The organism is Halomonas faecis, from assembly GCF_010993975.1.
GTDB classification, from domain to species: domain Bacteria; phylum Pseudomonadota; class Gammaproteobacteria; order Pseudomonadales; family Halomonadaceae; genus Halomonas; species Halomonas faecis.
The window spans coordinates 227528-284921 of sequence record NZ_JAACZO010000032.1 but is presented as its reverse complement, the minus strand read 5'-3'; the positions used below and the strand labels follow the sequence as shown (position 1 = coordinate 284921).

The 57394-nt window shown below is 63.0% G+C and carries 53 protein-coding genes (2 of these 53 cut by a window edge); 22 read left to right on the top strand and 31 right to left on the bottom strand.

Annotated elements, in window-relative coordinates; translation table 11 throughout:
• The 3 genes from GFD32_RS13130 to GFD32_RS13120 all read right to left on the bottom strand — a co-directional run.
• Positions 1–1968, bottom strand: partial view of an efflux RND transporter permease subunit gene (locus GFD32_RS13130; RefSeq protein ID WP_163577056.1) — the 5' portion only. 1209 nt of this gene lie to the left of the window's left edge; 1968 of the gene's 3177 nt are visible here — the first part of the coding sequence; it begins with the start codon at positions 1966–1968; its stop codon lies beyond the left edge, outside the window.
• Positions 1965–3245: an efflux RND transporter periplasmic adaptor subunit gene (locus GFD32_RS13125; RefSeq protein WP_163577055.1), complete on the bottom strand. Its 1281-nt coding sequence runs from the start codon at positions 3243–3245 to the stop codon at positions 1965–1967. The genes GFD32_RS13130 and GFD32_RS13125 overlap by 4 nt, the downstream gene beginning before the upstream one ends.
• Before the next feature lie 109 nt (positions 3246–3354).
• Positions 3355–4824, bottom strand: coding sequence for a TolC family outer membrane protein (locus GFD32_RS13120; RefSeq protein ID WP_240455645.1), 1470 nt, complete (start codon positions 4822–4824; stop codon positions 3355–3357).
• Between the two features lie 158 nt (positions 4825–4982).
• On the opposite strand from GFD32_RS13120, the gene GFD32_RS13115 reads away from it, so the two are divergent.
• The 8 genes from GFD32_RS13115 to GFD32_RS13080 all read left to right on the top strand — a co-directional run bounded on the left by GFD32_RS13115 (position 4983) and on the right by GFD32_RS13080 (position 14678).
• Positions 4983–5906 carry an alpha/beta fold hydrolase gene (locus GFD32_RS13115; protein ID WP_163577054.1) on the top strand — a complete coding sequence of 308 codons (924 nt, stop codon included), beginning with the start codon at positions 4983–4985 and terminating at the stop codon, positions 5904–5906.
• Between the two features lie 229 nt (positions 5907–6135).
• The gene (locus tag GFD32_RS13110; RefSeq protein WP_163577053.1) at positions 6136–7272 is read left to right on the top strand and encodes an ABC transporter permease; all 1137 of its coding nucleotides are present in this window, start codon (positions 6136–6138) and stop codon (positions 7270–7272) included.
• A 17-nt stretch (positions 7273–7289) separates the two neighbouring features.
• Positions 7290–8075, top strand: coding sequence for an ABC transporter ATP-binding protein (locus GFD32_RS13105; RefSeq protein WP_163577077.1), 786 nt, complete (start codon positions 7290–7292; stop codon positions 8073–8075).
• 2 nt (positions 8076–8077) lie between these two features.
• Positions 8078–9016 (top strand): MlaD family protein, encoded by a 939-nt coding sequence (locus GFD32_RS13100; protein WP_163577052.1) that lies wholly within the window; start codon positions 8078–8080, stop codon positions 9014–9016.
• Positions 9013–9636 carry an ABC-type transport auxiliary lipoprotein family protein gene (locus tag GFD32_RS13095; RefSeq protein WP_163577051.1) on the top strand — a complete coding sequence of 208 codons (624 nt, stop codon included), beginning with the start codon at positions 9013–9015 and terminating at the stop codon, positions 9634–9636. Before GFD32_RS13100 ends, GFD32_RS13095 begins: the two co-directional genes overlap by 4 nt.
• Before the next feature lie 74 nt (positions 9637–9710).
• The gene (locus tag GFD32_RS13090) at positions 9711–10787 is read left to right on the top strand and encodes an HlyD family secretion protein (protein ID WP_163577050.1); all 1077 of its coding nucleotides are present in this window, start codon (positions 9711–9713) and stop codon (positions 10785–10787) included.
• Positions 10784–13552, top strand: coding sequence for a ribosome-associated ATPase/putative transporter RbbA (gene rbbA / locus GFD32_RS13085; RefSeq protein WP_163577049.1), 2769 nt, complete (start codon positions 10784–10786; stop codon positions 13550–13552). Before GFD32_RS13090 ends, rbbA begins: the two co-directional genes overlap by 4 nt.
• 1 nt (position 13553) lies before the next feature.
• Positions 13554–14678, top strand: a complete 1125-nt coding sequence (locus GFD32_RS13080) for an ABC transporter permease (RefSeq protein WP_163577048.1) — start codon at positions 13554–13556, stop codon at positions 14676–14678.
• 165 nt (positions 14679–14843) lie between these two features.
• On the opposite strand, the gene GFD32_RS13075 is transcribed toward GFD32_RS13080, so the two are convergent.
• Together GFD32_RS13075 and GFD32_RS13070 are read right to left on the bottom strand one after the other, a co-directional pair.
• Positions 14844–15683: a fructosamine kinase family protein gene (locus GFD32_RS13075; protein ID WP_163577047.1), complete on the bottom strand. Its 840-nt coding sequence runs from the start codon at positions 15681–15683 to the stop codon at positions 14844–14846.
• Between the two features lie 105 nt (positions 15684–15788).
• Complete coding sequence (locus tag GFD32_RS13070) at positions 15789–16292, bottom strand: fasciclin domain-containing protein (protein WP_163577046.1); 504 nt, start codon at positions 16290–16292, stop codon at positions 15789–15791.
• Positions 16293–16474: 182 nt separating this feature from the next.
• On the opposite strand from GFD32_RS13070, the gene GFD32_RS13065 reads away from it, so the two are divergent.
• The gene (locus GFD32_RS13065) at positions 16475–16789 is read left to right on the top strand and encodes a Nif3-like dinuclear metal center hexameric protein (protein WP_163577045.1); all 315 of its coding nucleotides are present in this window, start codon (positions 16475–16477) and stop codon (positions 16787–16789) included.
• A gap of 23 nt (positions 16790–16812) precedes the next feature.
• Here the strand turns inward: GFD32_RS13065 and GFD32_RS13060 are convergent, their stop codons facing one another.
• Complete coding sequence (locus tag GFD32_RS13060) at positions 16813–17370, bottom strand: NUDIX hydrolase (protein ID WP_163577044.1); 558 nt, start codon at positions 17368–17370, stop codon at positions 16813–16815.
• Between the two features lie 102 nt (positions 17371–17472).
• Between GFD32_RS13060 and GFD32_RS13055 the strand changes: the two genes are divergently transcribed.
• Genes GFD32_RS13055 through GFD32_RS13045 form a run of 3 tightly spaced genes read left to right on the top strand, consistent with a single transcriptional unit; the run spans position 17473 to position 20373 of the window.
• The gene (locus tag GFD32_RS13055; protein ID WP_089681889.1) at positions 17473–18120 is read left to right on the top strand and encodes a CoA pyrophosphatase; all 648 of its coding nucleotides are present in this window, start codon (positions 17473–17475) and stop codon (positions 18118–18120) included.
• Positions 18120–19694, top strand: coding sequence for a PAS domain S-box protein (locus GFD32_RS13050; protein ID WP_163577076.1), 1575 nt, complete (start codon positions 18120–18122; stop codon positions 19692–19694). Before GFD32_RS13055 ends, GFD32_RS13050 begins: the two co-directional genes overlap by 1 nt.
• A gap of 28 nt (positions 19695–19722) precedes the next feature.
• Positions 19723–20373, top strand: a complete 651-nt coding sequence (locus tag GFD32_RS13045) for a response regulator transcription factor (protein ID WP_163577043.1) — start codon at positions 19723–19725, stop codon at positions 20371–20373.
• A 9-nt stretch (positions 20374–20382) separates the two neighbouring features.
• Here GFD32_RS13045 and GFD32_RS13040 read toward each other — a convergent pair whose 3' ends face one another.
• The 12 genes from GFD32_RS13040 to GFD32_RS12985 all read right to left on the bottom strand — a co-directional run bounded on the left by GFD32_RS13040 (position 20383) and on the right by GFD32_RS12985 (position 35078).
• Positions 20383–20889 (bottom strand): hypothetical protein, encoded by a 507-nt coding sequence (locus tag GFD32_RS13040; RefSeq protein ID WP_163577042.1) that lies wholly within the window; start codon positions 20887–20889, stop codon positions 20383–20385.
• Between the two features lie 80 nt (positions 20890–20969).
• Positions 20970–21338 carry a cation transporter gene (locus GFD32_RS13035; protein WP_163577041.1) on the bottom strand — a complete coding sequence of 123 codons (369 nt, stop codon included), beginning with the start codon at positions 21336–21338 and terminating at the stop codon, positions 20970–20972.
• A gap of 94 nt (positions 21339–21432) precedes the next feature.
• Positions 21433–22614 carry an alginate export family protein gene (locus GFD32_RS13030; RefSeq protein ID WP_163577040.1) on the bottom strand — a complete coding sequence of 394 codons (1182 nt, stop codon included), beginning with the start codon at positions 22612–22614 and terminating at the stop codon, positions 21433–21435.
• Positions 22615–22787: 173 nt separating this feature from the next.
• A complete protein-coding gene (locus tag GFD32_RS13025) occupies positions 22788–25910 on the bottom strand; it encodes an efflux RND transporter permease subunit (RefSeq protein WP_163577039.1) in 3123 nt (1040 codons plus the stop codon).
• On the bottom strand, positions 25907–27649 hold the full coding sequence (locus GFD32_RS13020; RefSeq protein ID WP_163577038.1) for an efflux RND transporter periplasmic adaptor subunit: 1743 nt from the start codon (positions 27647–27649) through the stop codon (positions 25907–25909). The genes GFD32_RS13025 and GFD32_RS13020 overlap by 4 nt, the downstream gene beginning before the upstream one ends.
• Before the next feature lie 46 nt (positions 27650–27695).
• Positions 27696–28988 (bottom strand): TolC family protein, encoded by a 1293-nt coding sequence (locus tag GFD32_RS13015; protein ID WP_240455644.1) that lies wholly within the window; start codon positions 28986–28988, stop codon positions 27696–27698.
• Positions 28989–29265: 277 nt separating this feature from the next.
• Complete coding sequence (locus GFD32_RS13010) at positions 29266–29682, bottom strand: hypothetical protein (RefSeq protein WP_163577037.1); 417 nt, start codon at positions 29680–29682, stop codon at positions 29266–29268.
• A 196-nt stretch (positions 29683–29878) separates the two neighbouring features.
• On the bottom strand, positions 29879–31045 hold the full coding sequence (locus GFD32_RS13005; protein WP_163577036.1) for a DcaP family trimeric outer membrane transporter: 1167 nt from the start codon (positions 31043–31045) through the stop codon (positions 29879–29881).
• Between the two features lie 421 nt (positions 31046–31466).
• Positions 31467–32789 carry a sensor histidine kinase gene (locus GFD32_RS13000; RefSeq protein ID WP_240455643.1) on the bottom strand — a complete coding sequence of 441 codons (1323 nt, stop codon included), beginning with the start codon at positions 32787–32789 and terminating at the stop codon, positions 31467–31469.
• Complete coding sequence (locus GFD32_RS12995) at positions 32776–33441, bottom strand: response regulator transcription factor (RefSeq protein WP_163577034.1); 666 nt, start codon at positions 33439–33441, stop codon at positions 32776–32778. Before GFD32_RS12995 ends, GFD32_RS13000 begins: the two co-directional genes overlap by 14 nt.
• 4 nt (positions 33442–33445) lie before the next feature.
• Complete coding sequence (locus GFD32_RS12990) at positions 33446–33916, bottom strand: cupredoxin domain-containing protein (RefSeq protein ID WP_163577033.1); 471 nt, start codon at positions 33914–33916, stop codon at positions 33446–33448.
• 100 nt (positions 33917–34016) lie between these two features.
• Positions 34017–35078: a L,D-transpeptidase family protein gene (locus GFD32_RS12985; protein WP_163577032.1), complete on the bottom strand. Its 1062-nt coding sequence runs from the start codon at positions 35076–35078 to the stop codon at positions 34017–34019.
• Positions 35079–35393: 315 nt separating this feature from the next.
• Between GFD32_RS12985 and GFD32_RS12980 the strand changes: the two genes are divergently transcribed.
• The 7 genes from GFD32_RS12980 (at position 35394) to GFD32_RS12950 (ending at position 40531) form a co-directional block, all read left to right on the top strand.
• Complete coding sequence (locus GFD32_RS12980) at positions 35394–35726, top strand: hypothetical protein (RefSeq protein WP_163577031.1); 333 nt, start codon at positions 35394–35396, stop codon at positions 35724–35726.
• A 146-nt stretch (positions 35727–35872) separates the two neighbouring features.
• Positions 35873–36628 carry a Spy/CpxP family protein refolding chaperone gene (locus tag GFD32_RS12975; protein ID WP_240455642.1) on the top strand — a complete coding sequence of 252 codons (756 nt, stop codon included), beginning with the start codon at positions 35873–35875 and terminating at the stop codon, positions 36626–36628.
• A gap of 73 nt (positions 36629–36701) precedes the next feature.
• Positions 36702–39212, top strand: a complete 2511-nt coding sequence (locus GFD32_RS12970) for a heavy metal translocating P-type ATPase (protein ID WP_163577030.1) — start codon at positions 36702–36704, stop codon at positions 39210–39212.
• Positions 39209–39451: a hypothetical protein gene (locus tag GFD32_RS12965; protein ID WP_163577029.1), complete on the top strand. Its 243-nt coding sequence runs from the start codon at positions 39209–39211 to the stop codon at positions 39449–39451. Before GFD32_RS12970 ends, GFD32_RS12965 begins: the two co-directional genes overlap by 4 nt.
• A gap of 82 nt (positions 39452–39533) precedes the next feature.
• Complete coding sequence (locus tag GFD32_RS12960) at positions 39534–39887, top strand: hypothetical protein (RefSeq protein ID WP_163577028.1); 354 nt, start codon at positions 39534–39536, stop codon at positions 39885–39887.
• Between the two features lie 63 nt (positions 39888–39950).
• Positions 39951–40088 carry a hypothetical protein gene (locus GFD32_RS12955; protein WP_163577027.1) on the top strand — a complete coding sequence of 46 codons (138 nt, stop codon included), beginning with the start codon at positions 39951–39953 and terminating at the stop codon, positions 40086–40088.
• Positions 40085–40531, top strand: coding sequence for a DUF411 domain-containing protein (locus GFD32_RS12950; protein ID WP_163577026.1), 447 nt, complete (start codon positions 40085–40087; stop codon positions 40529–40531). Before GFD32_RS12955 ends, GFD32_RS12950 begins: the two co-directional genes overlap by 4 nt.
• Positions 40532–40579: 48 nt before the next feature.
• Here the strand turns inward: GFD32_RS12950 and GFD32_RS12945 are convergent, their stop codons facing one another.
• From GFD32_RS12945 to GFD32_RS12905, 9 genes are all read right to left on the bottom strand, one after another.
• Complete coding sequence (locus tag GFD32_RS12945; protein ID WP_163577025.1) at positions 40580–42052, bottom strand: esterase/lipase family protein; 1473 nt, start codon at positions 42050–42052, stop codon at positions 40580–40582.
• Positions 42053–42218: 166 nt separating this feature from the next.
• Positions 42219–42926: a response regulator gene (locus tag GFD32_RS12940; protein ID WP_163577024.1), complete on the bottom strand. Its 708-nt coding sequence runs from the start codon at positions 42924–42926 to the stop codon at positions 42219–42221.
• The gene (locus tag GFD32_RS19975) at positions 42916–44934 is read right to left on the bottom strand and encodes a DUF4118 domain-containing protein (RefSeq protein ID WP_163577023.1); all 2019 of its coding nucleotides are present in this window, start codon (positions 44932–44934) and stop codon (positions 42916–42918) included. Before GFD32_RS19975 ends, GFD32_RS12940 begins: the two co-directional genes overlap by 11 nt.
• A 42-nt stretch (positions 44935–44976) precedes the next feature.
• Positions 44977–46455: a Trk system potassium transporter TrkI gene (trkI, locus tag GFD32_RS12930; RefSeq protein ID WP_163577073.1), complete on the bottom strand. Its 1479-nt coding sequence runs from the start codon at positions 46453–46455 to the stop codon at positions 44977–44979.
• 222 nt (positions 46456–46677) lie between these two features.
• Positions 46678–48483 carry a PHA/PHB synthase family protein gene (locus GFD32_RS12925; RefSeq protein WP_163577022.1) on the bottom strand — a complete coding sequence of 602 codons (1806 nt, stop codon included), beginning with the start codon at positions 48481–48483 and terminating at the stop codon, positions 46678–46680.
• An 88-nt stretch (positions 48484–48571) separates the two neighbouring features.
• Positions 48572–49537, bottom strand: coding sequence for an arsenic resistance protein (locus GFD32_RS12920; RefSeq protein WP_163577021.1), 966 nt, complete (start codon positions 49535–49537; stop codon positions 48572–48574).
• Between the two features lie 3 nt (positions 49538–49540).
• A complete protein-coding gene (locus GFD32_RS12915) occupies positions 49541–50383 on the bottom strand; it encodes an MOSC domain-containing protein (RefSeq protein ID WP_163577020.1) in 843 nt (280 codons plus the stop codon).
• Between the two features lie 42 nt (positions 50384–50425).
• Positions 50426–51121 carry an aspartate/glutamate racemase family protein gene (locus GFD32_RS12910; RefSeq protein WP_163577019.1) on the bottom strand — a complete coding sequence of 232 codons (696 nt, stop codon included), beginning with the start codon at positions 51119–51121 and terminating at the stop codon, positions 50426–50428.
• 56 nt (positions 51122–51177) lie between these two features.
• Positions 51178–51516, bottom strand: a complete 339-nt coding sequence (locus GFD32_RS12905) for a hypothetical protein (RefSeq protein ID WP_163577018.1) — start codon at positions 51514–51516, stop codon at positions 51178–51180.
• A 252-nt stretch (positions 51517–51768) separates the two neighbouring features.
• On the opposite strand from GFD32_RS12905, the gene GFD32_RS12900 reads away from it, so the two are divergent.
• Together GFD32_RS12900 and GFD32_RS12895 are read left to right on the top strand one after the other, a co-directional pair.
• Entirely contained in the window at positions 51769–52593 is an 825-nt protein-coding gene (locus GFD32_RS12900) for a cytochrome c oxidase assembly protein (RefSeq protein WP_276208807.1), read from the top strand.
• A gap of 109 nt (positions 52594–52702) precedes the next feature.
• Positions 52703–53281 (top strand): SCO family protein, encoded by a 579-nt coding sequence (locus tag GFD32_RS12895; RefSeq protein ID WP_163577017.1) that lies wholly within the window; start codon positions 52703–52705, stop codon positions 53279–53281.
• An 89-nt stretch (positions 53282–53370) separates the two neighbouring features.
• Here GFD32_RS12895 and GFD32_RS12890 read toward each other — a convergent pair whose 3' ends face one another.
• On the bottom strand, positions 53371–54450 hold the full coding sequence (locus GFD32_RS12890) for an NAD(P)-dependent alcohol dehydrogenase (protein ID WP_163577016.1): 1080 nt from the start codon (positions 54448–54450) through the stop codon (positions 53371–53373).
• A 188-nt stretch (positions 54451–54638) separates the two neighbouring features.
• On the opposite strand from GFD32_RS12890, the gene GFD32_RS12885 reads away from it, so the two are divergent.
• The gene (locus GFD32_RS12885) at positions 54639–55529 is read left to right on the top strand and encodes a DMT family transporter (protein ID WP_163577015.1); all 891 of its coding nucleotides are present in this window, start codon (positions 54639–54641) and stop codon (positions 55527–55529) included.
• A gap of 30 nt (positions 55530–55559) precedes the next feature.
• Here the strand turns inward: GFD32_RS12885 and GFD32_RS12880 are convergent, their stop codons facing one another.
• The 3 genes in view from GFD32_RS12880 to GFD32_RS12870 are tightly spaced (at most 13 nt apart) and all read right to left on the bottom strand, a layout consistent with a single transcriptional unit that may run on beyond the window.
• Positions 55560–56555 (bottom strand): LacI family DNA-binding transcriptional regulator, encoded by a 996-nt coding sequence (locus GFD32_RS12880; RefSeq protein ID WP_163577014.1) that lies wholly within the window; start codon positions 56553–56555, stop codon positions 55560–55562.
• Positions 56556–56568: 13 nt separating this feature from the next.
• Positions 56569–57165, bottom strand: a complete 597-nt coding sequence (locus GFD32_RS12875) for a substrate-binding domain-containing protein (protein WP_163577013.1) — start codon at positions 57163–57165, stop codon at positions 56569–56571.
• Positions 57143–57394 carry the 3' end of a sugar ABC transporter ATP-binding protein gene (locus GFD32_RS12870; protein WP_240455640.1) on the bottom strand. Its footprint extends 1290 nt past the window's final position, so the window shows 252 of its 1542 coding nt (coding positions 1291–1542); its start codon lies off the right edge, out of view; the stop codon is at positions 57143–57145. Before GFD32_RS12870 ends, GFD32_RS12875 begins: the two co-directional genes overlap by 23 nt.

Below are 57394 nucleotides of genomic sequence, written 5' to 3'. Positions count from 1 at the left end.
CATGATCCGACCGACCAACTGTTCGGCGGTGAGGTCACGCTCGTCCCAGGGGTCCATATTGATGAACATCACGCCACGCGCCGTGTTGACCGCACTCGAAAGGATGTCATAGCCGGCCACCGCGGAGCTGTAGCGGACGCCGGGAATCTCCTCGATACGCTCGCTGAGCTCGGCCATGTAGGTCTCGGTGCGATCCAGCGAGGCGGAGTCGGGCAGCTGCACGCTGGCCAACACAATGCCCTGGTCAGTTTCCGGAACCAGGCTCGAAGGCGTGCTCTGGTAGAGCCACCAGGCGCCGCCAATCACCAGGCCGGTGAGCAACAGCGCCAGGCCCCAGAAACGCACCAATGCCTTCACCACCCACAAGTAGACGGCAGTTATCCCGGCAAACAGGCGATCGAACAGGCGCAGCGGCGTATAGATGGCACGCATGAGCCTGGACTGCCCCAGCGACGGCTTGTGCTTGATGAAGATCGCCGACAATGCCGGGGTAAAGGTCAGTGCCATCAGCGCCGAGAACGCCACCGACACCGCCACGGTGAGAGCGAACTGCTGGTAAATCTGTCCGGTGAAGCCGCCGAGGAAGGCCACCGGCACGAAAACCGCCGCCATGATCAGCGAGGTGGCAATGACCGGGCCGCCTACCTCCTTCATGGCTCGAATCGTCGCCTGGGTGACCGTGATTTCTTCATCTTCGCTGAGCACCCTTTCGACGTTCTCCACCACCAGGATGGCATCGTCCACCACGATGCCGATGGAGAGCACCAGGGCGAACAGCGTCAGCAAGTTGATCGAGAAACCGAACAGATAGAAGCCTGCGAAGGTGGCCAGCACCGATACCGGCACCACCGACATGGCGATCACCGTGAAGCGCCAGTTCTGCAGGAAGATGAACAGGATGACGCCGACGATCAGGAACGCCTCGACGAAGACATGGGTCACCGTCTCCACGGAGGCATCGATGAACAGCGTGGTGTCATAAGGCACCACGTACTCGAGCCCCGGCGGGAAGCGCCCCTCCAGCTCGCCCATGGTGTCATGCACCGCCTGTGCCGTTTCCAGGGCGTTGGCGCCGGGCTGCTGGTTGATGATGATCGGCGTCATGGTGGCGCCGTTGAGCTTGGCATCGACTCCGTAGAAAGAGGCACCGAGCTCGATGCGCGCTACGTCCTCCAGCCGCAGGGCAGAACCGTCGGGGTTGGTTCGCAGAAAGATGTCACGGAAATCGTCGACATCGTTGAGGCGCCCGCCAGCCGTGATGGTGTAGGTGAAGGCACGCGGCTCGCTCTGCGGCGTGGCCGCCAGGCTACCTGCCGGCACCTCGGTGTTCTGAGCGCGGATGGCGCTCGCCACCTCCGTCGGGGTCAGGTCGTACTGCGCCAGCTTGTCGGGATCCATCCACACGCGCATGGCGAATTCGCCACCGCCCAGCACCTCCGCGTTGCCGACCCCCGGCACCTGACGCAATTCATCGAGGATATTGAGGGTGGCGTAGTTCTGCATGAACACGTTGTCATAATCGCCTTCCGGCGAGATCAATGCCACCAGCATCAGGATCGAGCTGGACTGCAGCTCCACCGTCACGCCCTGGGACTGGACCGCCTCGGGCAGCTGCGAGAGCGCCCCTTGCACACGGTTGTTGACGTTGATGGTGTTGATGTCGCCATCGGTGCCGATATTGAACGCGACCTCGAGGCTCATCATGCCATTGTCGGCACTGGTCGAGGTCATGTAGAGCATGTCCTCGACGCCGTTGATCGCCTCCGCCAGGGGGGCGGCCACGGTCTGGGCCACCGTTTCGGCATCGGCGCCGGGGAACTGCGCCTGCACCGACACCGTGGGCGGCACCACGTTGGGGTACTGCTCGATGGGCAGCACTCGCATGCTCATCACCCCCATCACCGTGAGGATGATGGCCAGCACCGTGGCGAAGATCGGCCGTTTGATGAAGAAGTTGGAGAAATTCATGAAGCGTCGTCCTCACCGCCCTCATCGGCCGGCGCCGCTGCGCCGGCATCGCCTCCTTCCTGCATCGCTTCAGCGGCCTGCTTCTCTTCTTCGGCTTCGGCGTTCTCGACCGTCTCGACGATCTCACCGGCATCGCCGCCGAAGGGCTGCGGATCGATGGGCGTGCCCGGCTCGATGCCCGATGGGTCGCCGACGATCACACGCTCGCCGGCCTCGATGCCACCGCGAATGATCTGCCAGGGGCCGGCCACCTCGCCCAGATCCACCGGGCGGGCACGAGCCACGTCATCGTCATCCAGCACGAACAGCTGTGGCCCCATCAGCCCCTGGCCCACGGCAATCTCGGGTACCGCCAGCACGCCAAAGCGCTTGAGCCCTTCCAGGCTCACGCGCACGAACTGCCCAGGCAGCACCTGGCCGTCGGAATTGGGGAAACTGGCACTGGCCCGGACGGTGCTGGTCGCTTCGTCGACCCGTGACCCCAGAAAGTCCAGCTGCCCCTCGAGGACGCCTCCCTCTGCGCCATCGACGCCGGGAATCTGAAGTCGCGCGGTGATCGCCTCCACCGACGACTCACCGATCTGGCGACGCAGCTCGAAGGCATCGCGCTGAGGCAATTGAAAGCGCACTTCCAGCGGATCCAACGGCGTGATGGTGGCAAGTTCGGTACCCGAGTTCACCAGGTTGCCCACGTTGATCTGCGATAGACCGATCCTCCCCGATACCGGCGCCGTGACTTCGGCATAGCGCAGATCGATGCGCGCACTTTCCAATGCCGCTTCGGCCTGAGCCACTGAGGCGCTGGCCACGCCCAGCTCGGCGCGCGCCTGATCGACCTGTTGGCGGCTCACCGAATTCTGGCTCAGCAGTCGCTCGAATCGCTCGGCATCACGCTGGGCGCGGGCCAACTCGGCACGCGCGCTCTGCAAATCGGCCTCGCGCTGGTTGACGACCGCCTGATAGAGGTCTGGCTCAATGGTATAGAGCGTCTGCCCCTTCTCCACCAGTTGACCGGGCTCGAAATGGCGCTCTTCCAGCGTGCCACTCACTCGCGCCACCAGCGTGACCTCATCATCACTGCGCAACAGCGAGGGATATGACTTCTCCAGCGAGATGTCCCGGGGGCTCAGTTCCGCAACCTCTACCGGCTGCGGCGGCCGTTCCTGGCTGCCCTCTTGGGCCTGCTGGGGCGCCTCTTCCTGGCCACAGGCCGCCAGCAGTAAACCAGCGGCGAGCCCCCACAGGGCCATCCGTCCATTACGGAACAGGGTTTTCATGATTCTGTCGTTCCCGTTGTAAGCGTCAAGGTGGACGCATCTTACATTCATCCGTGTATGGATGTAAACGTTAGGCACCTAACCGATCATGCTCAGCGCCCGGCTCATCTCACTGCGGTGTGGGCGGCTCGCCGATCTCCAGAGCCGCATCATGAGCACCGCCTTCCTCGGGCAAGGTGAAAGAGACAGTGTCGCCATCCAGCCAGGCGTTGACCTCCTGAAGGGCAGATTCATCGAGGGTACCGGCCTGCTGACGCAGGGTGAGCCGGTTGATCACGTAGTCGTAACGGGCGCTGGCATGGTCGGCGATGGCGTTATAGAGATTCTGCTCGGCATTGAGCACATCGACGATATTGCGAGTCCCCACCTCGTAACCGGCACGGGTGGCATCCAGGGCGCTCTGGTTCGACACGATTGCCTGGGCGCGGGCCTCCACGGTAGACACGTCATTGCTGACCTGCGTATAGCGCGAGCGCACCTGCTGGATGGTATCGCGACGCTGCGCTTCGAAGTCATACTGGCTCGATTCCAGCAGATAGGTGTTCTGGCGAACGCTGGCGCTGGTGCGCCCCCCCGTGTAGAGCGGAACGTTCAGGCGCACGCCTACCTGGCTGTTGGAATCATGGCCGGAAAGGCCATCGCTATCACTGTCGGCATACTGGTAGTTGGCGAAGGCATTGAGCGTCGGCAGCTGGCCGGCGCGAGCGATGTCCACACCGCTGCGCGACACTTCGACCCCCGCCAGACTGGCCAGCACCAAAGGGTTGTTCTCGATGGCCAGTTCCACCCAGGCATCGCGCTCGTTAGGGGTCGGCGGCGCAATGGGCATCTCATCGCCTAGTGCATCGATGCTGGCGTATCGCTCCCCGGTCAGCCGCTCCAGCGCCTCGAAGCGCACCTGTAGGTCGCTCTCGGCAGCGATGCGCTCGGCGCGGGCCTGGTCAAAGGCGGCCTTGGCCTCTTCCACTTCGGTAATGGCGATCAAACCCACGTCGAACTGCTCGCGAGCCTGCTCCAGCTGACGGCCGATAGCGCGCTCTTGGGCTAGACGCGCCTCGAGGATCTCGTGAGCGCGCAGGATCTCGAAATAGGCCGTCGACACATCGATCAGCACCTGCTGTTCAGTGGCAGCAAGCCGGTAGTGCTGCTGATCGATCTCGCGCTCGGCCTGCTCTACCTCACGGCGGTTGCGCGCGTCGAAGAGCGCCTGAGTGGCCTCGAGCCCCAGGCTCACGCTGTTGTAGTCGTCGTCCTGGCTGCCGCCCTGCCCGGTCACTCCCGCGCCCCCGACGCTCTGGCTCTCGTACTGGCGATTATGAGCCACGTTGCCCGTGGCGCTCAGCTGCGGCAACAAATCGGCCCGTTCGACGTCTCGGCCCGCTTCGACGCCGCCGGTCTGGGCGCGACTCGAAGCCAGCTCGGCATTGTTGTCGAGCGCATCGCGAGCGATGGTCAGCAGGTCGGCAGCCTGGACCGGCACCGCCAGAACCGAAAAAAACAGCGCCGGCAACAAGGCCCGGCGGGGCAGGAATCGACCCGCTAGGCGGGAACGACGGGCAGAGCGGCAGGGACGCATCATCGTCTCATCCTCGAACAGTGATGGGGGTGAATTTACATACATTGTCGCATGTTCCAGCATCGAATCCACCTCATGGAGCGGCAAGAAATGTGGATTCGGGCTGCACGATGCTCTCCAACTCGGCTACGCTGCTATGCAGCATAGCCGAGGAGATACCCATGGACGCGCTGGAACTGATCAGGGTGCGGGGCCTGGAAGTCGCCGTACGGGTCTGGCACCCAACGGCGCCGCGCACGCTGATCGCCTGGCATGGCCTGGCACGCCACGGTGGCGACTTCGCCGACTTCGCGCGCCAGTTGGGCCCCGGCTGGCGAGTGCTCGCCCCGGACACGCCGGGGCGCGGCCTGTCGAGCTGGTCTCTCTACCCCGCTCACGAGTACCTTTACGCCCACTACATGAAGGTAGCAGTCGCCGTACTCGACCACTTCGACCTGGAAACGGTGCCCTGGGTGGGTACCTCCATGGGAGGCCTGCTCGGCATGCTGCTCGCCGCCGAGCCCGACACCGCGCCACGCATCGAGCGGCTGGTACTCAACGACGTAGGGCCCGAGCTGGACCCGGACGGCCTGGCCCAGCTGGCACTCTATTTCGGCATGCCGCACCGCTTCTGCACGTTCGGCCAGTTGGAAGCGGAACTGCGCCGTCACTATCAAGGCTTCGGCATCCAAGGCGATGACGCCTGGCGGCGCCTGGCTCTGGGCAGCAGCAGGCGCTTGCCCGACGGCAGTTGGACCTACCACTTCGATCCGCGCATCGGCGAGCAATTCATCCACGACACGCCGCGCGACACCTGGGCCGACTGGGCGGCGATCCGCTGCCCGCTGATGGTGATACGCGGCGCCGAATCGCCCTTGCTACGCGCCGACAGCGTGAGCCGCATGGCTGAAGTGCAACCTGGCCTGATCACGCTGGAAGTGCCTGGCTGTGGCCATGCCCCCATGCTCGACCGGGCCAGTCAGGTCGTTCCCATGGCCGACTTCCTGACCCACCGCCGCTGGCGACACCATCTTGGCAGGCTTCACCCCGCCATGCCCTTCTGGCAGCGCACCTGGCAATGGCTGCACCGCCTGATGCGACGCTGAACGGCCTGCCGGCAATGCCGCCCGCAACGTCGCCTTTCACTCCGGGACGCTAGCATAGGAAACACGCAACATACACAAATGAATGTATGGTACCGTATCCTCATCTCGCATAATGACGTTCGCCCAGGGAAAGGTGGCCGGCCCCGTCGACGGGAGCGCCAGACGTCGGCACCCGATCAGAACGGGAATGCCCGCGGTTCGGCCAACGCAATCAGCGGAAGGTACAACCATGACGGAACGGCCTGCGCCACCCTCAGCCGGAACGCTATTGCAGGAGGGCGGGACACTCTCTCCTCGCGGTGACTGGACCCTGTCGCACTATGCCGCCCTGCGCCGCGAGCTCGATCGCTGCCCCCGGCACGCTTCTGTCGCGGCGATCGATCTCACCGGGCTCGGTGCCCTGGACACCGCCGGCGCCACCTTGTTAGCAGAACTCGTCGGAGCCCAACGTCTTGCCGAGATCGACCGCTGGGCTCCCGACCTGCCGGCGACACGCCGTGCCCTGCTGCGCACCCTGGGCGAGGCCATGGCACACCGCGAGTCCCCGGCGCTGCGCCCCAGCCGGCCACTGATGGATACCCTGGCGCGGACCGGCCAGTTCGTCGAGAGCTTCTGGCAGCAGCAGCGACTGCTGCTCGGGTTCATGGGACAAGTGCTCGCCACCCTGGCCGCCACCGCCTGGCGACCCAACCGCTGGCGCCTCACCGCAGTGGTATCCCAACTGCACCAGACGGGCCTCAATGCCCTACCCATCGTTGCGCTGCTGACCTTCCTGGTGGGCGCCGTGGTGGCCTTCCTCGGCGCCACGGTGCTACGCGACTTCGGTGCCACCATCTACACGGTCAACCTGGTCGCCTTCGCCTTCCTGCGCGAGTTCGGCGTCCTGCTCGCCGCCATCCTGCTCGCCGGTCGCACCGCCAGCGCCTTCACGGCCCAGCTCGGTGCCATGAAGGCCAACGAGGAGCTCGATGCCATTCGCACTCTCGGCATCGATCCCGTCGAGGTGCTGGTGCTGCCGAGGGTACTGGCAATGATGCTGACCCTGCCGATCCTCTCCTTCGTGGGCATGCTGAGCGGCATACTCGGCGGGGCCCTGGTCTGCCTGCTGGCCCTGGACATCTCGCTCATCCAGTTCCTGGCCATTCTGCAGCGCGATATCCCTCTCAACCATTTTCTGGTGGGTCTCGCCAAGGCACCGCTGTTCGCCTTTCTGGTCGCGGTGATCGGCTGCCTGGAGGGCTTCAAGGTCAGCGGCAGCGCCCAGTCCGTTGGCGAGCACACGACCTCGAGCGTGGTGCAGTCGATCTTCGTGGTGATCCTGCTGGATGCGGTGGCGGCCCTCTTTTTCATGGAGATGGGCTGGTGAGCGCGGCACGGACGTCGATGGGCCAGGAACCCCTGATCCGGGTGCGCGGGTTGGCCAACCGCTTCGGCCAACATAGCGTCCACGAGGATCTCGACCTCGACCTCTATCCGCAGGAAATCCTCGGCGTGGTCGGCGGTTCAGGCACCGGCAAGTCGGTCCTGCTACGCAGCATCGTCGGCCTGCGGCAGCCCAGCGCCGGCAGCATCGAGGTGTTCGGCGAGGATCTACAGCGCCTCTCCCCCCAGGACCGCTCGCGAGTGGAGCGCCGCTTCGGGGTACTCTTCCAGCGCGGCGCACTGTTCACCTCGCTGACCCTGCAGGAGAACGTTGCCCTGCCACTGATCGAGCACATCGGGCTCACCCGCGCCGACGCCGAGGCCCTGGCCCGGGTCAAGCTGGCCCTGGCCGGACTCCCCGGGGAGTCCGCTACCCAGTATCCCGCCGAACTCTCCGGCGGCATGATCAAGCGGGCCGCATTGGCGCGCGCCCTGGCGCTGGACCCGGAAGTACTGTTCCTGGACGAGCCGACGGCGGGCCTGGATCCGATCGCCGCGGCGGCCTTCGACCGCCTGATCCTGACCCTGCGCGATGCACTCGGCCTGAGCGTCTTCCTGGTCACCCACGACCTGGACACCCTCTATGCCGCCTGCGATCGGGTGGCCGTGCTGTCACGCGGCCGGGTGCTGGTGGCCGACCGCCTCGATGTCGTCGAGGACACCGACGATGCCTGGATCCACGACTATTTTCACGGCCCACGAGGCCGTGCCGCCCACCTGGCGGCCTACCCCGCGGAGGAGAGCTGACGATGGAACCCCGCGCCCACCATGTGCTGATCGGGCTGTTCACGGTAATCACTTTGGGCAGCGCGCTGCTGTTCGCCCTGTGGCTGGGCAAGTCCAGCGTCGACCGCGACTATGCCTGGTACGAGGTCGGCTTCAACCGGGCCGTCAGCGGACTGTCCGAGGGCAATGCGGTGCAGTACAGCGGCATCGAGGTCGGCAACGTGGTCGAGCTGCGCCTCGACTCCCAGGACCCGCGCCAGGTACGTGCCCTGATCCGCGTCTACGACGACGTTCCGGTCAAGCAGGACACCCGCGCCAGCCTGGCGCTGGCCAACATTACCGGCAGCATGAACATCCAACTGCTCGGCGGCACGCCCGAGAGCCCCCGCCTGGTGGGAGACCGCGACGACCCTCCGCTGATTCAGGCCGAGCCCTCGCCGCTGAGCTCGCTGCTCGCCAACAGTGAAGAGCTGTTCGCCCAGGTGGACAGGTTATTGACCAATGCCAACCGGCTGCTCTCCAAGGAGAACGCCGAGAGCCTGACGCGCACCCTGGACAATCTGGAAGTCGTCTCACGGACGTTGGTCGACCAGCGGGATGCCCTCGGCGAGGCCATGCTGAGCTTCGAACGAGCCGGCAATCAGGTCGAGGCGTCCCTGCAGAGCTTCGGCCGCCTGAGCGAAAGTGCCAACGAGCTGCTGGACGGCGAGGGGCGCGACACCGTGCAAAGCGCTCGGCGTGCGATGCAATCGTTGGAGTCCACCACCGCCCGGCTGAACCGCCTGACGGCACGCCACGAGAGCTCCCTGGCGCGGGGCCTGCAAGGCGTGGGCGAGCTCGACCCGGCCATGCGCGAACTGCACGCGACACTGCGTGCCCTGAACCGTCTGGTGCGACGTCTGGAAGAAAACCCCGCCGATGCCCTGCTGGGACGCGATGCGATACAGGAGTTCTCCCCATGACCCGGCTCCCGATGCCACGGCTCGCGATGGCACTGTCTTTGCTGATGATCGCCGGGCTCCCCGCGGGCTGCAGCCTGTTCCCCGAGCGCGAACCGGTGCGCCTGTTCACGCTGTCCGAGCCGTCGCTGTCGGCGTCTGCCGACGCCACCCGCGACCTCACCCTACGGGTCGACACGCCAAGCGCCGGAGCGCTACTGGACGGTCCGCGCCTGCTGGTCACACCCTCCCCCGGGGAATTCCAGGCCTATGCCGGGGCACGCTGGAGCGACGATGCCCCAAGCCTAGTGCGCGACTACCTGATCGAGGCCTTCCGCCTCGATGGCCGCCTGGCCGCCGTGGTGGACGACAGCAGTCGGGCGCGCAGCGACGCCACCCTGGCGAGCCACCTCGGGGCCTTCCATAGCCGCGACCGCGAGGGCACTCCTGAGGTGGTAGCGCGCCTCGAGGTCCAGTTACTCGACGAGTCCAGCCGCGAGGTACTGGCCAGTCGCCGCATCGAAGCGGTGGTCGCAAGCGAGGATGAAAGCCTCGAAGCCGTGGTGGCCGCCTTTGGACGAGCCAGCGATGCTCTGGCTCGCGAGCTGATCGACTGGACCCTGGCCAAGCTCGTCGAGCCATGACGGCTCCCATCAATGCGGAGTCGCGAGACGTAACATTAGCCGCTTAATCAACCGCCAACCGTGGATTCGGCATCATGAAAACAGGCAGGAACAGCAAGTTGGTCAAAGGCCTAGCGGCCATTGCCGTCATTGGCATCGCGGCCTGGCTGGTCTGGCAGGAACTGCAGCCCGAGGGCCCCGGCGAGGGCATCGCCAGCGGCAACGGGCGCATCGAAGCCACCGAGATCGATATCGCCACCCGGGTCGCCGGCCGCCTCGACGAGGTATTGGTCGAGGAAGGCGATTTCGTGGAACCCGGCCAGATTGTCGCGCGCATGGACACCGCCACCCTGGAGGCCGAACTCACCCAGGCCAGAGCCCAGACTCGCCGGGCCGAAAATGCCTTGGAGACGGCCCGAGCCATGGTCGCTATGCGCCACAGCGAACTGGAAACCGCAAGAGCCGTGGTCAACCAGCGCCAGGCCGAGCTGAACGCCTCGCGCAAGCGCTACGAACGCTCGGCCAGCCTGGTGGAGCGCAACGCCATCTCTCGACAACAGTTCGACGATACCCTGGCCGACTACCAGAGCCATCAGGCCGCTCTGGCCTCGGCCAATGCCCAGGTGCTCTCCGCCCAGGCCGCCATCCGCGCTGCAGAATCCCAGGTCATCGAAGCCGAATCGGAGGTGGAGGCCTACCAGGCTGCCATCCAGCGCATCGAGGCCGATCTTGACGACAGCGAACTCAAAAGCGACCGCCTGGCCCGGGTCCAGTTCCGAGTGGCCGAGCCGGGTGAGGTATTGGGTGCCGGGGGTAAGATACTCAACCTGGTCGACCTCACCAAGGTCTACATGACCTTCTTCCTGCCCACCCGAGAAGCAGGCCGGGTCGCCATCGGCGACGAAGTGCATCTGGTGCTGGATGCTGCCCCGGACTATGTCATTCCCGCCCGAGTCAGCTTCGTGGCCAGCGTGGCCCAGTTCACCCCCAAGACCGTGGAAACCGAAAGCGAACGGGAGAAGTTGATGTTCCGCGTTCGCGCCCAGATCGATCCGAACTTGCTGCTCGAACATATCGATCAGGTCAAGACGGGCCTGCCCGGCATGGCCTACCTGAAGCTCGAGGATGACGCCCCCTGGCCCGACCACCTCAAGATCAATGTCGCGCCATGAGCCAGGAAATGCAGCCCGTCGCCCGGGTCGGCGCACTTACCTTGCGCTACGGCCGCACCACAGCCCTGAACGCGTTGGACCTTGCCCTGCCGGCCGGATGCATGGTCGGGCTGATCGGCCCGGATGGCGTCGGCAAATCCAGCCTGCTCTCGCTGCTCGCCGGCGCCCGCAAGATCCAAGAGGGCACGGTCACCGTGTTGGGCGGCGACATGAGCACCCAACGCCATCGTAACGAGGTCGGCCCGCGCATCGCTTACATGCCACAGGGGTTGGGCAAGAACCTCTATCCAACGCTCTCCGTCGAGGAAAATCTGCAGTTCTTCGCTCGGCTATTCGGCCACACAGCCGGTGAACGTCGGCGCCGCATCGACGAACTGACCCGCAGCACCGGGCTACTTCCCTTCCTCGAGCGCCCCGCCGGCAAGCTTTCCGGCGGCATGAAACAAAAACTGGGGCTGTGCTGCGCGCTGATCCACGACCCCGACCTGCTGATTCTCGACGAACCCACCACCGGCGTCGACCCATTGGCCAGAGCCCAGTTCTGGGAACTGATCGCCCGCATCCGCAGCGATCGACCGCAGATGAGCGTGATCGTCGCCACCGCCTATATGGACGAAGCCCAGCGTTTCGACTGGCTGGTGGCCATGGACGCCGGCAAGATTCTCGCCACCGGTTCCCCACGGGAGCTTCTCGAACAAACCGCGTGTGACTCCCTGGAATCCGCCTTCATCGCGCTGCTGCCGGATGAGCAGAAACGCGGCCATCAGCCCGTGCGCATCACACCTTTGGAGGTCGATGCCAACACGGACATCGCCATCGAAGCGCGAGACCTGACCATGCGCTTTGGCGACTTCGTCGCCGTCGATCACGTCAGCTTCCGTATCCGGCGCGGCGAGATATTCGGCTTCCTCGGCTCCAACGGCTGCGGCAAGACGACCACCATGAAGATGCTCACCGGACTGCTGGCCGCCAGCGAAGGGCGGGCCTGGCTGTTCGGTCAGGAGGTCGACCCTCACGACATCGACACCCGCCGACGGGTCGGTTACATGTCGCAGGCTTTCTCATTGTACGGCGAACTCACGGTGCACCAGAACCTGGTGCTGCATGCACGGCTGTTCCAGATCGCAGAACACGACATACCGGCAAGAGTCGCCGAGATGGTCGAGCGCTTCGCGCTCGACAACGTCCTCGACGTCCTGCCGGAGAGCCTGCCGCTGGGCGTACGCCAGCGACTCTCTCTAGCGGTGGCCATGGTCCACCAGCCAGAGCTGCTGATTCTCGACGAGCCAACCTCGGGCGTCGATCCCATTGCCCGTGACAACTTCTGGCGCCTGCTGGTCGAGCTGTCGCGCAGCGACCGGGTAACGATCTTCATCTCCACTCACTTCATGAACGAAGCCGAGCGCTGCGACCGCATGTCGATGATGCACGCCGGCCGGGTACTCGACAGCGACACGCCGGCCGCACTGGTCGAAAAACGCGGCGCCCAGTCTCTCGAAAGCGCCTTCATCGGCTACCTGATCGAAGCCGGCGCCGATCGAGGGAGTGCCGGAACAGCCGCACCTCAAGAAGCCGGCAACACTCCGGAGTCGTCATGTGTCGCCGCCGTTGCGCACGACACCGTACCGCCCTACCGACGCTTCAGCCTCCAACGGATGCTCAGCTACACCTGGCGCGAAAGCCTGGAACTGCGCCGCGACCCGGTGCGTGCGGCACTCGCCTTGACCGGCTCGTTGGTCCTGATGGTCGTGATGGGTTTCGGCATCAGCATGGATGTCGAAGATCTCAACTACGCCATTCTCGACCGCGACCAGAGCTCCCTCAGTCACGATTACGCCCTGAACCTCTCGGGAGCCCCTCACTATTTCACCGAACGCCCACCGCTTTCCGACTATGCGGAACTGGATCGGCGTATGCGCAGCGGAGAGCTGGCTCTGGCGATCGAGATTCCCCCAGGGTTCGGTCGCAACGTGATGCGTGACCACCACGTAGAGATCGGCGCCTGGATCGACGGCGCCATGCCCCAACGCGCTGAAACCGTGCAGGGCTACGTACAGGGCATCCACCAGCAGTGGCTACAGGCGCTCGCTCGACGCTCCGGAACCACGACCGGCGCCGTGGCGGCAAACATCGAAAGCCGCTACCGCTACAACCCCGACATCCAGAGCCTGACGGCCATGGTGCCGGCGGTAATCCCACTGCTGTTGTTGATGCTCCCGGCCATGCTCACCGCGCTCTCGGTGGTGCGCGAAAAGGAGATGGGGTCGATCCTCAACCTCTATGTCACCCCGGTTACCCGTACCGAGTTCCTGGTCGGCAAACAGATACCCTATGTCGGCCTGGCAATGGTCAACTTCCTGACGATGACCGGCCTGGCAGTCACCTGGTTCGGCGTCCCCATCACCGGCAGTTTTCCGACTCTGGCTCTGTCAGCCTTGGTGTTTTCCATCATCGCCACCGGCATGGGTCTGCTGGCTTCCACCGTCACCCGCAGCCAAATCGCCGCCATGTTCTTCGCCATGATCGGCACACTGATTCCCGCCGTCCAGTTTTCGGGCCTCACCGACCCGGTTTCGTCACTGGAAGGCAGCGGACGCTTCATTGGCAGCATCTATCCGGCAAGCCATATGTTCACCATCAGCCGCGGCGTATTCAGCAAAGCGCTGGACCTGCACGACCTCATCGGTTCGTTCCTGCCGCTGCTGCTGGCGGTACCGGTGATCATGGGAGTGGCGATCGCCCTACTCAAAAGACAGGAGCGCTGAGATGCGACGAATCGCCACCATTTATCGCTTGGGCATCAAGGAGTTCTGGAGCCTGTTGCGCGACCCGACCTTGCTGGTGCTCATCGTCTACGTATTCACCATCGATATCTACACGACTGCCACGGCGATGCCCGAAACCCTGAACAATGCCCCCATCGCCATCGTCGACGAGGACGACTCACCGCTCTCCAAGCGCATCGTCTCGGCGTTCTACCCGCCGCAGTTCGTGGCGCCGGAGCTCATCGCCTTCCCGCAAATGGATGCCGGGCTGGATGCCGGACGCTACACTTTCGCGCTGGTCATTCCCACCAATTTCCAGCGCGACGTGCTGGCGGGACGTACGCCCGACCTTCAGCTCAACATCGATGCCACCCGCATGAGTCAGGCTTTCTCGGGCAACCACTATATCCAGCAGATCGTCATGGGTGAGGTCACTGAGTTCGTCCAGCACTACCGCAAGAGCGTCGAACCCCCGATCGAACTGGCCCTGCGCGCTCGTTTCAACCCCGGCCTGGAGCAGGCCTGGTTCGGCTCGCTGATGTCGATCATCGACAACGTCACGATGCTCTCGATAATCCTCACCGGCGCGGCGCTGATCCGCGAACGCGAACACGGCACCATAGAGCATCTTCTGGTGATGCCGGTGACGCCGACGCAGATCATGTTGGCCAAGGTATGGTCGATGGGGGTCGTGGTCTTGCTGGCGGTGGCGGTGTCACTGACCTTCGTCGTGCGCGGCCTGCTTCAGGTGCCGATAGAAGGCTCGGTGGCACTGTTCCTGGTGGGGGCGGCACTTCATCTGTTCGCCACCACCTCGATGGGTATCTTTCTCGCCACGCTGTCGCGCAGCATGCCTCAATTCGGCATGCTGTTGGTTCTGTTCCTGCTACCGCTGCAGATGCTCTCCGGGAGCGCCACGCCGCGTGAGAGCATGCCCGAACTCGTCCAGAACGTGATGCTGCTGGCCCCGACCACCCACTTCGTCGAGCTGAGCCAGGCCATTCTGTTCCGCGGCGCCGGCATCGACGTGGTGTGGACCCAGTTCCTGGTATTGCTGGCGATCGGCAGCGTGCTTTTCGCCATCTCCCTGACACGCTTTCGCAAGACCATCAGCCAGATGGCCTGAAGATGACGGTGCCCCACTTCAGAGAGTCTCTCGTCTCGACTGTTGGCCATGTCCGCCATGGGAGACCGTGAGACTGTATTGGAATGGCCGTCGTTCTCGGAGTTGAGCGTCAAGAGACCCGCCCCGGTCAATGCCGCATTCACCACCGCTCACGTTTTCAGAGAGTCAGCCTGCCCCGACCTCCAGTCGCTCCACCGCCCGCACCACGGCAGCTCGATAACCGCCACCGAACAGCAGCAGATGGTTGAGCAGCGGGTAGAGCTGGAAGAGTGTCTCGCGCCGCGGCCAGTCGACCGGTGCGTGACCATCCCAATAGGCTTCGAAGAAGGCCTCGCCCGGCGAACCGAACAGCGTCAGCATGGCCAGATCCACCTCCGGGTAGTGACGATACACCGCCGGATCGATGATCGCCGGCCCTTTCGCCGTGAACAGTACGTTGCCCGACCACAGATCGCCATGCGCCAGGCTCGACGGGGCATCCGGCAGCCAGGACTCCAGGCCGTGAGCGATGACCTGCAAGCGGTTGAGCAGGCGATCGTCCAGCAAACCGCGTGCGTGGCATGCCTCGGCCAGCGGCAACAGTCGCCGTTCGCGCTGGAAGGCGCGGCCGTCGGAGAGTGGCGCATTGCGCTGGGGCGTGCGTCCGCAGGCGTTGTCACGCGGCCAGCCATGCGCTTCGCCGGTCACCGAGTGCAGGCGGCGCAACCCCTCGCCAAACGCCGTGGAATCACGGCGGGACACCGTCTCCAGTGCCTCCATCACGAGAAAGCCGTTGCCCTCGGCCAATACCGCAGGCACCACCAGGCCGCTCTTCGCCGCGTGCAGGGCCCGCAAGCCATCGGCTTCGCCGGCCAGGCGCTCTGGATCGTCCTGCTTGATGACGACCGGGCCGCGCTGCGTCGTCATGCGATGAACCGAGGCCATGTCGCCCCCGCTGAGCGGCTCGAGACGACCTTCTGGGATCAGGCCGGCCATAGCCAGCTGCTCGGCGAGTCTTGCATCCATGGCCGCAGCTCCCCATGACGGCGATTCGTTCGCAGAGGGTCGCGCCTGATGGGTTAGCTGTCAAAAAAAGCCGCCCCGGAGGGCGGCCAACAGGGGGGACAGGAATCACTCGGGGAGGAGGACCGAGTCGATCACGTGAATCACGCCATTGCTCGCCTCGATATCGGCATCGACCACTGTTGCATCGTTGATCATCACGCTGCCATTCATGGTCGTGATGCGGAGATCCTGGCCTTGCACCGTCGTGGCGCTGTCCGCTTCCATGGCATCGGCGGCCATGATGCGTCCCGGCACGACATGGTAGGTCAGGATGGCCTGCAGCTGATCCCGATTGTCGGTCATCAGCAGCTCGTCCAGTGTCCCTTCGGGCAGCGCGTCAAAGGCCGCATCGGTCGGCGCGAACACGGTGAAAGGGCCCTCGCCCTTGAGGGTGTCGACCAGACCGGCGGCTTGTACGGCGGCCACCAGGGTCTCGAACTGGCCCGCCGCCACGGCAGTATCGACGATGTCTTTCTGACCGTGATCGTCGGCAATCGCGGCGGATGTCAGCATCAACCCGGCCAGGCCGGTGTACAACCACTGTGGAACTACGGAGGTAAGGACACGCATGTGACACTCTCCTATGATGGCCTCTGGTTTCATGCCATTGGCCTTGTCGAGAACAGGCCGGCAATCTGCTCCGGCCTATACACAACATAGTATCCGTATAGTTTTTGGACAACTATTTTTTTCACCCATCGGAGCCCTCACGTCTTGGGGCCTCCGACCATTCACAATCGTGGAGAACGCTCATGTACAAACTGGCTTTTTTCGTACCCACCGACGACGCCGAGATCGTCAAGGAGGCAGTGTTCGCCACCGGCGCCGGACGGATCGGCGACTATGAGGCGTGCTGCTTCCAGACGTCGGGCACCGGGCAATTCCGCCCTCTGGCAGGTGCCAACCCGCATATTGGAAAAGTGGATGAGCTGGAGCGGGTCGAGGAGCTCAAGGTCGAGCTGGTGTGCGAAGATGCGCTGATTCGTCAGGCCGTGGCCGCCTTGAAGAAGGCTCACCCCTATGAAGAGCCGGCCTTCGACGTGTGGCAGCTGGAAACCTTCGGCTAGGCGGTTTCAGGTCCAGCACCGGTTCATGCCGAGCCGAAGTAGCGCTCGCGGTCCTCGGCAGTGATGTCGCTGATGTGTAGCGGGTAACCGCCGTCACGGCGGTCCTGGAAGAAGTGCCGGAGGGTGCGCTCGATGGTGGGAAAGGCGAGTTCATCCCAAGGTATTTCGTGCTCTTCGAACAGCGCCACTTCCAGACTCTCCGAACCGGCATCGAACCCACCCATCAAGTCGGCACGAAACATCATGTAAACCTGATCGATATGAGGCAGGTTGATCAGGGTGTAGAGACCGTGGATACGCACCTCGGCACAGGCCTCTTCCAGGGTCTCACGTGCCGCCGCCTCGACGGTGGTTTCCGCGTTTTCCATGAACCCCGCCGGCAGCGTCCAGAACCCCTGTCGCGGCGCGATCGCACGCCGGCACAGCAGCACCTGCGAGCCGCTCACCGGCAGGGTGCCGGCAACGATGCGCGGATTCTGGTAGTGGATGGTACCGCAGGCATCGCACACATAGCGCGGCCGGTCATCGCCTTCCGGAATCGCAAAACGCACCGGTTGGGCACAGTGGCTGCAGTAGTTCATGGAACTCCCTGGAAGGCTGGTAACGGCTCGGGCACCGCCGGATTCGGGCTTGACGCCGCGCAAGGCGGCCGGGTAGAAGGAATCAAACCCTGTGGAACCTCCATGTTAGAGAAACTTCGCGAACGCCTGCAAGCACATGCCCCGCGCCGGCTCGCGCTCGGCGGCGTCCCTCAGGCTGCGGTCCTGCTGCCGATCGTCGCCCACCCCGAGCCGACGCTGCTGTTCACCCGCCGTGCCGCGCATCTCGCCACTCACAGCGGTCAGGTGGCGTTTCCCGGCGGCAAGCGCGAACCTCACGACAGCGACCTGCTGGCCACGGCACTGCGCGAATCCGCTGAAGAAATCGATCTGCCGCCGGGGCGGGTCGAACTGATCGGCCGGCTCTCCGATGTGATGTCGCTGCACGGGATTCGCGTCACGCCCTACGTGGGCGTGATTCCGCCAGGCCTGCCGCTCACCCCTGACCCCGCCGAGCTGGATGCCATCTTCGAGGTACCGCTGACACTTTTCCTCGATGACCGACGCCACCATACCGACGTCATTCCGGTCAACGGCCGTCCCCACTACGTCCCCAGCTACCATACCGCCGGCGAGGTGATCTGGGGACTCTCGGCAATGATGCTGGTGGAGCTGCTGGCCGAAGGATTCGAGCGTCCGGTGAGCCTGTTCCAGGAGCCGGCGCACGGACGGCTCTGTTACTATCCCGAGCGCCCGTTATCCCATCCAAACCCGCTCGTGCTTACCTCGTGATGAGACACCGCGACCCGGAATGCGCGCCAAGCGTACGCATCGCCGAACTCGAAGCACGCATCGCCGAACTCGAGGCGGAGAAGGCGTCTCTCGAGGCAGAAAAGCGTCACTACCGGTGGCTGGCCGAGAGCACTACCGACCTGATCTCGTGCCACGCTCGGGACGGCACCTTCCTCTATGCTTCCCAGGCGGCTCGCGACCTGCTGGGCTATGCACCGGAGGAACTGATCGGGGCCTCCGCCTACGACCTGTTCCACCCATCGGACCTCGCTGACCTGCTCAACAAGTCGCCCCGCGTCTACTATCACGCCAGCTTCTACCAGTACACCTACCGCTTTCGTGCCAAGGACGGCCGCTACGTATGGTTCGAAACCACGAGCCGTACGCGCCGCGACCCGGACAGCGGCGAACTGCTCGACATCCTGTGCGTATCCCGCGACGTCGGCCGTCGCATCCAGGCCGAAGCCAATCGCGAGCGCCTGGCCCAGGTGGTCGAATCGACCACCGACTACGTGCTCTTCGTCGACGGCGAGGAGCGTCTGTTCTACTCCAACGAAGCCGCTCGGCGCCTGCTGGGCCTGCCACGTGAAGCGCGGGAGTGTCGCCTGGATCATGCCTATACCGCCGATTCGCTGGCCGTGCTGCGCGAGATCGTGATGCCGGCCGTGGCACGCTATGGCTCCTGGAGCGGCGAGCTGGCCATGTGCAGCCCCAACGGAGAGGTCCCCGTGCTGAGCGTGGTGCTCGCCCATCGCGGACGTGGTGCCACTGCCGATCACCTTTCGCTGCTCAACCGCGACATACGCCTGCGCCTGGCCACCGAGGCCCAGTCACGCCGTCATCAGGAGCAGATCGCCCATGCCAACCGCCTGGCCACTACCGGCGAGCTCGCCTCCAACATCGCTCACGAGCTCAATCAGCCACTGGGCACCATGGCCAACTATGCCAGCGGCGCGCTGATGCAGCTCGCCGCGGACCCACAGCGTCCCGCCAGCGACCTGGAAACGCCGCTCGCGCGAATCAACGATCAGGTGCAACGCCTCGCCGAACGCCTGCGCCACATTCGCACCTTCGTACGCAAGGGCCAGACCCGACCGCGCCCCGTGCCCCTGCTCGAGGTCGTCGATGCCGCTTGCCGTCTTTGCGAGTGGCAATACCAGCAAAGCGGCATAACCCTGGAACACGCCCTACCCGAGTCACTACCGCGGGTGCTGGCAGACCCGGTTGCGCTGGAGCAAGTGCTCATCAACCTGCTGATCAACGCCCTTGAGGCAAGTCGCGAGACGCCTGCTGCCGAACGGGTAACGATCCGTGCCCACCGCAGCGGCCCTCGTGAAGTGACCGTCACGGTCAGCGACCAGGGGCCTGGGGTTCCGCCAGAGCAGGCCGATCGTCTGTTCGTGGCGTTTCACACCACCCGCCGCGAGGGCCTGGGCATGGGGCTGGCCATCAGCCACTCGCTGATGGAGGCAATGGGGGGCAACCTGCGTCTGGAGAACGGTTCCGACGGAGCCACCTTTGCCGCTACACTGCAAGCGGAAGCTGCGCTGCTGCCTCGGCCGCGCCCCGACTGACCCTTGGCCCGACTGCCCGGAGCGCCGCGTGCCTCACACCACCGACACCTCCGCCTGCATCGCCGTCGTCGACGACGACGAGGCGCTGCGCGAATCTCTCGCCTGGTTGCTCGACTCGGTGGGGCTGGCCACCTGTGCCTACGAGGACGGCGACGCCTTCCTCGCCGTCCCCGCGGACCGTCACGCCGCAGTGCTGCTCGACGTACGCATGCCCGGCCTCTCCGGGCTGCAGGTACAACAGCATCTCAACGAGCGCGGCGACAGCGCGCCAGTGATCTTCATGACTGGCCATGGCGACGTGCCCATGGCCGTGGCGGCACTCAAGGCCGGTGCCTTCGACTTCATCGAGAAGCCCTTCAACCACCAGCAGCTCATCGACACCCTGCAGCAGGCGCTCACCGAATCTCACCGCACACGCCAGGCACGCAGCCGCCTCGAAACACTGCACGACCGCTACTGTGCCTTACGCCCCAAGGAGCAACAGATCCTGGTGCACGTCGCCGAGGGCATGACCAGCCGCGAGGCTGCCGAACAGCTTGGCGTCAGCGCCAAGACCGTGGAGATCTACCGTCTGCGCGCCATGAAAGCGCTGGGCGCCGCCAACCTGGCCGAACTCGTGCGCCTCTGCGTGGCACTGGAGCTAGTGGACCCCCTCCCTGGCGACGAACGCCCCGGTTGAACCGTGGTCTCAGGTACCATCGCAAGGTGGCTCGCCGGCGGCCAACCGCCGCGCTCCCACTACCTGACGACGCACCAGGAAGAGCAGCAGCAGCGGCAGCACCAACCACTGGAGCAGCGGCGCCAGTCCCGTACCCAGCCACGGCAGACGCGGCATGTGCTCCGCGTACTGCCAGCGTCCCTGGAGTTCGGTAGCATGCCACTCCAGTCCCAGCGTGATGACCAGCCCAACAGCCACGAAGAGCGCCACAGCCCGGGGATCGGGACGCAGCAGCCAGGCACGCTCGCGCCGCCAGCCAGCTACCAGCCAGAAGGCCGTGAGTGCAATCGCCACATCACCCAGTGTCGCCCGAGTGCAAAACTTCACGGCGTCCCAGTGCGCCATCTCCGGCATCGCAGCGAAGAGCGGCACCTGCAGGAACTCCCAAGGAAAGTGGAGCAGAAAGGCGAACAGCGCAACATTGAACTCGGGCGTGACCGCCACCTGTCGGAAACGGAAATGTCCGATGCGTCGCATTGCTATAATCGCCTCCTCCAATGACGGCACAGCCCATCGATGGTGTTATGGATGGCACCGCTATATGGCTATTCTGCGCATTATGGTTTACGTTTTGAACTAGGCGAAGTCTGATGGCAACTCCAAGGCTCATGGGTCGCATTATCCTTCACATTCTGGTCAACAAAGCGATAGTGCTCTTCCTTGAAACGGTTCCACAAATTGTGACTGATTGCGACGGCATGCTTGTTGAGAATCTCCTCAACGCAGTCGATACAAATCCTCGATGCATCATAAGAAAAGTGCAACATGCGCTTCTTCTCATCATAAGAGACGCCATCCAGACCATACAGTTGGTCAATATCCGCAACCGCAGCTTCAATTGCCGTCTTATCATTGGAATCCAGTTTCAAATGCCTTGACACCAGGTTAATCTCAGATACGCCAAGACGATGTTCGCGATCACTCATAACAGCAACACCTCACTCTTTTCTAAAAGAGGTATCGGATCACGAGCAATGGGTTACCCGGAACCCGACACCTGGATACCACTAAATTACATAATTACAGGGAATAATTCATATACACCCACCCCTTACGGGCATCCACACTGAACTCATCGGCATCATAATCAGCATACTTGGCTCCAACCGAAAACTCTGGAGTCAACTGCCAGTTTGCAACAACATCGAACTCACTACCATACGAATCACCACTATTATCAGCTTTATAGTCATGGTAGACTAAAGCAAGATTCACGCTTTCTAGCGGATTGGCTGATACACTAGCATAACGGTCAACAAGACCGTCGTCCGGAATCGTCAAAAACTGGTCTGCCCAGCCATTTTTCCCGTGCAGGGTGGCCAAGGGAGTTTGCACGGCATTGGTCCCGTTACCTTCCAACAACTCATATCCCCCCAAGACTTTGACTCCAGCAACGGCCAAGCTGAGCTCAGCGAGCCCGTAGTCGAGATCATAGTCACTGGGATTGTCGGCAGCATCGCCCTGCCTAGCATATTCCAACACATATCCCAAAGTCATTTCGGCACTGACATCGTTGGCCCCGGAAAGTCGAAGACCAATAGTTTCCGAAGACAGCCCCGGCGCCTCCCCTTCAAAATCAAGCAAATAGCCATATCCTGTCGCCTTGAGCCAAGGCAGGACCTCATAGCTGACATTGAGTAGATGGCTATCCTGGTCCTGCCGGGCACCAGTGATCATGTTCCGCTGCCATAGGTATCCATAAGTCGCAACGAGGCCAGGCAGGGCTTCTACAGTCAATGTTGCTGCATCAAAGGTTTGTTCCTGCTGGCGCCAGCCAACATTGCCGACCCAACGATGGTTGTCTAGAATCACACGCTGCCGACCAAGCTTGGCCACGGTGTCGGCAAGTCCGCCATACCCCAGATAAGCCCTATTTAACTCCGTCAACGCCGGATCAGCCACTACCGGCGTATCGGCATCCTGGTAATTATCGAACTGAATCGCCCGAGTATCGCTGAATTCAACATGTGCCGCCAGTCCATGAAACTCCCCCGTACGATACCCAAGGCGGGTTCGCACAGTAGAAGCCTCCGCCTCCTTTTCAAACCCTTCTTGATCGACTAGCTCAAACCGGTAGCGCAAGTCGAGGTTTGTCTCACCACTGCCAATAGCACTCAAAAAATCATTCTGCGCCTGAGCGGCTGAAGAAGCGAAGGAGAGCACTACAATACCAGCTGACAACTTAGCAATCGATTTCATCATGATCCCCATAATCCTTGGTATGAAGGTGACTTCTTACATTGTGGAGCTGAACGCAATCCCCACTGAATCAGTGTAAGAAAGCACACTTCATTATCCTTGATTGTCATCAATTATTCAGGAAACACACATGACATAAAAGGAATATATTTATTCGCGACCATCGCTAAACTCCTTCATACACTGACCGATCTCGCTTTCCACAGATAATAAATACAGGGGAGTACCAATAGCGTCAGGATCACCGCACTCACCATGCCGCCTACCATGGGCGCCGCGATACGGCTGACCACTTCCGCTCCCGTCCCCGTGCTGTACATCAGTGGCAACAGGCCGGCGATCGTCGAGACCGACGTCATCATGACCGGACGCACCCGCAGGGCAGCACCGTGCAGCACAGCATGGCGCAAGGTTTCCCGACGCGGCTCCACCCCCTTGTGATGACAGCGTTCGATCATGTGCTGGTAGGCCTGGTTGAGGTAGACGAGCATGATCACACCGATCTCCACCGCCACACCGGCCAGCGCAATGAAGCCCACCCCCACGGCCACGGAGAAGTTGTAGCCCAGCAAGTACATCAACCAGATGGCTCCCACCATGGCCAGCGGCAGCGTGCCCATGATGATCGCGACTTCGCTGAAGCGCTTGAAGCTCAGATAGAGCAGGATCACGATGATAGCCAGCGTGAAGGGCACCACGTACGTCAGCTTCTCCTTGGCGCGCAGCATGTATTCATACTGCCCGGACCAGGACACCGAATACCCAGCAGGTAGTTCGAGCTCCTCCGCCACGACATCCATGGCACGCTGCACGTAAGTGCCGACATCCACCCCCTCGATATCCACGAAGGTCCATCCGTTGGGGCGCGCGTTCTCGCTCTTGATCGCCGGTGGCCCGTCTTCCACGTAAATATCCGCCACATCGGCCAAAGCAATACGTTGTCCATTGGCGGTGACAATTGGCAGCTCGGCTAGCCGCTCGGGCGAGTCGCGGTAATCCTGGGGATAGCGCAGGTTGACCGGGTAGCGCTCCAGGCCTTCGATGGTCTGGGTGATGTTACGGCCACCGATGGCCGTGGCCACCACCTGCTGCACGTCGGCGATGTTCAGGCCGTAGCGCGCCGCTTGGTCGCGGTCGATATCTGCCTTGATGTAGCGGCCTCCGGCCACTCGCTCCGAATAGACCGAGGCCGTGCCGGGCACGTCGGCAAGAATGGTCTCCAACTGCTGGCCTATACGCTGAATTTCGCCCAGGTCTTCACCCGCCACCTTAATACCCACCGGCGTCTTGATGCCGGTCGCCAGCATGTCGATGCGCGTCGCGATGGGCATCACCCAGGCATTGGATACCCCCGGCACCCGCACCAGGTTGTCGAGCTCCTCCTTCAGCTTGTCGGTGGTCATCCCCTCGCGCCACTCGTCACGTGGCTTGAGCTGGATGAAGGTTTCGATCATGGTCAGCGGCGCCGGGTCGGTCGCCGTGTCGGCACGTCCGATCTTGCCAAACACCGTCTCGACCTCCGGCAGAGTGGCGATCAGCTTGTCGGTCTGCTGCAGGAGTTCCCGCGCCTTGCCGGTGGAGAGGCCGGGATAGGTGGTGGGCATGTACATCAGGTCCCCCTCGTCCAGGGGCGGGATGAATTCGCTGCCGATCTTGTTGACGGGCCAGAAGCCGACCACGGTCACCGCCAGCACCAGGGCGATCGTCGTCTTCGGGAAACGCAGCAGCCCCTTGAGGACCGGCATATACGCGCCTACCAGCAGGCGATTGACAGGGTTCTTGCGTTCGGGTAGCACGCGGCCACGGATAAAGTAGCCCATCAGCACCGGAATCAATGTAACTGCCAGCCCGGCACTCGCCGCCATCGCATAGGTCTTGGTAAAGGCGAGCGGCGAGAACATCCGCCCCTCCTGCGCCTCCAGGGTGAACACCGGCACGAAACTGACAGTAATGATCAGCAGACTGAAAAAGAGCGCCGGCCCCACCTCTACCGCCGAGTCGGCCACCACCTTCCAGCGATTTTCCGGCGTCAGTGGCGTACGCTCCATATGCTTGTGAAAATTTTCTATCAGCACCACGGCGCCATCGATCATCGCCCCGATGGCGATGGCAATACCCGCCAGCGACATGATGTTGGCGTTGAGGCCCTGCCAGCTCATGATGATAAAGGCCGTCAGTATCCCCATGGGCAGGCTGATCATTGCCACCAGCGCAGAGCGCAGGTGAAACAGGAAAAGCACGCATACCAGGGCCACGATGACCAGCTCTTCGAGCACGCCTCGCCACAGGGTATCCACTGCCCTCTCGATCAGACCTGAACGATCGTAAACGGTGACAACCTCGACGCCTTCGGGAAGACTTGACTGAAGCTGGTCAAGCTTGGCCTTGACGCCATCAATCGTCTTCTGGGCGTTCTCGCCGTCGCGCATGATGACGATGCCACCGACGGTTTCACCTTCCCCATTCAGCTCGGCGATACCGCGACGCATCTGCGGACCCAGTCCGATATCGGCCACATCCTTGAGCAGCAGAGGCGTTCCGTTGTCATCCACTCCCAGCGGGATACTGGCAAGATCCTCACGACTCTGGATATAACCAGTAGCGCGCACCATGTACTCAGCTTCGGCCATCTCAACGACCGAGGCTCCCACTTCCTGATTGGCCCGCTGTATGGCGGTCTGGATGTGGGCCAGTGGGATGTCGAAAGCGCGCAGCTTCTCCGGATCCACCACGACCTGGTACTGCTTGACCATGCCACCCAGGGCCGCAACTTCCGATACACCCGATACGGTCTGAAGCTCATACTTCAGAAACCAGTCCTGCAAGCTGCGAAGCTCACTGAGGTCATGCGTACCCGTTCGGTCAACCAAAGCATAGAGATAGACCCAGCCCACCCCGGTGGCATCCGGCCCTAGCTGTGGCCGAGCGCTATCCGGTAGCGTGGGCGCCACCTGAGAGAGGTACTCCAGTACCCGCGAGCGGGCCCAGTAAGGATCAGTGTCCTCATCGAAGATGACGTAGACATAGGAGTCACCGAAGAAGGAGTAGCCACGCACCGTGGCGGCTCCGGGGACCGACAGCATGGCGGTGGTGAGCGGGTAGGTGACCTGGTCCTCGACCACCTGAGGGGCCTGCCCCGGATAGTTGGTCTTCACGATCACCTGCACATCGGACAGGTCCGGCAGAGCATCAATAGGTGTACTCTTGATCGAATAGATGCCCGCTCCCGCCACCATCACCGCTGCGAGAAGGACAAGAAAGCGATTGGTGATGGACCAGCGAATCAGAGCAGGAATCATTGCTTATGCTCCTCTGCTCCATGGCCACCATGACCATCATGGCTATCATGTCGCTCATTAACCTGAGGCATGCCACCGGAATCACCATGGCCTTCGTGAGCGTCCATTGGGGCCGAAAGATCAGTGTGCGAAGCATGAGAAGCGTGCTCTGATGGCTCATGACCACTTTCACTCTCTCCGCCATGCTGATCATGGTTCATCTCTGTCATGTCAGACTCTTCCTCTGGCCGCGCCTCCACATGCACCGCCATGACGTGATATTCGCCTTCTCCAACCTCCCCGATTTCAACATGGATATCCATTCCTGATTTTAAAGATTCCATTTCAATGGATTCATCCACCGAGAAATCCATATTCATGGCAGGCCACTGCCACGCCTCTATGGCATCATGGGCAAGGGTTACCATGCGATGGTTAGGCATGACATTTTCAATGCTCGCCGCTACCCATACTGTTTCTTCATGGCTGTCATTATCGCCACTTGCCTCATAACTATGTTCCATCCGGCGAAAATCGGAGGTACGGCTCGACTCGGAGTCGAGCAAGAATTGCGCCGATGTAACAATACGTTCTCCCTCCTCAAGCCCCGATATCACCTCCACCTTTTCCCAGCCAACTCGGCCCAGGTTGACTTCGATAGATTTAAACTTTCCATCACCCAATGCGAGCACGACTCTCGCCTGATCACCAGTACGAATCAAGGACTCTCGAGGGATCTGTAGTGACTCTCCGTCCGACTCTGACAAAACGGTAAGCTGCGCAAACATACCCGGCTTCAAGGCCATGTCTTCATTGGAAAATCGCATCCGAACTCGGGCCGTTCGCGTTTTTTCATCGATGTTGGGATATACGTAGTCGACCACACCATCCCACTTCCGATCAGGAAGATAGTCGAGTGTCATGCGAACCCTATCCCCCTCTTCGATCAGCGCCGCCTGACGCTCGAAGACCTCACCGACCACCCAGACACGATCGAGAACGCCAATACTCATCATGCTGACTCCCGGGCGCACGAACATTCCCTCGCGAACCTCCAGGTTGTCCAGCACACCACTTTGCGGGGCGCGCAAGGTAATCGTCTGGCTGACCTGACGATTCTGTCTGAGACTCTGGATCGCTTCTTCGGGTACCTGGAGAGCGCGCAAACGCGCCATGGCGGCTGAAATGAGACCAGGGTTGTCACGATTCAGTGCCAGAAGGAGCTCTTCCTGGGCATTAACCAAGGTGGGTGAGTAGATCGAGTAGAGAGGTTTACCCTGGGTGACACGTTCACCTTCCGCCTTGACGAACAGCTGCTCTACCCACCCCTCAACTCGGGGATGAATGTGCACCAAACTGTCTTCATCATACTGTACATATCCCACCGTCCTTACGGTGGTATCAAAAACACCCTTTTCCACTGTTGCCGTCCTGACGCCGAGATTATTCACCACACCAGGGGAGATCTTTACCGTTCCCGGACTGTCGCCTTCATCGCCGTCCTCATAGACAGGAACCAGATCCATCCCCATCGGCGATTTTCCCGGTTTGTCCCGCTTGTAGTTGGGGTCCATCGGCGCAACCCAGTAAAGAGGCTCTCGCTCCTCTTCCTGCCCTTTTCCATTCTTCCCATCACCTTCAGCGGCGATATTTTTCACCGAATCAACGATAAAGCTGTTGCCATCCATGACCACAGTTCCCGATACGCCCAACAGCACGCCCAGCGACGTTACGAGCAAGTACTTTCCCATTGGATTCATCGTGACTTCTCATTCCAGAATTGAGGTATCATGAGCTAGCGTAGGGCTACGCTCGGGACAGCAGGTAGTTGATTTCGGCCATCACCTTGAACCGCTGGGCAGACAAGGCAATCAGTTCCACGCTGGCATTGGTTTCATCGATGCGCGCACGAACCGCCTCGGCAAAGTCGCCATCGTCATTGTTGTACGCGGAAAGAGAGGCTTCGGCCTGCTCACTCATCTCGGGCAATAACCGCTGTTCATACAGGGCAATCCGTTCATCGAGACGTGACAGCTCCGCCCAATTGGTTTCGAGTCGGGCAATCAGTTCACGAACCAGAATTTCTCTCTCGTAGCGGACCGATTCATGGCGTGATGCGGCTGCCGCCACGCTCTTGTCCTGGCGATTCTCCGTGAAGATCGGCAGGTCAAAAGTTACCCCCACAGTGAACAGGTCCGAACGGCTTCCGCCCATGGGATCATCCTTGCGGTAGCCGTACTGTGCAGAGACACCCCATTCCTGCTTGTATTGCTGCTTTGCTGCATCGACTCCAGTGGCCATGGCATCGATTTTCCGGTCCACCGCCAGCACCATCGGATGTCGCCTCACCCGCTCATACCACTCCTGACGACTGGGCCGCTCAAGCTCTGCAAAGAGCTCGGGTTCCGACAGTTTGATATCGGGGAAGCCCCCCGCTGCGGGCATGACAGCTGAGCTTCCCAACCACTCCGACAACTGCTTCTCTACCGACTCCTGCTGCTGCTTGAGATCGGTCAAGCGATCCTCCAGGCGTGTCAGCTCCAGCTGTGCGCGGATCACATCTTCCTGGCGAGTCATGCCAAAGGCCGAGGCGTAGCTCACCTCAGCAACATCCGCCAACTGCTCGAACAGGCTACGATCACGCTCGATCCGGCGGATACTCTGCTCAGCTCGAGTGGCTTCCAGCCACAGCTGGCTGACCACGGCTGCAACCTTGGCCTCTCGATCCTTGCGCAGCATTGGCTGCTGGGCAGCAAACTGCTGCTTCTGCTGTTTGGCAAGCGCCAGGCTGTCACCGCGAGGAAACATCTGGCTGATGCCGATGCTGAACTGGGTCATGCCTTCCTGGTTCAGATCGAAGGTGTCGACCGGCAAGTTGGCCGCCATCAGCGAAACCCTCGGGTCAGGCAGCTCACCGGCGACTATCGATTCACTGATTAGTGCCTCCTCGGTGTGCACGCTGCTGCTGAGCCAGGGATCATTGTCTATTGCCACTTGAACAGCCGCATCCAAGGTCATACCCATGCCTGCGGCAAGAAGTGACTGCATCGGCAAGGCGGCACTCAGCATACCAGCCAGAACAAAAATGGATTTCTTCACCGGATTGTCTCCACATGACCATCCTTCTGGAATCCAGGAAGCCCTACTTTTCAAGCCGGTCATCCTGATCATTAATTCACCGAACAGACCGCCCGAATGGCCACACCTTCCACAGGAATAGCAACCATTTCATCTAACAAGGTGGTGGCAATCGATACCACCGACCCTACCTGAAAAACCTGAATTCAGACTGAATGCGTCCACACCATGCGGAAATGGCCAGCTGATGCTGGCCAAATCACATTGCAATCTAACGTTTAGAAGTGAGACCACCAAATCAATCATACTTTACATGCAGGTTATAACGGCTTCTATCAGGTTCCCCACCTGCCGGAGCATTTCCTGAGACAATCAGCGTATAGCTTCCCGGAGATACCCTCTCGGTCAGCGAAAACCTCCCATTATAGCCATTTGACCTTGCCACAACTTCACCGGACTGGTTGACCAGCTTTCCTTGAATCCGAACACCGGCAGAAGAAGCCCCAGGGCGCTGACCACTGCTGATGCTGAGCAAGGAATCTCGCTCAACATTCAATTCGTAACTAATGGGATGTCCGCCAGACAGAATCTGCGTAGACGAGATTCCCTCGGCTAGCTGAATGCTGTTCTTTGCCTCCCCACCAAAGCTGGCCATTGCAGGCATAGAAATCATAGCTGTCATAGCGATCACAAGAGCACTGGACTTGAGTTTCATGATACCACCTCCTCTCTGTTGGTATCTTCATAGTACCCAAACACCCTGAACACTCCCTTAACGACAACCTCATCCTCCAAAAAATTCGCTCACATAAAATTGTCTTCTGCCCTGCATCGAAACGTCGCCAAACATAGCAAGCAGGCTGGACCATTGCCCAGCCTGCTTTCCAGAGCTCGCTCACTTTCCCCCAGAGTTAGAATGCATACTGCGCAGATAGCATGAGTCGCTTGGCGTCCTCATCGATCTGGTCCTGCACCTGGGTCTTGTAATAGGCAAACTCCAACCCATACATCAGCCGCTCATGGGGTGTCCACATAAGGTTGACGAATGCATTCTGGTTCTTTCGCCCGAAATCGCTTTCGAAAGCCTCAGCCGCAGCAACCTGCACGCCGTCCGAAGCGACCCTCGTATAGCCATAAGAAGTATTTAACGTATACTCAGGAGAAAGCTTGTAGGAAAAACCGATTGAGGCGCCTTCACCTGACAGCTTGTTCAGGCTACCGCCTTGATCAATGAAGGCATCGGCACCGTTCCAGTAGCCACCGGACCAGTACAGGTAGTAATTACCACCCTCGCTGGCATGGGCGATACCCCTCACCGTCAGCGGCCCCTGTGTGTAACTCGCCGCCGCAAGCACTGCACCGCCGAGAGCGGTATCATCCTGGCTGTTGGTATCGTATTTGAGCTGGCGGAGCACACCGGCAAGCGCATAGGAGAAAACCCCACTTGACTCTTCATAGCGCACGCTCAAGGTTGGCAGGGAGGTGACCGCATCGCCCGCGCTGACATCAGCGGGAATTTCTTCACCCTCGACGATATTCTGCAGCGGCTTTTCAAGGGCGACCGAAAAATGTCCAGTCGTGTATCTCAACTGCGGGACACGCGAGCCATACCCAGCGCTTGCTGCCGTGCCATAGAAATCCAGTGTCGGCGTAAACCCAACGAAGGTATTGTAATTTGACCAGGTTTGCCCCCCCAGGATGCCATTCCACTCACCATAGGCCTGGCGAAGGCGAAACCGGGGGTTGGTATCATTCTCCGACCAGAAATCCCCTTCAAACTTCGTTGATATATCTCCCGCACGCGTGGGGGTCACTGTCGCAAAACCGAACCGGCTCTGCGATGCAGATATCTGAAAGTCTCCATCTGGCGAATCAGGTGTTGTCGCCGCTTCGGCAAAGTAACCTTCATTCGCCGAACCCGCATCCCCATCGAAATTATATGCCATATTCAACCTGGCATAACCATAAATATCAACGGAGGTATCCCTTACTTCGAATTCCAGAGCCGGTGCACTGACACTCCCCAACACTGCTACAAGAGCAGAGGCACTGACCACATATATTCGCTTATTATTCATGACTTTCCCTTTGCTAGCTAGATGATTTCTATAAACCGCCAAGAAATCCTAGCAGCATCACCTGAACTAACCCTGAAAACAAACTTAAAATACTGAATTCAAAAAAAACCGGCACAAGGCCGGCTTGAAAGATACGATCAAAACATACCGCCGATCAATTTTCGCGATAGCACCTCCGTCAACCCAGCCCAGTGAAACTTATCTCAGCAGCTCTCAGCTTACTCAGCATTCTCTTAATCGAAATACTAGCTGACTGACCTGAACCATTCCTGAACGGACCCTTAACATGGGCTATTCAATAAAAGCCTGCCCACGCCAGCTTGAGCTCAGGGGAAAGAATTACACACGGCTGACTTAAAATAAACATCACACAACTTTTTCTGGAAGCTGAGCCGTCCCAATGAAGTCTGGATAGTTTTAATCAGGCCAAGGGAAAGATAGTCACCACTTTTAACCCGCCTAGGGGAGAATGCTGGAAATCAACCGATCCATTGCATGCATGTACCAACTCACCCAGGATGGAAAGCCCCAGACCATGGCCCGGCACGCCTTCATCGAGGCGCACCCCCCGCTGGCCCAGCTGTTCGAGCTTGTCTGCCCCAACTCCTGGGCCATCATCTTCCACAGTGACGCTCAACGCTGTTCCGCTCACTGCTAGCCGGCAATGAACCTCTTCAGTCGCCCACTTGCCCGCGTTGTCGAGAACAACACCCAGCATCTCCATGAAATCCTGGCGCTCCACGGGCACACTGACTGCCATCCCCAGATCGGCATCAAGTTGGAAGCACGTTTCTGGGTAAAGCGTGTCAAACATGTCGATCAGCTGTTCGGCCTCGCGCCGGACAATCGTCACCTGACCGGCATAGGCACCGGTCGCAAAGCGCGAGCGACGCAGCTCCGATTCCAGCTGCGCATAGATGTCCTCCAAGCGCTTCAACATCTTCTGGCGGCGCTTGTCATCAATGGGTCGTGAGCCGCGAAGCACCTGGGTCACAGCAGCCAACGGAGTCTTGAGTCCATGCGAAAGGTTCGCCACCGATTCGCGGGAACGTGCCAAGCGCCGGTCCTGATCATCCAAGAACTGGTTAAGCTGTACGACTAGATCATCCAGCTCAGAGGGGGCATCGAGCTGAATCCGATCTCGGCGGCCCCACTGCAGTTCGTGCAGCTGATCATGGAGCTGGGTCAATGGGCGAAGTCCGCGACTCACGGCGATGAGATTGAGAGTAACCAGCAGCAGCAGCACGACACCGGCAATACCCGCGACCCACCAGTGCAAGGTTGCCAAGCCTGACTCTACCTGGGAGAAGTCCTCGCCGATCAGCAGGACGCCCCGCTGCCCATCGAAGGCAAACACTTCACGGTAGACGAGCAGTTGGCGGCCTCGCCATTCAACGTCAAAGAGGCTGTCCCCGCCACTACTCAGATAGGGTTCCAATTGCTCTCGCCAAAGAGGATCGGAGACGGTCACTATGCCATTCAGCCGGACGGCATAGAGGTGGTGAAAGAGCTGGTAGGTTTCGCTGGTTGCCTCCAGCCACGCCAGTGCTGATGGGCCTTCCTCTTGCAGCCGTCGCAGGGTGTATTCCGCCTCCTGCCGTAGTCGCTCCCCCAGGAATTCTCGGGCCAGATCGCTCAACAGCGAGCCGTGCAACAACCAGGTCACGCCAACCACGACCACGGCCACACCGCAAAGCCAGGTGAACAGGCGGAAACGCAGGCTGCGCCAATCAACGCGAGGCAAAGAGGTACCCCTGACCACGACGTGTCTGGATCACGTGCTTGCCGAGCCGGCGACGTAATCGACTGATATACACCTCCACCAGATTGGGGTCGGCGGCATCCTGCTCCAGGGAATAGAGCTGATCGAGCAGCTGCATCTTGGAGTGCACCCGATCCGGATGGCGCATGAGATAGCGCAGCAAGCGGAACTCGGTCGAGGTCAGGTCATGCCAGAGCGCTCCATCCGCCGACACCTGCCGGGTGTGCTCGTCGAGCTGTACGCCATTAATGGCCAGGATATTGGCCAGCACCCCGGACTGCCGTCGCAGCAGGGCATGCAGCCGGGCGAGAAGTTCCGACTTGTGAAAGGGCTTGGTGAGATAGTCGTCGGCACCACCGCGCAGTCCGACGACCTTGTCCTCCCAGGTATCACGTGCCGTAAGGATCAGGATGGGAAGCTGCTGCCCCTGCCGACGCCAGCGCTCGATCAGTTCAAGCCCCGAACCGTCAGGTAACCCCAGGTCGATAATGGCCAGCGCATACTCCTCGGTCGACATCAGCAACTCGGCGTCGCGGATGCTGCTCGCCCAATCGACGGCATAGCCGTCGTCATTGAGCGACTCTTCCAGGCTTTCGGCTAGCAGATCGTCGTCCTCAAGCAGCAGCAACTTCATACCGTCATCCCTCGACGTCGATGTCCCCGGACATGCCGGCTTCGTAGTGGCCGGGGATGTTACAAGCGAACTCCAGATCGCGCACATCCTCGGGTGCCGTCCATACCAGGGTGGCCGTCTCGCCCGGGGCAATGGTGACGGCAGGCAGGTCATCGTCATGAGCACCATGGCTGCCGTGCCCACCAGAGGCCATTTCCTGCATCATCTGGCGATGCGCCGCCTGCGCTTCGGCATCGCCGATCACGAACTCGTGCTCGACGTTGCCGGTATTGACGATTTCGAAGCGCACCGTTTCTCCGGGAGCAATCTCGAGGCGCTCGGGATCGAACCACATATCACCGGCCTGAAAACGGATCGTTCGCTCGGCCGTCGCGTCGTGCGAGGCGTGGTGGCCGTCATCATGCTCACCCGCAGCGAAGGCAACTGTCGAAGACAACAGGCCGCCCATCAGCAGGGGGAGTAGACTGTTACGCATTTGCCGTTCCTCTCTCATGAACGTCAGGGAAGTTTCCTTTGTAAGCCATCGGCCTGAACCCAGGCTGAATGGCACCTGCGTTCAGGCAGGCGTCACGACATCACACCTCCAGGGCGTCGATAAAGCCCTGCTTGAGCCCCAGGTGCTCATAGATGCCGCCGGCCTCGCTCTCTGCCTCGGCAAGTTCCGCTTCCGGCTCGGGCTCGGGAGCCGGCCGGATGGCCACCACCTGGCCGTCGGGCGCATCCACCACGCCCCGCAGTTGCTCGTAGTCGAGCGCCATGGACTCCCCCTCGGCCGACTGGCCGAGCAGGGTCAGCGCCTCGAGCAGCAGCGCCATGCCGTTCTCCTGCGTTTCCAGCGGCTCGTAGGCCTGCACATAGGGGGTCCCTTCGTGCCAGCCAGCCTTGATCGGCTGGTCGATGATGTGGACCTGGGTGCCTACCGGCACGCGATCGAATACCGAGGCAATGTCCTCCGGATACATGCGGATGCAGCCACGGCTGGCGCGCATGCCGATGCCATCCGGCTGGTTGGTGCCATGGATCAGGTAGCCGTCGAAACCCAGCAGGATGGCGTGATTTCCAAGGGGATTGTCGGGCCCCGGGGGCACCACTCGGGGGGCTTCCTCTCCCCGCTCGGCGGCTTCCCGGCGGACCGATTCGGGCGGGTACCAGGCAGGATTTTCGATACGCATGGTGGTCTGGGTCTTGCCCAGCGGGGTGTCGAAACCCTCGCGGCCGATGCCGATGGGATAGGTCTCGACCCGCGGCGTCTCGCCTTCGCCCACCTCGGGGTAGTAGTAGAGCCGCAGTTCGGCGACATTGATGACGATGCCTTCGCGCGGCACCGGTGGCAGCAAGCGCTGCGCGGGAATCACCACTTCGGTCCCTTCGCCGGGTAACCAGACGCTGACATCGGGGTTGGCGCGGCGGATCTCCTCGTAGCCAACATTGTGTTCGCGTCCAATGTCGAGCAGCGTCTCGTCGGCCCGCGCCTCGACGGTGTAGTCCTTGCCGATCACGTCACCCTGTTCAGGCAGGGGGAAGTGGCCTTTGGGCCAGTCGTCCACCGCTTCCTCTGCCTGGGCGGAGCTAACTATCAGGCCAAGGATCAGGAAGCAGCACAGTGACCAGCATCGAATCAGAAATAAGGCACGCATGTTGGCAGGTCATCCACTGGGGAGGGTAAGCCGAACAGTGTTCCATGCCGTTTCCGCTCTCGCAAGCCGCACGCCAACTGGCATGGTCGCTCCCGGTCAGAGGGCAAGAAAGGTAATGGCACCAGGAACCTATGTCCTGCACACAGCTTGTCCAGGACAACGTGTAGTGATACAGATCAAGAGGCGTCGCTGCGGTTTCAACTACGCTGAGGTGGCGTCCCCCTCTGAATTGGAGGTCCTGGCATGACAGCAAGGCCCACGCCCCGGCGACACAGTACCCGTCGACCTTCCCACGGGAAGGGAAGCTGGCTTGGCGTGTTGCTGTGTCTGGCTACCCTGCTGCTGGTCTCGCCCGCCATGGCCCATGACGCCTCCCTTGGCGTCGACGCAATGACCGTCCAGCCGGCCGCTGCCGCCCTCGTCCCAAGCGACCACGGACCTCACTGCCACCACGGACATGGCGTTGCCGCAAACGATCGCCTCCTGCCGCGTGTGGAGCGACTGGATGGCGACGCCGAACCACCGCTTCCCGAAGACCGAGCTCTCGGCGCTCCGCCGGCACCGCTCGCCACCTTGGGGCAACCCTCCGCGGCTCCGGTTTCCTCCCCGATTCCCCTCTATTTGTTGACCGAGCGCTTCCGCTCCTGAATCCCTCCTCGGCTCGCCCCTGACAGGGCGAACCGCCAGCGCTGTGGACCCTTGCGGCCAAAGCCGCCATCGCACTACGCATGACGCACGACGTCGACCACGTGACGGGCCATCGTGCCCGCCAGCAGCAAGCAAGGAGAATGACCATGATTCTGCGCAAACACGCTCTCGCACTCGGGCTCTCTCTGGCCATGGGGGCTGGCGGTGCCGGCCTCGCCATGGCCCAGGGCGGCATGATGGGCGGCCAGGGCGGTATGGGCCCCGGCATGATGGGCGGCCAGGGCGGTATGGGCCCCGGCATGATGGGCGGCCAGGGCGGTATGGGCCCCGGCATGATGGGCGGCATGGGGCCTGGCATGATGGGCGGCCAGGGCGGTATGGGCCCCGGCATGATGGGCGGCCAGGGCGGTATGGGCCCCGGCATGATGGGCGGCATGGGGCCTGGCATGATGGGCGGCCAGGGCGGTATGGGCCCCGGCATGATGGGCAGCCAGCGCGGCATGGGCCCCGGCATGATGCAAGGCATGATGGGTGGCGGCATGATGCCCTGCCCGATGATGGGCAGTAGCGGCATGGGCATGATGCAGCAGATGCTCGAGCCCGAGCAGCGTAGCGAGATGCGCGAACTAATGCAGGGCCACCGCCAGGAACAGTTCACACGCATGGGCGAGATGATGAACCTGCGGGACGACTTCATGGCCCTCATGCAGGAGGCGGGCCCCGACCCCGACGCCATCCAGGCACTGCACGGCCAGATGGCCGAGTTGCATGGCGAGATGCTGGCCGACCGGATCCGCCACCATAATGCCCTGAATGACCTGCTCACCGACGAGCAACGCGAGCAGCTGCAGCAGGCCATGCCCCAGGGTGTCACACCCGAGGATCACGAGTCCCATCACTGAGCACTCCTCATCAACCAAGGTGGGCGGCCGCCTGTGGGGTCGCCCACCTGGCCTTGCAATCAGGAGGAGGGCAATGGCCGATATGACCGGTAATCGAATCACCCTGACGGTACCCGGCATGGGCAGTGATCACTGTGCCGGCATTGTGCGCAAGACGCTCGAGCGCCTCGAGGGCGTGGGCGAAATCCACACCAACATCGCCAGCCACCGCGTCAGCGTAGCGGTCGACACCGAAGGCCCGGATGGCGAGGCGCTCAAACGTGCCGTCGAAGGCGCCGGCTATGATGTCGCTGCCGTCGGCGGTGACACAGGCCAGCAGCACATCCGCCTGACCGTACCCGGCATGGGCAGCGATCACTGTGCTGGCATCATCCGCAGTACCCTGGAGCGCCTCGACGGCATCGAGGCGATCGATACCAATATCGCCAGCCATCAGGTGAAGGTGACAGTCGCGGCGAACGGCCCCGACGGCGACTCCTTGAAGCACGCTGTGGAGGGAGCCGGCTACGACGTGGCAGCCGTGCAGGGGGAAACGGAGGAGGCAGACACCGAGGCCGATGCCGAGATCGAGGAGGCCTACCTCGGCCAGGCGCGCAAGCGGCTGATCATCGCCGCGGTGCCCACCACCCTGATCATGCTGCTGATGATGCCGCACATGTTCTGGCAGCCGATCCCGGGATATCTCACGATCATCGCCGTGCTGGCCTTTCCGGTGGTGTTCCTCTATGGCGGCGTCGCCACCCATCGCTCGAGCTGGCGCTCGCTGAAGAACGGCACCTTCAACATGGACGTGCTGATCTCCATGGGCAGCCTGCCGCCCTACCTGATCGGCCTGATCGGCTTCGTCTACCCGATGACCTCGTTCATCGAGATGGCCGCCACCATCATGACCTTCCACCTGCTGGGTCGCTATCTGGAAGCCCTGGCCAAGGGGCGCGCCTCCCAGGCAATTCGCCGCCTGCTCACCCTGGGTGCCAAGACGGCCCGGGTGGAGCGCGAGGGCGAGGAAGTCGAGGTGCCGGTCAAGGAGCTGGCCCCCGGGGACATCATGGTCGTGCGCCCCGGCGACAAGGTGCCCACCGATGGCGAGGTCGTCGAGGGCGAGAGCCACCTCGACGAGTCCATCGCCACCGGCGAGTCGGTACCGGTCTACAAGAGCACCGGCGACAGCGTGATCGGCGCCACCATCAACAAGGAGGGGCGCCTGCGGGTGAAGGCCACGCGAGTCGGCGGCGATACCTTCCTCTCCCAGGTGGTGCGCCTGATCGACCAGGCCCAGGGCTCGCGGGTGCCGATCCAGGAGTTCGCCGACCGCATGACCGGACGCTTCGTGCCTGCGGTGCTGGCCATCGCCCTGGTCAGCCTGGTGGCCTGGGCGCTCGCCCCCGACGCCCTGCGCCCGATCCTCGACTGGGGGGCCACCTTCCTGCCCTGGGTGAACCCCGAGGCCGCCGTGCCGGTGCTGGCAATACTGGCCGCCATCGCCGTGCTGGTCATCGCCTGCCCCTGCGCCCTGGGCCTGGCCACACCGACGGCACTGATGGTGGGCTCCGGCATCGGCGCCGAGCGCGGCATCCTGATCCGCTCCGGCGAGGCGATCCAGACCTTCAAGGATGTCACCGTCATGGTCCTCGACAAGACCGGCACCATCACCCGCGGTGAGCCGAAACTCACCGACGTGGTCGCCGCCGAGGGCGTCGACGATAGCGACCTGCTGCGACTGGCCGCCAGCGTCGAAAACGCCTCCGAGCATCCCATCGCCCGCGCCATCGTCGAGGGCGCCCGCGAGCGTGACGTGCCGCCCGGAGAGGTCAACGAGTTCCGCTCTACCGGGGCGCGCGGCGTTTCCGGCAAGGTCGGCGAGCAGCGCGTGCTGATCGGCAACCGCCGCCTGCTCGATGAGGAGGGCGTCACCGGCCTCGAGGCCCTCGACGACGCCATACAGGCCCTCGAGGACAAGGGGCGCACCGTGGTGATCGTCGCCGCCGACGGCCAGGCACGTGGCCTGGTTGCCGTCGCCGATACCCTGAAGGAGGAGTCGCACGAGGCCATTCGCGGCATGCATGAGCTCGGGCTGCACGTGGTGATGATCACCGGTGACAACGAGCGCGCCGCCCGTGCCGTGGCCGAGGAGGTGGGCATCGATGAGGTCCAGGCCGGCGTGCTGCCGGAAGGTAAGGTCGATGCCATCCGCAAGCTGCAGGAGAAGCACGGCAACCATGTCGCCATGGTCGGCGACGGCATCAACGACGCCCCGGCGCTGACCCAGGCCAACGTGGGCATCGCCATCGGCGCCGGTGCCGACGTGGCCATCGAGGCGGCCGACGTGACCCTGGTGCGAGGCGAGTTGACCGGGGTGGTGGAGGCCATGCACCTTTCGCGCGCCACCTTCTCCAAGATCGTGCAGAACCTCATCTGGGCGAGCGCCTACAACGTGGCCGCCATTCCCATCGCCGCCGTGGGCCTGCTGCACCCCATGATCGGGGTGATCGCCATGACAACCAGTTCGCTGTCGGTCATCGGCAATTCCCTGCTCCTCAAGCGCCGCTACGCCCGAACCCAACCCAAGGGAGAACCCTCATGAACCACACCGATCCTTCCCACGAGAGCCACGAGGAGCAATCCCCTTCGGGGAATCGCGGCCACGCCGGCCATGGGCTGATGATGCTGGCCTGCGTGGCCCTGATGGGCGGCGCCGCGGCGCTGCTGCTGTGGCGCAGCGACTCGCTGGGCAGCGGTGCCTGGCTGCTGCTGCCCATGCTGCTTTGCCTCGGCATGCACTTCGTCATGCACCGCCACGGCCATCACCACCGCGACGATTGACCGCGCCACCTTCTTGCGCCAGGTCAATGACGCCCTACGGTTCATCGGTTTCAATAGACGCATCGACGACGAGGTAGCACGCATGACGGAGCTCGCCACATCATCACCGAGCAGAAGCGCAGGGGGCCGCCTGCTGGCGCTGCTCGTCGCGCTGCTGCTGGCGATGGCCAGCCTCCCCGGCCATGCGGGCATGGACCTCGAGAATGGCCATGGCGACTGCCTCACGCCCCATGTGCAGATGCCCGACGGTGCGACCACCGATCCCGCCATGGATGCATCCGATCCTCCAACCGACGCTGTCGGATGTTCCGCCTGCTCCGCGCTTGCCCATGGCATGCAGTTGGCCCTCACCGACCCCGCCTCCCCGGCCATCGCCCCGGCGGTGGCTTTCGTCGCACGCAGCCCCCAGCCCCCGCGGCGGCCTCCCAAAGCCTGAACGAACGCCCATCGCACGACAGCGCTACCCAATGTAGACCCCCGTTCTTCAGGAGGCATTCCCATGCCGATCGACTGCCCCATGACCGGCAGCATTCTGGGCACCGTCATGCCCATCGCCGCCCTCTTGCTGATCACCCTCGGCGTCGCCGCCCTGAGCAAGTATCTCTTCTTCACCCCGCGTAACGGAGCCATCTCATGAACCGTTCCATGACCTCCCTGCTGCTTTCCGGCGCTCTCGTACTGGGCGCCGCCACTACGGCCCACGCCGCCCCGGTGCCGGACGAAGCCACCCTCTACAAGAACCCGCAGTGCGGCTGCTGCGACGGCTACGCCGAGCACCTGGAAGCCAAGGGCATCAAGGTGACCGTCATCGACGACGTCGACATGGGCGAGATCAAGCAGGAAGCCGGCCTGCCTTACGGGCTCGGCTCGTGCCATACCGTCGAGATCGGACGCTACACGGTCGAGGGCCACGTGCCCTTCGAGGCCATCGAGGCCCTGTTCGACCAGCAACTGCGCATCGACGGCATCGGCCTGGCCGGCATGCCCATCGGTACCCCGGGCATGCCCGGGCCCAAGAAGGAGGACTGGGATGTTTACCAGTTCACCGACCAGGAGCCGATGCCCTTCATGACACTGTAAGCTCACGCGCGCCGGCACACGCCGGCGCGTCTCTCTCCAACCACGCCGTCACTGCCAGTCGGCGATATCCAGGTAGAGCCGCGCCTGGAACCCCTTGCGGCTGCGCAGCGGTACATAGCCCTTACCCTCTTCATCCATACTGACCGCCTTGCCGCGGCCCTCTCCCCACTCCTCGTCGCCCAGCACGTAGCGCAGGCGCCAGCCTTGGCTGCTGGCCGTGGCCAGGATCACCAACTGCTCGCGAAACAGGTTCTCGTCCGGCACTCGGCGACTCACGAACCAGCGCCCGCCGACCTTGAACTCGGTGCTGCGCACGGCGATGTCGGTCACGAACAGCATGGTGCGTCCCTGCTTGACGGTGATCTTGCTGCTGTCGAGATAGAGCGAGAACAACACCGGATGTCGGGCCCGTTCGAGCCCCAGCCGCTGGGGATGAAAGAGTTCGTCGTAGCGACGAAAGACCGCCGAGCCATGGGCCGAGCGACGATCCGAGAGCGCCACCGGAGGAAAGCGACGCGGCGTGACCGTGCATTCGAAGTGGTAACCGCCCTCGATCGTTTCTCCGTCCTCCCGCGCCGACTGCACCGAAGGCGGCAGCGGCAGCTGCTCCACCACCAGGCGACCCGCCACCCGGGCATCGCCGAACAGGAAGCGCACCAGGTTCTGGTAGCCCGCTTCGGAGTTAACCATGCCGAAGCGGCCGCTGTGGCTCAGATAGGCATGCACCCTCGGCGCTCCTGCCACCCAGGCATTGTCGATGGTCACCAGGCCATCGCTCATGGGTCCCACGGCCAGGCGTGCCGCGCCATAATCCTGGTGATTGGTTCCCACCAAGCAGAAGAACCGCTCGGGCGGAAAGCGTCCACCGAGATGATTGACGCGCCCATCATGGGGTTCCAGGTCGAGGTAGCGCGCCATGGTTTCGCGGTTGAAGTTGTCGATATCCCACACGTCGAGAAAGCGCGGCACGTTGAAGCCGGCCACTTCGATACCGTCGTGGGGCGTGCCGTAGGTGAACACCTTGTCGACGCAGGCCCTCGCCTCGGCATCGCCGACGGCCTCGTTCTGCAACAGACAGCGGCAGATCAACCCACCCATGGAGTGGGCCACCAGATAGACCCGAAACGCCGCTCGCGCCGCGGAATCGTTGCCGCATACCCGATCGCGCAGCCACAGAATCCGTGCCGAGAGATCGTCGGCCGCCTCGATGATCGAGGGGCGTCGTCCACGTCCCTCTGCATCCTCGTAGTAGCGATGGATCAACAGGCTCCGACTCGGTAACTCGCCCTCATGAACGGCCCCATCCTGATAGATGTCCCGGTAGCCGTAATCCTTCATCAGCCGGACCACCGGCGACTCGAAGATAAAGGTATGCAACTCGCCGCCCGGCCCCTGACGCACCCGGGTCGAACCGCGATTGAATCCCATGTAGGGGGTATGAATGGTGTCCTCGATCTCGCGGTCGCGCATGGCGAAGCCGCGCACGTAGAGGATCGGATGGAAACGCGCTTCTCGTGACATGGCTGCCCTCCTGGCCGGCGTCTCGCATGTCCTGCGCAGGCCACGCCACCCCCTATCCAGGAGGCGAGGCGCACCGGCACCATCCTCAGCATAGACAATGGAGCGGTCGGGCCAGAAACCAGGATCCAGCGAATCAGCCCACGCCGCGAGCGACCGGAGTTCCGCTCTAGGACATCGGCTCCACCAACAACCGATAGCCAATGCCGGCTTCGGTCTGCAACAGGTAGGGTTTTTGCGGGTCATCGCCCAGCTTGTGGCGCAGCTTGCTGACCACGATGCGCAGGTAGTGAGTATCCTCGGCGTGAACGGGCCCCCACACCTCGCGCAGCAGTTGGGTCTGCGTCACCACCCTGCCGGCATGGCGACAGAGCCGCGCGAGCACCGCGTACTCCTTGGGTGTGAGATGTACGGGAATCGCGTCCTTGAACACTTCCCGGGTGGCAAGGTCGATGACGACTTCGCCCCTCACGAAGCGCGAACTCGCTCCCGCCAGCGAGGCATGAAGCGGATGGCGCATCAGCGCACGAATGCGTGCCAGCAATTCGCGAATCCCGAAGGGCTTGGTGACGTAATCATTCGCGCCGCGATCCAGGGCACGCACCTTCTCGCTCTCCTGACCGCGCACCGAAACGACGATGACCGGCACGGAACTCTCGGTACGCAGCGCATCGAGCACCTCTTGCCCGTCCATGTCGGGCAGTCCCAGATCGAGCAGCACCAGATCCGGCAAGCTTTCGCGCACCTGGGCCAGGCCCTCTCGGCCGGTCGATGCCTCGCTCACCAGGAAGCCCTGCGACGTCAGACTGATGCGCAGGAAGCGGCGGATTTGCGGCTCGTCGTCGACGACCAGTACCCGACGCGACTCAGTCGTCATGGCCCGATGCCTCCGGCGCCAGGTTCTCCGGCAGCGGCAGGCGCATCACGATCCGCGTGCCCGTGCCGCCATTGGCGGCCTCGGCATGAATGCTGCCGCCATGGGCGCCGAGCATGCCACGGCAAATGGCCAACCCCAGCCCACTGCCGTAGCGACGACGGTCGCCTTCGCCACCGGTATGGAACATGTCGAACACGGCCTCGCGCTGCTCGACGGGAATGCCCGGCCCCTGATCGCTGACCTCGATCACCAATTCATGGGCATCGGGGTCGTGGTGCCCGCGCAAGGTCACTCGTCCACCCGCCGGCGAAAAGCGCGCCGCGTTGTCGATCACGTTGACCAGTGCCTGTTCGATCAGCGCCGGATGAACGTGCAGCAACGGCAGGTCATCGGGCCAGTCACGCACGACGTCCAGGCCATCCAGCTCCGAGCTCAGGCGCTTGAGAGCGCCGGCTGCCAGGTCATCGAGGGCGATCCAGTCACGCTCGATCTTGAGCCCTCCCTGCCCCAGGCGCGTCATGTCCAGCAGGTTCTGGATATAGCGGTTGAGCCGTTCGCTCTCAGCCAGGATGCCGTCGAGCAGCTGGCGCCGGTCATCTTCGCTGAGCTGCGGGGCCAGCTCACGCAGCGAGCTGGCGGCGCCGATGATCGAGGCCAGTGGCGTGCGCAGATCGTGGGACACCGACGACAGCAAGGCTGCACGCAGCCGCTCGTTCTCTTCCGAGACCCGCGCCTCGCTGAGATCGGCCACCAGACGGGTGCGCTCCAGTGCCATGACCAGTTGACGCACCAGCGTATCGATCAGCGCCTCTTCATCGGGGCCGAGGCCGCCATCGCGTACCGCCAGCTCCAGCCCGACAACCCCCAACACCCGCGATTGCTCGACCAGCGGCAAAAAGCGCCAGCGCAATTCGGGCTGCACCTCGGTGCCGAAACCACTCGGCCGGCGATGCTGCCAGCTCCGGCGTGCCGCCTCCTTGGCTGCCCCATCCAGGCCGACATTGGCGGGAATGCCGGCACGCACCGCCAAGTCGCCATCCTCCGTGTGAGAATCGATAAACACCACCGGCACGGCCAGCCACTGCTCCAGGGTGGCCAAACCAATGTCGCGCACTTGCTCACGATCGGTCGCTGCCGACAGGGCACGCGAATAGCTCAACAGGCGGTGGGTTTGTTCGCGGCTGGCGCGCAGGGCCAGCAAGCGCTGCCGTCCTCGGCCGGCAAGCTGGCCTACCACCACCGCGACCAGCAGGAAGAAAGCGACCGTCAGCAGCTGCTCGCGTTGTCCGATAGCCAGCGAGAAGCGGGGCTCGGTAAAGAAGAGGTTGAACGCCAGAAACCCCAGCACGGCGCTGAACATGGCGGCACGGGTTCCCGTCAGAACGGCACTGACCAGCACCGCTGCCAGGAACACCAGGGACAGATTGGCCAGCTCCAGCCAGGCATCGAGCCCCCCGGCCACTACGAGAGCCCCCAGAGTACTCAGCAACGCAATGCCCGGCTCACGCCAGCGCAGCGGGGGGCGTACCCGCCGCGGTCGAAACCGCGGTCGTGGACCGGCCTCGGCCACCACCACCAGATCGAAAGCTCCGCCCTTGTGCAACAGGCGATCGACCAGCGGGCGACGCCAGAAACGCCACCCCGAGGGCCGCGGACGCGCCACCACCAGCGTGGTGGCCTGCTGGGCCCACGCATAGTCGAGCAGCTCACTGGCGCGTCCCTGCCCCTGGATCAGCCGCGTCTCGCCGCCAAGGCGTGCGGCCAGGGCAAACGCCTGCTCCAGACGCAAGCGACGGCGAGGCGTGGCTTGGCCGTTGTCCACATGCACCGCCCGCCAGCGCATGCCGTCGCGTTGCGCCATCCGGTGGGCGGCCCGCACCAGCGCCAAGTCTTCCTCGCCACCGCTCAAAGCAACCAGCAGCTGCACCCGGCCCGGCCGCCGCGGCGCTGCTTGCGTGGCCGGCGGTTCGGTTCCGGCAGACTGTCGTGAATCGTCGTTATCGCTCATGGCCCCTCTCGTCGTTAGCTTCTCAGCATCGACTTTCTCAGACTAGCGCCGCCAGAACGTGGGTGTCAGCAACACCAGCACGGTAAGGATCTCCAACCGACCCATCAGCATGCCCACGCACAGCAGCCACTTGGCCGCCTCCGGCAGGCTGGTGAAATTGCCCGCCGGACCGATGGTCTCGCCCAGCCCGGGGCCGACGTTGGCTACTGCCGTGGCTGCCCCCGACAGCGCCGTGACGAAATCGAGCCCCAACAGGGCCAGACCCAGCGCCAACCCGGCAATGGTCAGAAAGAAGAAGAACGAAAACGCCACCACCCCACGGGTAATGTCGTCCGTCAGTGGCTGACCGTTGTAGCGCGAAGCGAAGATCCCCTGAGAGTGACTCAAGAAACGCAGTTGGTTGCGCAACAGGATAGCGGCAATCTGAAAGCGGAAGATCTTCATGCCACCGCTGGTGGAGCCGCTACAGCCACCGACGAACGTCAGATAGAAGAACGCAGCGTAAGCCAGCGGGCCCCACAGGGAGTAATCCTGCGAGGCGTAGCCGGTGGTGGTGACGACCGAGACCACGTTGAAGGCGACATGCGTCAGCGCCTCGAAAGGTGCCACGCCCTGCCAACTGCGCCAGGCACTGAGCAGCAGGATCACCAGCCCCAGCAGCAACAGCAATCCCTGAACCTGCTGGTCGCGCCACAGTGCCAGGTGGGCACCGCGGAGGGTACGTATGTAGAGCACGAACGGCAGGGCTCCGGCAAGCATGAACAGGGTGGCCAGCCACAGCAGGTGCGGCTGATCGGCATAAGCGCCGAAGGAAGCATCGGAGTTGGCGAAGCCCCCCGTGGCCACCGAGGTCATGGCATGCACCACAGCATCCAGTGGCGACATTCCCCCCAACCAGTAGGCGAGACCGGCCGCCGACGTGAAACCGACGTAAACCGACAGCGTCGCCTTGGCAATCCCGCCAGTACGCGGCATCACCTTATCCGACCAGTCCGACGACTCGGTATGGAACAGCCGCATGCCGCCCACCTTCAGAAATGGCAGGATAGCAATGCCCATCACGATGATGCCGATGCCACCCAGCCACTGCATGATGCCGCGCCACAGCTTGAGGCCGTCGGAAAGGCCTTCGATCCCCACCAGCACCGTCGAGCCCGTGGTGGTGATCGCCGACACCGACTCGAAGACGGCATTGGTCAAGGAGAGATGAGGGGCACCGAACACCAGCGGCAGGCTGGCAAACCCGCTGATCGTGACCCAGCTCAGCGTGGTCAGCACGAACATCTGCCACGGCTTGAGTTCGACGGCCACCTTGACGGTGGCCAGCCAGGCCAGCGCCACGGCCAGCAGTACCACCAGCATCGAAAGCAAGAAGGCTCGGGCGTCCGGCTCCTTCTCGATGAGCAGCACCACCAGCGGCACCGCCATGAACAGCGCCAGCACCAGCCACAGGACGGCGAGCACCTTGAGCACTGGTGCCCAGCGGTGGATGCGTTCGCCACCTTGCCAACGCGGCCGTATCGTCACTGGCCCACCTCGCGGTACTAGGGATGTCGATGACTCGGGCTACCCTGGATGAACGCCGGGGCAAGCCAATGGAAGCATCCATCGGCCTAAAAAATCCGTAAAAATCAGAAGCGCAGTGCGCGGCGCTGCTCCTGAACCGTGAGCACCGCCAGCGTCAGCAGGGTAATCGGCAACACGAAATACAGCATGGAGCCAACAGCCCGCCCAGGCCCGGTCTCAGGGCTGTCGCACGTAGCGGCCAGGAGCCTCGTCGAGCGGAGGGTGACGCTGGCTGCCCAGGCCCGGGGGCGCCAGCGTGCCGCTGGAGTGCGCCACCAGCCACTGTTGCCAAGCCGGCCACCAGGAGCCCTGTTGCTCCGGTGTGGTCTCCTGCCAGCTCAGCGGATCCACGTAGGGCTCTCCATGGCGCTGGGTACGCATCTGGAAGCGCCGTCGCGGGTGCCCCGGCTCGCTGACGATGCCGGCATTGTGGCCGCCGTTGGTGAGCAGGAAGGTCACCTCGTCGGTATCGGTCAGCAGATGGATCTTGTAGACCGACTGCCAGGGTGCCACGTGGTCTCCGGTGGTGGCCACGGCCAGGATCGGCACGCGAACGTTCTGGATCGCCACCGGGCGATGGCTCACCTGGTAGCGGCCGCTGGCGAGGTCGTTGTCGAGGAAGAGGCGGCGCAGGTACTCGGAATGCATGCGATAGGGCATGCGCGTGATGTCGGCGTTCCAGGCCATGAGTTCGTTCATGGGCTGGCGCTCGCCGAGCAGGTAGTCGTGCACCAGTCGCGACCAGATCAGGTCGTTGGAACGCAGGATCTGAAAGGCGCCGGCCATCTGGTAGCCGTCCAGATAGCCCTGGTCCCACATCATGTTCTCCAGGTAGGCGACCTCGCTCTCGCCGATGAACAGCATCAGCTCGCCGGCCTCGGTGAAATCCACCTGGGTCGCCAGGGTGGTGAGCGAAGCCAGTCGCTCGTCGCCGTCGCGGGCCATGCCGGCCGCCGCAATGCTGAGCAGCGTGCCACCCAGGCAGTAGCCCATGCCGTGCACTCGCGGCTGGCCCGTGATCTCCGTGACCGCGTCCAGCGCCGCCATGGGACCCAGGCGTCGGTAGTCCTCCATGCCCAGGTCGCGCTCATCGGAACCCGGGTTGCGCCACGAGATCATGAACACCGTATGACCCTGGGCGACCAGGTACTCCACCAGCGACTTGCCCGGCGCCAGGTCGAGCACGTAGTACTTCATGATCCAGGCGGGCACGATCAACACCGGCTCGGCATGGACCCGCTCGGTCGTGGGCGCATACTGGATCAACTCGATCAGCCGGTTACGATAGACGACCTTGCCCGGCGTCACCGCCAGGTTCTCGCCGACCCGGAAGCGTTCGACTCCCACCGGCGGTTTGCCCGACACCGCCCGCTCCCAGTCCACGACGAAATTCTGCCAGCCGTCCACCAGGTTCCTGCCGCCGGTACGCAGCGTGGCCGCGACGACCTCAGGGTTGAGCCAGGGCACGTTGGAGGGCGAGCAGCGATCGAGCAGCTGGCGGGTCACGAAGTTGACCACCCGTTCACGCTGGGGAGGCAGTCCCTCCACCTCGGTGGTGGCGTTGTGCCACCACTGCTGGGTCAGTAGAAAGGACTGGTGGATGACGTTGTAGGGCCACTGTTGCCAGGCCTCACCGGCAAAACGTCGATCGTGGGCCATGGGGTCGATGCACGGTGGGGACGCGGGATCGCGCGCCAGCCGTTGGGCGTACTGGCTCAGGCGCAGCGACTTGCGCAGGGCCTTCTCTCCCAGCTCCACCTGCTTGCCTGGCGACAGCGCCAGATGCGCCAGCCACTCGAAGTAGACGCTGGCCAGCCCGGCTGGCGAAATGCCCGCCGTCAGCCGGGCCAGATTGGCCTTGAAGGCACGATCCAGCGCGTGGGTGGGATAGAAGCCCGGGCTGGGGCGCGCCTCCTCGCTGGGGAAGGGCGCACAGGGGGTGGGCGGAACGGCGTCGCTGTCAAGACGGTCGTGTTCGGTCATGATGCGGTGCTCCCATTGCGGATGCTGCCGGCCAGCGCGAAGCCGACGGCAGTCGACTATTGGTCAGCCTAGTCGATATTGCAGCGCATCATGTTGACGTCGATCCAGGAAACAGCCAGCGCGGCACTACGTGCAGGAAAACCAGCATGCCGACGAGTTCTACCAGCGACTGGAAGACCACCACCACCACGGCAATGTCGAAGCCGGCTGGCAGTGCCAGGGCCAGCGGCAGTACCACGAAGGAATTGCGCGATCCGAAGCTGAAGGCCAGCACCCGCCCTTGGGCCACCGGCAGATCGAAGGCGCGGCTCATCAGCCAGGCCAGGCCCGCCGCTAGTGCCAGAAACGCCGCATAGAGCGGCAGCAGGCGCAACAGGATGCCGGGCGTCGTCGACAGCGTCTCGAGCTGTCCCGCGGCCACCACGCAAAGCACCAGGGCCAGCAGCGGTACCGGCAACCAGCCCAGCGCCTCGACGCACCGCTGGCGAGACACGACGTCCTTCGCCCAGCGTTCGGTGGCAAAGGCCAGCAGTAGCGGCACCACGATCAAGCCGCCGAAGGCCAGCAGCAGTTCCCGCTGGGCCACTCCCGCCAGCGTGGCTTGCCCCAGGAATAGCCACAGGTAGAGCGGTAGCAGAGCGAGCTGCAGCAACAGGCTCAGCGGCGTGAAGGCGATGGCCGTGGAAGTGTCGCCGCCGCCCAGGTGAGTGAAGGAGAGAAACCAATCAGTGCAGGGCAGCAGCAGTACCAGCACCACCCCGAGACGCAGCCCCGGCTCATCGGGCAACCACTGCACCAGGCCCCAGACGATGAGCGGAATTGCCGCGAAGTTGCCCAGTACGGCTGGCGCAAGAAAGCGAGCGTTCGCCAACCCATAGCGCAGCCGAATCAGCGGCACCTGAGTGAAAGTGGCATAGAGCAGCACACCCAGTAGCGGCCAGATGAGAGCCCCCAGGAGTTCGGCCGTCGCCGGTGAGCGAGCGCCCACCACCAGGCCGACAACGATGGCGACGAGATAGACGACGACCTGGTAGCGCTCGAACGCCTCGCGCATGGCTCAATCGGATGCGGTGAGAGACTCGCCTACGCGCAAGGTCTCTCCTGCGCCTGCCAGCAGCGTGGCATTCTGGCCGAAGTAACCGCCCGGCTTGCCGAAGTGAGCGCTCATTTCCACCAGGGTGCGCAAAGGCTCGCCGGGCACGCGGATCTCACCGCTGAGCTGGTCGACGGTGGTGATCTTGCAGCGCTGACACGCCTTGCGCAACCCCAGGCGAAAGCGCTCACCGGCTCCATGCAGCGCATCCCAGCCGTTCTCGGCGAACGCCTCGGCCTCGGCGACCACGACATTGGGACGAAAGCGGCTCATGGGTACCGGGTCGAGCCCCTTCTGCGCCAGGGTGGCGTTGACGGCTGCCAACGAGGCGTCGTTGGTGATCAGGAACGGGAAGCCGTCGGCGAAGGCAGTATGCGCCCCCTCCCCGCGCTGATAGCGGGCGTCCACGGCACGCTGTTCCTCCAGAGGGAAGCGCACCAGGCGCAGACCGCTGCCCTTGACGTCGCCCAGCACGTCGGTGAGCCAGCGTGCCGCCTCGGCGCCCTCATCCAGCGCCCGGCAGCGATCCTCCCAGACATAGGCCGTCAACGATGGCTGGTCGTCGCGCGCCAGCTCGATGCGAAGCGTCGCTGCATCGGTGTGGTGCAACTCCAGACGCTCGGCCGTCAAATGAACGCTCACTTGCGCCATGGCGGGAAGTTGGCGCTGGGTCACGAAGCGCCCGACGTCGTCCACTATCATCCAGTGACGGTCGAAGGCCAGGCCGCGCACGCCGAGTTCGGCCTGCTCCAGGGCAATGCCGCGCAGCGACTTGACCGGATAGATGTTGAGTTCGGAGATGTGCATGGTGGACTCCCTGCCGCTGACATCGTGGCGGAAGACGGGTCTTCACGCTTCCAGGGCGCACTCGACGGCCCGGGCCGCATGCAGCGCTGTGGTGTCATAGAGCGGCACTGCCGTGTCGTCCTGCTGCACCAGCAAGGCGATCTCGGTACAGCCGAGGATCACCGCCTCGGCCCCGCGCTCGTGCAGCCCGTCGATGACGCCCAGATACTCTGCCTGCGATGCCGGCTCGATGCGGCCCTGACAGAGCTCCTCGTAGATGACGCGATGCACCGTCTCGCGCTGGGACTCGTCCGGCACCAGCACCTCGATGCCGAAGCGCTCGACCAATCGCTCCTTGTAGAACGGCTGCTCCATGGTGAAACGCGTGCCCAGCAGCCCCACGCGACGCAGGCCATCGGCGGCCAGGCGCTGGGCGGTGGCATCGGCGATGTGCAGCAACGGGATGTCGATGGCCGCTTCGATCTGCGGCGCCACCTTGTGCATGGTGTTGGTGGCGATCACCAGGAAATCCGCCCCAGCTCGCTCGACCTGCTGCGCGGCACGGCTCAGCATCGCCCCGGTTTCTTCCCAGCGCCCCTGATGCTGCAGTGTCTCGATTTCGGCGAAATCGACGCTGACCATGGCGATCTTCGCCGAATGCAGCCCGCCCAGTGCCGCTTTCACGCCCTCGTTGAGGGCACGATAGTAGCTCTGCGTGGACTCCCAGCTCATGCCGCCGAGCAGGCCGATGGTTTTCATGATGTCATTTCCCTGACGAAAGCCAGTCGTGTTGAAGGCTATGAAGGCTACGGCACTTACAGCCGCTGAATGTCGATAAGGTAGCCGATGATGGGATAGCCCGCCCGCTTGGCAGCCTTCTCGGCTTCCAGCTGGGCTTCGAGCTTGGAGATGCTGGTCGAGCGATGCTCGAAGACGGTATCCACGTCGAGCTGACGCTTGCGAACCGCCAGCTTGACCCGGTGACCGGTCTTCATCGTCTCGGCGGACTCCACCGGCTCGGCAGTGCTCTTGGCCGGCTGGCTAGGCGCTGCCGCACCACGGCCCGGCTGACGTGGCTTGCGCTTGTCGGGCTTGAGAAACGCATCGATCTCGCGCTGCATGTTCTCTTCGAATTCGCTCAATTCCGATGCCATCTGCACTCCAATGGTTGCTACTGATAATGGCGAGTGTACCAGACAGACACACTCAGGCTGCCTTTTCCAGAGTACTGAGGTAATGCGCCGGACGCACGGACTCAGCCAAGCCAAGCAACCGACGATCCCAGAGTGCCTCGATCATGCAATAGCGCTCGACCTTGCCAGCGGCACGCCGGTTTTAGGATCATCAGAGGCACGGCGATTCCTGGGAGGGCTGCTATCGACATCGACATTGTTCTTGGCTACCTGTTGCCGTGGGAATTCTCGCCCATCTGGTTTTTGGCTTGCCTACTCGCGGTCGCGCTCTACCTGCGAGGCCTGCGACGGCGATGGCGTAGCGACCTGGTGCCGGGAGTGGGACGAGTCGTGGCCTACCTGCTGGGTATCGTTTCGATCTATGCCGTCACCCAGACGCATTACGACTATCTCTCCCAGTACATGTTCTTTGCCCATCGCGCCCAGCATCTGGTACTGCATCACGCCGCGCCCTTCCTGATCGCGCTGTCCGCCCCATTGCCGATTCTGGCCGACGGCTTGCCGGCATGCATCCGACACATGCCGGGCAAGGGATCGGCAATCGCCTTGTCACGCCCCGTCTATCGGTTGCTTCAGCATCCTTTCGTCGCCCCGGTGCTGTTCGTCGGGCTGATCTATTTCTGGCTGGTGCCCGAGATCCATTTCGACGCCATGCTCAGTGCGGACCTCTACCAGGCGATGAACTGGAGCATGGCGCTGGATGGTCTGCTCTTCTGGTGGCTGGTTCTCGATCGCCGCACGCCGCAACGGGGAGGACTGGGCTATGGCAAGCGGATCGTGATTCTGCTGGCGGTCATTCCGCCGCAGATCCTCTTGGGTGCCTATATCACATTTAGCCAGGACGTGGTCTTCGATGTCTACGAGGTTTGCGGCCGCGCCTGGCCTCTGGCCGCTCTGGACGATCAGCGCATCGGCGGTCTGTTAACCTGGATTCCGGCCTCGATGATGAGTGTCATTGGAATCTTGATCGTTCTCGGTTTTCTTTTCCATCAGGCCCGTCATGAGGATGCCGCGCATGTCTCTCACGTCACTCGCTAGTTCGCATCGCCAGCGGCGACGGAGTCGAAGCGATCCGGCTCCTTGCCCGCAGGCAGCCATCGAGCGCCGCCTTGCGCGCCGCTCCCCCCGAGACAGCAGGAGAATCAGGATGCACCGATGGATCGTGACGGCAGTCGCCTCGCTCTGGCTGGCAGGCTGTGGTGAGCCGGCCTGGCAGACCAAGGACATCTCCGGTCTGATGCCTCCTCTGGAATTCGAACTGGTCGACGAGAACGGGCGCGATGTGGAGGCCGACCAATACCTCGGCAAGAGCACCCTGCTGTTCTTCGGCTTTACCCACTGCCCTGACGTCTGCCCGGCCACCCTCAGCCGCCTCGAAGCCGCCATCGGTCGCCTGGATGAGTCGGCGCGCAACGACATCCAGGTGCTGTTCGTCTCGGTAGACCCACGCCGCGATGACCCCCAGACGCTGCGCGCCTACACCGAATCCTTTGGCGCCAGGTTCATCGGCCTCACCGGGGATCGGGCGGCTCTCGATGCACTGACGCGTCGTTATCGCGTCACCTACGGGTATGGCGAAGCCGACAACGATGGCAACTACGCAGTGTCGCACTCCAGTGCCGTATTCGGCTTCGATGAACGCGGGGAGGCGCGCGTGCTGATACGCGACAGCGACCCGATGGAAGCGGTCGTGGCTGACCTCGAAAGACTGGCCGACAGTGCCTAGATACCCCCTATCGCTGGCCGCTGATCGACCGATGCGCAACGCCAACGCAACAAGCGACGGGTGCCGCCCGCTGCGTTGTCCGCTTGGCGTCACGACACCTCGAGCGCGACCTTGAGCACGCCGTCGCGCTGATGGGAGAAGAGGTCGTAGGCCTCGACGATCCGAGCCAGCGGGTAGCGATGGGTGACCATGGGGCCGAGGTCGAGGCGACCGCTGTCGATGATCTGCATCAGCCGGCGCATGCGTTCCTTGCCGCCGGGGCACAGCGAGGTGACGATGCGGTTGTCGCCCAGACCGGCGCTGAAGGCATCCAGCGGGATGGTCAGGTTCTCGGAGTAGACGCCGAGGCTAGACAGGGTGCCGCCGGGCTTGAGCACCCGCAGGGCGTTCTCGAAGGTGCTCTGCAGGCCCAGCGCCTCGATGGAGGCATCGACACCGCGCCCGCCGGTGAGCTTGAGGATCTCGGAGACCACGTCCACCTGGCGGAAATCGATCACGATGTCGGCCCCCATCTTGCGGGCCATTTCCAGGCGCTCGTCGACGCCATCCACGGCGATGATCAGGCCTGCCCCACGCAGCCGGGCACCGGCAGTGGCGCACAGTCCGATGGGGCCCTGGGCGAAGACGGCCACCGTATCGCCGATCTTGATGTTGGCCGATTCGGCGCCGGCGAAGCCGGTGGACATGATGTCCGGGCACATCAGTACCTGCTCGTCAGTGAGAGCATCGGGGACCGGCGAGAGATTGGCCTGGGCATCCGGCACGCGCAGGTATTCGGCCTGGGCCCCGTCGATGGTGTTGCCGAAGCGCCAGCCGCCCATGGGCTTGTAGCCGTGGCCATGGTGGCCGCCGTCCTGAGCGCTGCAGCCGTCCTGGCAGGCGTAGGAGGTGAAGCTCGGGCAGATCGCCCCGGCGATCACCCGCTGCCCTTCAGCGTAGCCCTGCACGTTGGCGCCGAGTTTCTCGATGACGCCCACCGGCTCGTGGCCGATGGTGAGTCCCCTTTCCACCGGGTATTCGCCCTTGAGGATGTGCACGTCGGTACCGCAGATGGTGGTGGTGGTCACGCGGATCAGCGCATCGTTGGGGCCGATGTCGGGCAGCGGCTTGTCGTCGATCTCGATGCGCCCGGGCTCGACGAAGATGGCGGCCTTCATCATGGTGGGCATGGGAGAACTCCTGATGGACGAGGGAGAAATGCCTCTAAGCTATAGCACAGAGTCGAACCACCCTGCGCTTGATCTCGATCAAGCGTCTCTCACTCTCCGCCCACCGTGCCTTACCACGAGCCTCTTCCTATTCCAAGGCGGGAGTCTTACCCTTTGCGTCCTCCCCCTGATGACGACAAGGACACTGGATGTCTCCGGCCGATACCCTACGCCTGCTGCTGCTTTCCTCGCTGTGGGGGCTCTCGTTCATCTTCATGCGCGTGGCCGTGCCCGAGTTCGGGCCCGTGTCGCTGATCCTGGTACGCATGGGGGTGGGGGCGCTGCTGCTGGTGCCGCTGCTGCTCGGCGTGCGCTACTTCCAGCTGGCATGGGAGAACAAGGGTCGCCTGTTCGTGTTGGGGCTGATCAACCACGTGCTGCCCTTTTCGTTGCTAGCATTGGCCACCACGCGGCTGGAAGCGGGGTTCACGTCGCTGATCAACGCCACCACGCCGATTTTCACCGCCCTGCTCGGTGCGCTGTTCTTCGCCACGCCGATCCGGCGCCAACAATATCTGGGCCTGGCCCTGGCGCTGTTCGGCGTCTACGTGCTCTCGGCGGACCGGCTCGACTTCGCTCTGGGCGGCGATGGCTGGTTCATCCTCGCCGTGCTGGGCGCCACCTTCTGCTATGGCATTGCCGGTAACTACTCCAAGACCCATCTCTCTCACCTTCCGGTGCGGGTGCTGGCCGCCGGCAGCACCGCCATGTCGGCGCTGATCCTGCTGGTGCCGGGGCTGATGCTGTGGCCCGCCGAACCGATCAGCGGCCTGGCCTGGGCCAACGGCCTGGCTTTGGCGGTGCTCAGCACCACCGCGGCCTTCCTGCTCTACTTCGGCCTGATCGCCAGTGCCGGCGCCACGGCAACCTCCACCGTCACCTTCCTGGTACCGGTGAGCGCGCTGGCATGGGGCTTCGTGCTGCTCGGCGAGCGCCTCAGCCTGCAGGTGCTCGCCGGCATGGCGATCACCCTGGTGGGCACCGCCATCACCACGCGGCTGATTCGGCTGCGCCGGGTTCAGCGCAAGCCGACACCTTAGCCAGGGATGCTGCGGCTCGGCAAGGCGGTCTCAACGGACGGATTCGCGCACCACCAGCCGCGGCGCCAGCTGCAACGTCCGCTGGAGCGGGCGCCCATGCTCGAGACGCTCGATCAGTTGGGTGACCGCCATGTCACCCAGCTCATAGATTGGCTGGTGAACGGTGGTCAGCGCCGGGGTGAAGTAACGTCCCAGTTCGATGTCATCGTAGCCCACCACCGAGAGATCATCGGGCAGGGAAAGGCCATGCTCGCGTGCCGCGCGCATGGCACCGATGGCGACCAGGTCGTTGAAGGCGAACAGCGCCTGGGGGCATGAGCGCGTCTGCAACAGCGCCTGCATGGCCCGATGGCCGCCATCGGCGAGAAGGTTGGTGGCAACGATCTTCGAGCCGGGTAGCACGATGCCCGCCTCGTCGAGCGCTTCGCGGGCACCGGCCAGGCGCTCGCGGGAACGGGGGTGCGAATCCGGCCCGGTGAGCAGGGCAATGTCGCGCAGCCCTCGCGAGAGCAGGTGCTCGATGGCCAACCGTGCGCCAAGGCGCGAGTCGTCGTTGACCACGGCAATGTCGTGAGCACCAGCCGGATCGGCATCCATCAACACGGTGGGCAGCGGCTGACGCGCCAGTGCGGCCAGAAAGTCGGCGCCGCTGTGCGCGGTCATCACGATCAGGCCATCGACGCGCTTGTCGCGCAGGGTCTGCAGGTAGGTCAACTGCTTGGCGTCGGCATCGTCGGTGTTGCACAGCACCAGACTGTAGCCATTGGCGAAACAGCGGTCTTCGACACCACGAATGATCTCGGCAAAGAACGGATTGTTGGCCGCCGTGACGATCATGCCAAGGGTATGGCTGCGATTCGACTTCAATGCCCGAGCGATGCTGTCGGGTCGATAGCCCAGTTCGGCGATCGCACGCTGCACCCGCGCCATGGTGGCGGGTGCAACGCGGCGGGTGCCATTGACCACGTGCGACACCGTAGTGACGGAAACGCCAGCGTCTCGCGCCACATCCTTGAGGCGAATCATGGATAGGGTCCGCTCACTCCTCGGTGATCAGCTGCAGCGGCACGGGCACATTGGACTCGACGCTTTCGCCTTTGAGCAGCCGGTCGGCGGTGGTAACCCCCAGCTCGCCGATCCGCGCCGGCTGCTGGGCAATGGTTGCGGCCATCTTGCCGTCCTTCACCGCCTGAATGCCATCGTCGGTGCCATCGAAGCCCACCAGTACCACCTCATCCAGGCCGCCGGCTTGAAGGGCACGCTGGGCCCCCAGCGCCATCTCGTCGTTCTGGGCGAATACCGCATCGATGCCGTCATGCGCCTGCAGCAGATTCTCCATGACATCGAGGCCTTCGCTACGGTTGAAGTTAGCCGGCTGGGTGGCCACCAGCTCGATGTCGGTCGCGCCTTCAATACCCGCCATGAAGCCCTCGCCACGATCACGCGTGGCCGAGGCGCCAGGCACGCCCTCCAGCTGTACCACCTGCCCTTCCCCACCGAGTCGTTCGATGATGAACTCGGCGGCCAGTTCGCCACCCGCGACGTTGTCGGAAGCAATGTGCGAGACGATGGTGCCGCTATTGGCGCTGCGATCCAGGGTGATCACCGGCACGTCACTGGCATTGGCGGTTCTCACCCCCGAACCGAGCGGTCATGATCTTTTCCTGGGTTGCATCGTCACGCAGAAACTCACCGCTGACGCGGCCATTGGCCAGCACGACGATGCGATCGGACAGCCCCATCAGCTCGGGCATTTCGGAAGAGATCAGCAGCACGCACTTGCCTTGGCGTTTCAGTCGATTGATGAGCAGATAAATCTCGCGTTTGGCACCCACATCGACGCCTCGGGTGGGCTCGTCGAGAAT

Bases quoted from the DNA above. Each gene is read 5' to 3' on its own strand.
- GFD32_RS13125 (WP_163577055.1), bottom strand. From the start codon at position 3,245: ATGAAAACCCTGTTCCGTAATGGACGGATGGCCCTGTGGGGGCTCGCC.
- GFD32_RS13120 (WP_240455645.1), bottom strand. From the start codon at position 4,824: ATGATGCGTCCCTGCCGCTCTGCCCGTCGTTCCCGCCTAGCGGGTCGA.
- GFD32_RS13115 (WP_163577054.1), top strand. From the start codon at position 4,983: ATGGACGCGCTGGAACTGATCAGGGTGCGGGGCCTGGAAGTCGCCGTA.
- GFD32_RS13110 (WP_163577053.1), top strand. From the start codon at position 6,136: ATGACGGAACGGCCTGCGCCACCCTCAGCCGGAACGCTATTGCAGGAG.
- GFD32_RS13105 (WP_163577077.1), top strand. From the start codon at position 7,290: ATGGGCCAGGAACCCCTGATCCGGGTGCGCGGGTTGGCCAACCGCTTC.
- GFD32_RS13100 (WP_163577052.1), top strand. From the start codon at position 8,078: ATGGAACCCCGCGCCCACCATGTGCTGATCGGGCTGTTCACGGTAATC.
- GFD32_RS13095 (WP_163577051.1), top strand. From the start codon at position 9,013: ATGACCCGGCTCCCGATGCCACGGCTCGCGATGGCACTGTCTTTGCTG.
- GFD32_RS13090 (WP_163577050.1), top strand. From the start codon at position 9,711: ATGAAAACAGGCAGGAACAGCAAGTTGGTCAAAGGCCTAGCGGCCATT.
- rbbA (WP_163577049.1), top strand. From the start codon at position 10,784: ATGAGCCAGGAAATGCAGCCCGTCGCCCGGGTCGGCGCACTTACCTTG.
- GFD32_RS13080 (WP_163577048.1), top strand. From the start codon at position 13,554: ATGCGACGAATCGCCACCATTTATCGCTTGGGCATCAAGGAGTTCTGG.
- GFD32_RS13075 (WP_163577047.1), bottom strand. From the start codon at position 15,683: ATGGATGCAAGACTCGCCGAGCAGCTGGCTATGGCCGGCCTGATCCCA.
- GFD32_RS13070 (WP_163577046.1), bottom strand. From the start codon at position 16,292: ATGCGTGTCCTTACCTCCGTAGTTCCACAGTGGTTGTACACCGGCCTG.
- GFD32_RS13065 (WP_163577045.1), top strand. From the start codon at position 16,475: ATGTACAAACTGGCTTTTTTCGTACCCACCGACGACGCCGAGATCGTC.
- GFD32_RS13060 (WP_163577044.1), bottom strand. From the start codon at position 17,370: ATGAACTACTGCAGCCACTGTGCCCAACCGGTGCGTTTTGCGATTCCG.
- GFD32_RS13055 (WP_089681889.1), top strand. From the start codon at position 17,473: ATGTTAGAGAAACTTCGCGAACGCCTGCAAGCACATGCCCCGCGCCGG.
- GFD32_RS13050 (WP_163577076.1), top strand. From the start codon at position 18,120: ATGAGACACCGCGACCCGGAATGCGCGCCAAGCGTACGCATCGCCGAA.
- GFD32_RS13040 (WP_163577042.1), bottom strand. From the start codon at position 20,889: ATGCGACGCATCGGACATTTCCGTTTCCGACAGGTGGCGGTCACGCCC.
- GFD32_RS13035 (WP_163577041.1), bottom strand. From the start codon at position 21,338: ATGAGTGATCGCGAACATCGTCTTGGCGTATCTGAGATTAACCTGGTG.
- GFD32_RS13030 (WP_163577040.1), bottom strand. From the start codon at position 22,614: ATGATGAAATCGATTGCTAAGTTGTCAGCTGGTATTGTAGTGCTCTCC.
- GFD32_RS13025 (WP_163577039.1), bottom strand. From the start codon at position 25,910: ATGATTCCTGCTCTGATTCGCTGGTCCATCACCAATCGCTTTCTTGTC.
- GFD32_RS13020 (WP_163577038.1), bottom strand. From the start codon at position 27,649: ATGAATCCAATGGGAAAGTACTTGCTCGTAACGTCGCTGGGCGTGCTG.
- GFD32_RS13010 (WP_163577037.1), bottom strand. From the start codon at position 29,682: ATGAAACTCAAGTCCAGTGCTCTTGTGATCGCTATGACAGCTATGATT.
- GFD32_RS13005 (WP_163577036.1), bottom strand. From the start codon at position 31,045: ATGAATAATAAGCGAATATATGTGGTCAGTGCCTCTGCTCTTGTAGCA.
- GFD32_RS12995 (WP_163577034.1), bottom strand. From the start codon at position 33,441: ATGAAGTTGCTGCTGCTTGAGGACGACGATCTGCTAGCCGAAAGCCTG.
- GFD32_RS12990 (WP_163577033.1), bottom strand. From the start codon at position 33,916: ATGCGTAACAGTCTACTCCCCCTGCTGATGGGCGGCCTGTTGTCTTCG.
- GFD32_RS12985 (WP_163577032.1), bottom strand. From the start codon at position 35,078: ATGCGTGCCTTATTTCTGATTCGATGCTGGTCACTGTGCTGCTTCCTG.
- GFD32_RS12975 (WP_240455642.1), top strand. From the start codon at position 35,873: ATGATTCTGCGCAAACACGCTCTCGCACTCGGGCTCTCTCTGGCCATG.
- GFD32_RS12970 (WP_163577030.1), top strand. From the start codon at position 36,702: ATGGCCGATATGACCGGTAATCGAATCACCCTGACGGTACCCGGCATG.
- GFD32_RS12965 (WP_163577029.1), top strand. From the start codon at position 39,209: ATGAACCACACCGATCCTTCCCACGAGAGCCACGAGGAGCAATCCCCT.
- GFD32_RS12960 (WP_163577028.1), top strand. From the start codon at position 39,534: ATGACGGAGCTCGCCACATCATCACCGAGCAGAAGCGCAGGGGGCCGC.
- GFD32_RS12955 (WP_163577027.1), top strand. From the start codon at position 39,951: ATGCCGATCGACTGCCCCATGACCGGCAGCATTCTGGGCACCGTCATG.
- GFD32_RS12950 (WP_163577026.1), top strand. From the start codon at position 40,085: ATGAACCGTTCCATGACCTCCCTGCTGCTTTCCGGCGCTCTCGTACTG.
- GFD32_RS12945 (WP_163577025.1), bottom strand. From the start codon at position 42,052: ATGTCACGAGAAGCGCGTTTCCATCCGATCCTCTACGTGCGCGGCTTC.
- GFD32_RS12940 (WP_163577024.1), bottom strand. From the start codon at position 42,926: ATGACGACTGAGTCGCGTCGGGTACTGGTCGTCGACGACGAGCCGCAA.
- GFD32_RS19975 (WP_163577023.1), bottom strand. From the start codon at position 44,934: ATGAGCGATAACGACGATTCACGACAGTCTGCCGGAACCGAACCGCCG.
- GFD32_RS12925 (WP_163577022.1), bottom strand. From the start codon at position 48,483: ATGACCGAACACGACCGTCTTGACAGCGACGCCGTTCCGCCCACCCCC.
- GFD32_RS12920 (WP_163577021.1), bottom strand. From the start codon at position 49,537: ATGCGCGAGGCGTTCGAGCGCTACCAGGTCGTCGTCTATCTCGTCGCC.
- GFD32_RS12915 (WP_163577020.1), bottom strand. From the start codon at position 50,383: ATGCACATCTCCGAACTCAACATCTATCCGGTCAAGTCGCTGCGCGGC.
- GFD32_RS12910 (WP_163577019.1), bottom strand. From the start codon at position 51,121: ATGAAAACCATCGGCCTGCTCGGCGGCATGAGCTGGGAGTCCACGCAG.
- GFD32_RS12905 (WP_163577018.1), bottom strand. From the start codon at position 51,516: ATGGCATCGGAATTGAGCGAATTCGAAGAGAACATGCAGCGCGAGATC.
- GFD32_RS12895 (WP_163577017.1), top strand. From the start codon at position 52,703: ATGCACCGATGGATCGTGACGGCAGTCGCCTCGCTCTGGCTGGCAGGC.
- GFD32_RS12890 (WP_163577016.1), bottom strand. From the start codon at position 54,450: ATGCCCACCATGATGAAGGCCGCCATCTTCGTCGAGCCCGGGCGCATC.
- GFD32_RS12885 (WP_163577015.1), top strand. From the start codon at position 54,639: ATGTCTCCGGCCGATACCCTACGCCTGCTGCTGCTTTCCTCGCTGTGG.
- GFD32_RS12880 (WP_163577014.1), bottom strand. From the start codon at position 56,555: ATGATTCGCCTCAAGGATGTGGCGCGAGACGCTGGCGTTTCCGTCACT.